Consider the following 57,671-nt stretch of genomic DNA (forward strand, 5'->3'; position numbering starts at 1 on the left):
GACCAGTACCCGGAGAGCAATTATTAATCTGTTAAAAGAGCGCGGGGGAATGGATGTTGTCACTCTCTCCACTCAGTTTTCGTTATCTGGAATGGCTATTCGGCAACATCTGAATGCGCTAAAAGAAGAAGGATTGGTAACCACTGTGGAAGAGGCCCGTCCCATGGGTCGCCCCACCAAGCTATGGATATTAACTCCCGCGGCTAATCGTTTTTTTCCAAGCGGATATTCGGATTTATCCGTCAGCCTCATCCATTCGATGAAGGAAGCCTTTGGTAATGAAGGGCTGGACAAGCTGTTGGATGTTCGGAATAAAAATATGCAAGAACGATATCTTCAGCAGCTTGGAAATGCATCAGGAGTCAGAGAGAAATTGGAGAAATTGTCCGAAATTCGTACGAATGAAGGTTATATGGCCGAGGTTAAGGAGCAGGATGATGGCAGTCTCCTATTCATTGAGAAGCATTGTCCGATCTGTGAAGCGGCCGCGGTATGTACCGGGTTATGCAAGAATGAGTTACATTTATTCAAAACAGTTCTAGGCGATAATGTTCATATTGAACGGGGAGAATACATTCTAGCCGGAGGAAGAAACTGCGTATACACCGTTAGGCAAAATAAGCCATGACCAAAAGAGCAACCTCATTGGAGATTGCTCTTTTGGTTTGGTTTTTGAACTGATTATGTAATTTTGAATTGAGGTAGAGTATAGTAAGAGTGTCGAAAATATACTCTAGGAGGCTACTGCCATGTCACAAAAAATCTGGATGAACCTGCCGGTGAAAGATGTTGTGAAATCCACTACCTTTTTCAATGAGATTGGATTCCATGGGGAGAATGTTGGCAATGAGAGAGCCCAGCTTGTCATAGGCTCAACAACGATTCTCCTGTTTCCGGATGCAACCTTCGAGAAATTTACAGGTGCCAAAACCGCAGATACTTCCCATAGCGCAGAAGTGATATTTTCCATTGGTGCTGACAGCAGAGAAGAAGTTGATGCTTTTATTAAAAAAGTCGAGTTAGCTGGAGGAACCATCTTTGGCAAGCCTGGTGAAATAGACGGTTGGATGTACGGCGCGGGATTTGCCGACCTGGACGGTCACCGCTGGAACCTGTTGTATATGGATGAGAGTAAAATGCCGAAACGGTAATGTATAACGGCTAACACTACATCCGCCTCTTATCCTCCAATTTTGGAACCCTCGAATCGGCCAGACATGGAGATTCTGAAGTAATTCGTTACGATACTAAAGATAAGGAACACGATTCCTCCAACTACAATATATTGTGTACTTATTCCAGTTACGATTAGTCCACATACACTAGCACCAAGTGTTGTTCCCAGGTTGGAAGAGGTTAGAAAGATCCCATTCGACAGTTCGGGTGCCTCTGGTGCTGCCGATACCACCCAATATTGAGTGATATTGCCCCCTATGCCTCCTATGATCCCCCAAATGAAAATAAGGAAGGCTGTTGGCACACTGAATTGTCCGAAGGTGAACAACAAGATGTATACCGTTATTAATGCAATGGGATACATCTTGATCGTTCTCAAAGGGAAATTAGCGAGCAGTTTCCCTGCTATCATGTTCCCAACCATATTGGCCAAGCCATATAGAAATAACAACACACTGACGGTGTTCCAGTCATATCTTGTCACGGTTTTCAGAAACTCGGCAAGGTAACTATAGACCCCAAATACAGCTCCGTTCATGAAAATCACGCCAGCAATGGATAGCCACATCACGGATCTTCTCAATACATACAGATGAGTACCCATAGAGATTCTTTTCGTAACTGGCATTGAGGGCACAAAAAGAAGTGTTGCTACAAATGCAACGATCGTTACGGCGGCAAAGAACAACATCGCATAGAACAACGATGTGCTGGTGGCAATCAAGCTCGAAAGGGGTACTCCAAGTACCATGCCTGCCGACACGCCTACAAATACTTTAGCCACTGCCTTCGGCGCTTCTTCCTTGGGGACTGACGCCGCTGCGACCGTAAATGCCAATGAGCAATAGACCGGATGGAAAAAAGCCGGAACGACACGTGCAATGACCAATACCGTAAAGTTTGATGTGATGGCGGAGACCAGGCTGCCCACAATAAAAATGCCAAGTACAAACAACATGACATGCTTGCGGTTCATGCCCGAAAATAATAAGGGCAAAATGGGGCCAGATATAGCAACCGCAAGCGCAAAAAGACTCACGATCAAACCAGCGGTTGAGATACTGACCTCGTAATGTTCTGCAATCAAAGGCAAGATTCCGATTACGCCCATCTCCGTATTTAAAATACTGAATACACCAAAGGTCAGAATGAATACAAGCAGGTGATTTCGTTTAGTTGTCATATGCCATGGATTTAGAGAGATCCCGGTAAGCATTGATCTCTGTCTGAAGGTTGGCAATTTTCTGCTCTGCATCAGCAGTTAAAGCAGCCTTCGCAATAGTTGTGCCCATACCTCGACCAGCGCCAGTGATAAACCATACTTTTGTCTTATCCATATCATTCATTCCTTTCATTTTCTTCTCCAGTTGCCTTGCTTTTTAGTTTAGCGTTTATACACCACATAGCAAATACTCATATCTTATAACAAGTTATGCTTGAAAGGCATTTCTGTAAGGTTTATTGTAGAATATAAAGGATAAAGGAGGAGTTACGATGGAGATTAGAGTATTGCGTTATTTTCTTACAGTCGCCAGAGAAGGAAGTATTACACGCGCTGCTGATTTCTTGCATGTTACGCAGCCCACCTTGTCCAGACAATTGAAAGACCTCGAGCAAGAGTTGGGAAAGAAATTATTTATTCGCAGTAGTTACAGTATTGTTCTCACAGATGAAGGTATGCTTTTAAGAAATAGGGCTGAAGAAATTGTGGGTATGGTCGATAAATTAGAGGCAGAATTTGAATCCATGGAAGAAACCATAAGTGGAGATATTTATATAGGCGGTGGAGAAACGGAAGCCATGAAACAGATTGCAAGAGTGGCAAAAGAAGTTCAGAATAAATATCCCAATATACGCTATCACCTATACAGCGGTAACGAAGATGATGTAACTGAGCGGCTTGACAAGGGACTCCTTGACTTCGGTATTCTAATCCAGCCAGCGGATGTCTCCAAATATAACTATATCAACTTCTCGGACAAGGATGTTTGGGGAGTGGTTATGAGAAAAGAAAGTCCACTCGCCTCCAAAGATACGATTCGATCTACAGACTTATTACATGTTCCACTGATCTGTTCACGACAGTCAATGAAGCAGACATTTTCGAAAAATGAATTTGCGGACTGGTTTGGTGAAGATTTTGACAAATTAAACGTCGTTACTACATACAATCTTGCATATAATGCTGCCATTATGGTTGAAGAAGGCATTGGTTATGCACTAACACTTGATAAAATAGTGAATACGTCTAGTGAAAGCAACCTTTGTTTTAGACCGCTAGAGCCAAGACTTGAATCTGGCTTAAATATCGTTTGGAAAAAACATCAGGTCTTTTCGACTGCTGCAGATTTGTTTTTAAAAGAAATTCAGGCTAAATTTTAGACTGATAAAGGGATTAACGTTAGTATAAGAAGAAACCCACCGGAGTTTAATTCTCGGTGGGTTTCTTTATGACTTGTTCAATCCCGAGCAAAATAAGCTTCAAGCCGAACTCGAAAGCTCCGTCGGTTCCCATCACCTCAAACAGACCATTCTTATACATCCTGCTAAAGAGTCCAGCTTCCTTCTCACTCATAGAGTCCAGAAGGTGGATCATCTCTTCACCCTGAAGTGCTTCCTGGTCCTTAATAACAGCAGAGATATTGCGCTGATGCTGATAATCATCCAGTACGAAATAGAATACATAGTTGACCAGTGTAAGAACGGCTTGTAATTTCTGCTCTTGCTCTAATGGCGTTGATTCCATGCAGAGCAACATGCGGTTGGTGAAGCGGATCATGTCCGGTTCATGGGGCAACGTCATCATCATGAGCTGTGTGGAGCACGGGTATCTGCTGAGCACACTCCGTACCGTCACCGCAAGCCCCTCCATCTGCTCCTTCCAGTCCCCTTCAGTATGAAACTCGTCCAGAATAATTTTCGATATCTGGTTGGCCAGACGCTGGTAGAGCGTCTGCTTGCTCTTGAAGTACCAGTATAGAGATGGAGCCTGAATCCCCAACTTGTCTGCCAAGCGTCTCATGCTGAATTTCTCGATGCCCTCTTCCCCGAGAAGCTCCCACGAAATTTCCAAAATCTTATCTTCTGAAATCTGAGGCTGTTGTTTTTTCATCGGTATCCGCCCTTTTATCTAACAGTGTAAGTTTATGCTTTACAGGTTCATAAGTTCATGATAACATCTAACACTGTAAGGTTCAATCTAACGGTGTTAGATTAGATCAATATTAACGAAGAAAGTAGTGACCCACATGGATGCAGAAAACCTCCATTACTTTGAAAAAGCACCAATCGCCAAAGCCGTAGCTCATTTTGCTGTCCCAATGATGCTAGGCACGTCAATGAGTGTTATTTACTCCATCTTGAATGCCTATTTCCTTGGCACACTGGGTAATACGGCAATGTTAACCGCACTCGCATTAACTTTACCTTTATTCGCGGTTATCATGGCCCTTGGTAATTTAATTGGTATAGGCAGCGGCACATTCATCTCCCGTTTGCTGGGAGAGAAAAAAGTAGATGATCTGAAGCATGTATCTTCATTTGCCTTTTACAGCAGTTTAGTTCTCGGAATTATTGTGATGGCCGTTGGGCTCCCGCTGATTGAACCAATCGTTCATGGGCTGGGGGCAACGCCAGAGTCCTTCGGATTTACGAAAGAGTATGTCACGATTATGCTTATGGGTTCACCCTTCGTCATCTTATTCTTCACCCTGGAGAATATCGTGCGCTCAGAAGGTTCAGCAATGACTTCTATGACCGGTATGATTCTCAGTGTTGTTATAAATATTATCCTCGATGCACTATTCATTTTTGTCTTCCATTGGGGCGTGATTGGCGTTGCATCTGCTACCGTCATCTCCAACTTGGTTGCGAGTGCATTTTACGCTTACCATATGAGTTATAAGAGTCAATTCTTAACCGTCTCCCTGAAATGGTTCAAGGTGACCAAGGACATCCTGAGCAATGTGTTCAAAATCGGTGTTCCCGTCTTTGTTATGAGTGTCTTCTTGGGTGCAATGTCGCTTATTCTTAACCTTTTTCTTGTCGAATATGGGGATCAGGCCGTTGCGGGGTATGGAATCTCATCACGTTTATTGCAATTTCCTGAGTTTATTCTGATGGGCTTGTGCGAGGGAGTTGTGCCGTTGATTGCCTTCTCATTCACAGCGAACAAATTACGCATGAAACAAACGATTGGATTCACGATCAAAGCTATTTTGGGCCTAGCCGTCCTGTTTGGTGTTATCGTTTATCTGATCTCTGACCACTTGATTGGTTTATTTACGACTGACCCGCAATTAATTGAAATGGGTAGCTACATTCTTCATGTAACCTTCTTATCCTTGTTTATTACAGGAATGACTTCTTTGTTTATGGGGATCTTCCAAGCAACAGCCCAAGGAACCGCCGCGTTTGTTATGTCCATAATTCAAGGGATTACACTAATTCCTATATTGTATATCGCTAATCAAATGAATGGCTTTCATGGAGTGATCTGGTCGCTCGTTATTGCGGATGCCATGGCGTTCCTAGTTGGGGCCATTATGTTATATGTTTTGCGGACCAAATTGCAGCCGGATCTGGAACATTTGGCACAGTAGTTAACGTATAACACGCAAAAAGGCAGGATAAGGGCGCTCCCTGACCCTGCTCTTTCATTTCGAAATGAAAATTATCTATTTGGTGATACGAAGAGATCGTAAACCCTCTGTTATAAGGAAAAAGCGGTCAACATATGTTCTATTTCATCCATATACCCATCCACTGTAATGCTTCTCGGAGCAAACAGAAATCGTAGTGATTGTTTCCATTCCGAGCCTGCAATAGAGGTTGGTAACATCGAATGTTCTGTATTAGAGAAGATTTTCACATGAAGCAAGGAAGATGGCTGAATTCCTTTACGGTATGCTTGCTCTGTATCAACAATGTCCACATTCACATCATCTTCTCCAAGCAGAAGGAGTACCGGGGTTTTGAAATGATGCAAATCCGCCGTGGCATCTGAAGCAAAATTTTTCTTTATGAAGTTCCAGCGTTCTTTGGAAATCAGATCATGCTCTCGAGCAATCTTGGTGTACTCTTCATATGTGCCATGTTTCTTTAAAATCTCTTTAATCTGGTTTTCATAATCGACCTGATTTTGAATCTCCTCCGTGGAATGACCGTCTTTCGCCATTTGGCTACGTGTGTTGTATTCTCCCTGTTCCAACCAGTTTATCGCTGGTGATACCAAGATACTGAAGGCGAGATGTTCTTTCCCAGCAAGCTTAGGAATCACCCAGCCTGCTTGGCTGGCACCCCATACGCCTATTTTGGAATCATCAATGATGGATTGTTCTTTCGCCCATGCAATTGCTTGTTGTGCCTCCACAACACGATCATCCATGCTTTGATCTAGCCAGTTTCCCTCTGAACCCCCGATTCCCCGTTTATCTAGCGACAAGGATGCATACCCAATCGATGCCAGTCGCTCCCATAACGGTTTGTATCCCTCACCATGAGTAGAGTCTATCGGACCGTCACCGTGAATAAACAGTACTAGACCTAACTTGCCTGAATGGTTTCTGGGTAACGTGAGCGTACCTGTTAACTTACCCTGTGGAGATTGAATTTCAATGGTTTGTTCCTCCATGTCAAAATCACTTTGATCGACTATGTACAGTCCTGCACCAACCATCAGTAAGATTGCCACAATAACTGAGATGTATCGTTTTTTCCAATTAAACATAACTATCTCCTTTGTAAATCATGTAATGCCATTGATTTTCGCCTAAGAGCAGGCCGGTCAGAAAGCTGTTTGTGCTATACTGCTTGCGAAATTGATAGCGTTCATATAACTGTATCGCTTGATGATTCTGACTTGCCACATGCAAGCTAAGAGATGACATTGATTTGGATTGCAACATATATTTCTGTGCCCATTGAAGCAACTGCGTACCAATTCCCTTGCCTTGGTGCTGTGGATGTACAACCAGATCTTCCACATAACATTCGCCTAATGTAGGAGTATGCTTCAGCAGATGTAAACCGGTGATTAACTGAAGCAGTTTCCACATGCCAACTCTATTGCAGTGGCTCCACCAATGAGGATTGGCACGAACGCTTGTTATTGCTGCTCTGTTATCTGCTTCCTTCCATTTCAAACACATGGTGCCAACAATCTCCTCATTTTCACGAGCAATGATACGAAGAGTACTTTGTTCCATGGGCGGATGATTGAGCAACTGTTCAAATACGTAAGCCAGATCAGTTATGGACAATGAAGTGATCTTTTGAAATTTGTGTCCAAAACCATAAGCCATGAGTTCAGCAACAGCTTGATGAAACTGGGGACAAACGGGTTCTATCTGAATGGAAGTTGTCACTGTGTGCCTCCCCTACTCGATCATTTGTAACAATAGCTCATAATGAAGCTTTTCTGGTGTGAATAAAGATAAATAAGATTTTTCTACCATAATAAGTGGACCGTGATACGGATAGCCCTGGTGTTCTGCATAAGCATAGAATTCGTTGATATGTTGTTTGAGTTCAGCTTCAATTTGTACATATACATGACAAGAAAGATATTTTCCTCTAGGCAAAACTAAATCGTTCGCTCCCTCCTTTTGTGTATAAATTCCTACGGTGTCCGTCTTATCGTACGCATAATGGATGTCGGCTTCAAATAAATTGGGAATGTTTTCTTTAAGTTGGATCAGTTGCCTTGCTTGCAAGTACTCTTGAGCTTCCATATGGAACCACAGGGATAAGTGAATCTCCTCACGAGTATCAATATAATAAGTCACTTGATCCTCAATTGGGATATGCTTTTTCTCATGCAACAACTTGCTGATAAGGTGCTTTGTTTGCTGAAGCTGAGTGATGGCTGCTTCCGTGTCTGCCAACGCTTGGCGAAATAATGATGTGATTTGAATGGTTGTCAGATTACTCAAACATTCCTTGATCATTTGAACAGACAGTCCCATTTTGCGAAGCAATAAAATATGAGATAGACGGTAAATTTCATCTACCCCATACATCCTGTATTGGTTTTCTGCTATATAAGCAGGGTGTAACACCCCTTTTTCTTCGAAGTATCGAATTTGATGTACAGAGACTTTCATCAGCTTTGCCAGCTCACTAATCGTAATTTCATCACTCAACCAATTCACCACCTTTGCTGTTTTTCATATTACAAGCATAAACCTTAGGTCTGACCTAAGGTCAAGTCTTTATTTTAGCCTCTCCTGATAACAAAAAACCACGGCACCAGATTCGGTACCGCAGTTTATTAATCAATCATCCTATTGGATTTGTTTCATGTAAGATTTGAATTCCTCGGCAATTTCTTTGTATTTCGTATGATGCAGGTAATGTGAACCTTCCATTGGGATCATTTTGCCCTGCGCGGATTGTTTGGCTTGTGCTTCATGTAACGGAATCCACTGCGGGTTTTTCTCGTTATTGGATTGAACAAAGAGAAGCACTGGCAGATCACTAGGATACGTGAGTTTTTCTCCATTTTTGAAATTGGAACCCAGATGTTTAAGCTCATTTACTAATGTCGGATTTGTCGAGACTTGATTCGAAATCAACTTCATCTGTTCTTTGGTATGTTCATCATAGTCAAGTGATGCATATGAATCACCACTCACTTTATTGAGTACTCTCATTAAGCCTGATTTTTGAAAGAATTTCATTAGGTTCAAAGGTAATTTAACATCCATGCCAGGTTGATTCGGAACACTGCTATCGATCCCGACAAAAGCAGAGACTTCATCCGGATACGTGTTCACATAAGTCGCCGCGTACAGACCCGTGATGGAATGCCCCATCAGAATATAACGATCTATACCGAGTTGCTGTACAGCTTCATGAATTTCACTAACAATATTCTCGGTGGTTCTCTCCGTTTCGGTTTGGTCACTTAACCCATAACCGAAAGGCTCAATCGCCACAACTTTGTAATCGGAAGTTAATTCATCGATTAACAATTTGAAATCAAGTACTGGTGACGGTGTTCCTTGTCCGGGAAGTAACACGATGGTTTGTTCACCGCTACCTTGAATGGATACATTCATATTCTTCCCATCAACATTGACATATTGGCCGTACGATTCGATTTTCTTTTTCTCGGACCCATTACTTATCGTATGAACGACAAACGTGATGCCCATGAACAGCACCAGCGCGCCGACAATACCACCTATTATTTTCAACCATAAGTACCGTTTTTTACGGCCCTTAGTCCCCGTTGTTGTTACATCCACTTCTTCTGCCATTTCCATCTTCTCCTGTCGTTTATATCTGTAGAGCCGCTCTTGCGACATAGGTATAGTGTAACCATGGAAGATGTCCCCTTCGTGACGGGAATATGAACGGAGTATGAACTACATAAAAAAGAGAACTGCTTGTTGAGAGCAGTTCTCCATAGGATAAGACAGTTTTAGTGGTCCAGGAACACAAGCTGAATGAAGAACAATACCGCAAAAATGTAGAAGATTGGATGAACATCTTTACCTTTTCCACGAAGCAGCTTGAGTACCGGATAAAAGATGAAACCTACGCCGATGCCTGTCGCAATACTATGCGTCAATGGAGTAAGGATGATAATCAGGAAGGCAGGAAATGCTTCTTCGAGATCATCCCATTTGATTTTGCTGATAACGTTAATCATAAAGTATCCAACAATAATCAGTGCCGGAGAAGTAATCGCCGGAATGCTTGATATTACACTTACGATCGGTGTGAAGAACAAGGTCAGCGCAAGCAGTACACTTACCGTTACCGCTGTCAGTCCCGTTCTTCCTCCTGCAGCTACCCCTGTGCTGGATTCGATGTAAGCCGATGTTGGACTTGTTCCGAGCAAAGCACCTGAGGTTGTTCCTACAGCATCTGCCAATAATGCGCCACGCGAGCGTGGAAATTTACCATCCTTAAGCAATCCTGCTTGTTCAGCAACGCCGAGCATCGTGCCCGTCGTATCAAACAGCGTGATCAGCAGGAACGTAAATATGATCGTATACAAACCATTCGAGAATACACCTGCTAGATCCAGTTGCAAAGCCGTTGACGCGAGGCCTTGCGGCATGGATACAATCGATTCCGGCATTTGGAATAGTCCCATGATCCAGGCAAGTATCGCTGTTACCACCATTCCGATGAACAGGTAACCTTTCACATTATAAGCCATCAGCACAACGGTAATAATCAATCCGATAATGGTCAGATAAGCCATTGGCTCAGCCAAATTTCCGATCGTAATCAAATTCGATTCTGAATCTGCAATAATCCCGGCATTTTGCAAACCTACCGTTGTAATAAACAATCCGATCCCTGCGGTTATGGCATGTTTTAAGCTAGCAGGAATTGCATCTAGCAACATGTAACGGAATGAAGTCAGTGATAAAATAATAAACAAAATCCCTGCTATAAATACGGCTCCCAGTGCAACTTGCCAAGATACGCCATACCCGGCAACTACACTATAGGCAAAGAATGCATTCAGGCCCATACCCGGCGCAATGACGATTGGATAATTGGACCATATTCCCATAATCAGAGTTCCCACAATACTTGCAAGTACCGTTGCTATGAATACTCCGTTAAAGTCCATGCCTGTGCTGCTGAGTATTCCTGGGTTTACGATAACTATGTATACCATTGTGAAGAATGTTGTAACCCCTGCGATAATTTCTGTGGGGATAGTCGTGCCTCGTTCTTTAAGTTTGAACCATTTGTCCATGGTAAAGCCAGCCTCCAACTTTCAAATTATACTCCAAAGCTAAAAACAAAAAATCCTAATCTTCATATAGGATTGTAATATTGTCGCTCCTATATTCGTTGTTAGGATTAAAAGATTCAACAGCTAAGCTCTAAACTAAACATAAAGATACTCATATCTGTTTTCAACCTGAAGTCCATTTCGTATTCTAATTAAAATTACATGCAATGTCAATGAATTAACGATTTGTTCACAGTTATTTACGAACTATACAGACATTATATCTTGTGTTCATTCGTTTTTAGAATAGAGTATGTACGTATCGCTCAATGTCTGCAATATATGAAGAAAAGACTGCCAGCAATGTTTACTGACAGTCTCTTGCTTAATTCGTAGTAGGTTTCTCTTCATATTCGCTGGATAATTCTTTAAGCGATTTGATTTTGCCATGGGGATGATGTCATTCCTGGACAACTTTATTCTGCATGCATAGGTAATAAGAGAATTAGGCAAGCATATAAGACAATATATAGAGAATTCAGAAGCTAATTGGCAGGACCCAGATTAATCAAGCTGACCTCGGATAATGAGACGGTTGTGTTGCCATCTTGCTCACCATCAATGTTACCCAGATCAAATGAAATTCGAGTATTCGCATAGCTGTCTTCTGTTGCATCAAATGTAAACGTGAACTCCTGTTCTTCTGGGGTCAAATCAACTCGTGCCCCAAAGAACCCATGCCATTCATAGTTGGCAGCTGCATCTACCCATCCAATCCCCAAACCCAATTTCCTGGGCTTCTCCGCTTGCGCTTTAAACGTTAATTTATATTTAAAACCTTGCTGCATGCCAAATCCTTCATTGATGACTTGACGATCCCATGGATGCTGTCCTGCATCACCAATTTTGGCTTGAAGCTGTTGATTGTTAACTTGTATCTCAAGGTCAGCTGCATTACCGTCCGCATGGGTAAACCAACCTTCCTTACCTTTGGAGAAGTCTCCATTAGGAATAAGATTAACATGAGCAGGCTGCCCTCCTTGATCTGCATTCGGATTAACTTCATATAACTGGACGTTATTGATGTGAATCGAGTGTTCACCTGTAGAGAGCGGATATCCTAATCCAAATGCAAGCATAGCTGCCGAATCGGAGCTATCCCCCATAGTGAAGGTGTAACTATATGACTTTTGATCCGCGGTTAATTCCACTTCTTCTTCAAAATACTTCACAAAATTCCCTGCATTCTGAGAAAGAACCGCTTGCATGGATTTAGGACTTGAAGCAGATGCCTCGAAGGTAAGTCGGTATGTTTTGTTTGCATCCAGTTTGATCTGACCTTGTTGTAACAAAGCATCCCACCAATGTTCACTTGTACCAGGCAATTTAATCGTTAATCCTGCGCCCTCGTCATGTGAGGTTGTCAGATCATTAGGAATTAGCTCCCAATGATTCAGATCAGCTGTTAGCTCACTGTTCTGAATTTTGTTTTGTGAAATATCCACCCAACGTGTATTATAATCTGCTCCTTCAAAATTCACATAATAGGGTTTGCCTGCTGTCAAGTTGACCCCTGGAAAATACACCGTTTCGTATGCTTGCCATCCACCCGTGTCTCCGAGACTCAGGTCTGATTGTGCAACGGTTGTCCCTTGTTCATCCTGAATGCTGAACTGAACCTTGGAATCACTTTTTCCACTGGCCATTCGGGCAGACAGAACATATACTCCGTCGTGAGCTACATCGATTTTATATTGCAGCAGATCTCCCTGATCCATGTAACTTACATGTTTTCCTCCTTCTACGGAGTCCTCCAGTTGTAAGCCCTGCATCATCCAGGCTTCGGTTGCCGATCCATGTGCGTAGCCATTCACTGACAGAGGTTTTCCGCGTTTCGTCAGACGAACATTGTCCACATATACCTTACCTTCAGAACTGCCGAATAACATTCTTAGCTCGGATTGTGCGATTGATGCTCCATCTCCAATGATGATTTCACCAGTGAATGTTTTCATTTCTTGGTTCAAGGAGAGGTTTTGCCCTTGATGAACCTGTACTGTATGCCCATTACTGCTGACAACATCAATGTCGATACTTCGCGGTGTGTCTGCCTTGGCATCTAAGGAGAAACCATACGTTGTATTCGCTTCCAGTTTCAAATCCGGTTGGTTCACCGAAACTTGTTGTGGGTCATTATTCGTTTGAGTAACATCAACAACCAGTTGACGCTCCATAATTGGGAATTTCGAAAAGTTATTTACACTTATATTGGCTGCCGCACTGTCCTGAATGCTGCTTGACCAGAATCCCAGACGCTCCTTGCCTTGATCGAATGTGCCATTGTAAATAAAGTTGCCATCAGGTAGCGCGTTTCGTTCGACAGTTAACGGATCAGCTTCACCCACCTCGATCAGCCTGACATTGGCAAACCAAACGGTTGTATCATCCAACCCCAGATTAAATTCGAATCTGGCATTGTTATCCGTGCCATCCCGCATATTGAAGGTATAGTCATAGGATTGCCAATCTGTCGTGAGTGCAAAGGTGTTATCACCCGAATAATTGGTCCAACTTTTTTCAAATTGATTCAGTTTGGACATGATTGTACGGTTAGCAGATGCTTTCGCATCAAATTGTATCTTGTACTTTTTGTTTTTCTTGATGTACATCGGCATCTGAGTGAGTTGAACCGAGTAGTTTTCAGTACCCGATGCATCAATGGTAACTTCTGCTGCTTTCCCTTTCTGCTCATCCGTTACAACTTTGACACTGCCAGCTCCATCAGCATTTGTGATGAATTTCCACTGAAGAGGCACTCCATTGTCTTCAGACCCTTCCGCAAAACGATCATTGTATATTTGATTGCCATCGGTTTGTGGGTCACGCTGTTGCGCAGGCTCGATGGGATTTGTTGTTACATCAGGCCATGTGTCTAGATTTTTGTAAGAATATACTCGCACAAAGTCAACATTCATCTTTTCAGAAGTGAAGTTGCTTTCAGGTGCCCCCGGCCAGTCTCCTCCAACTGCCAGATTCAGAATCAGATAGAATGGACGATCAAATGGTGCAGGGAACGTATAATACTCGGGTTGGCCCGCGGCCTTCGTTTGCCAGTTGGTCACTTCATGATGCAGCTTTCCATCCACATAGAAACGAATCATACCCGGCAACCATTCCACCTGGAAATCGTGATAATCGTCAGCGAAAGTTTCTCCCTTTGGAAGAGTAAGACTTCCCTGATCATGTCCATGGGAGCCGTCAGGCTTCACACTGTCATAATGCAATGTGCTATATACCTTGTTATTACTTTCTTTGCCACCAATTAGCTCCATAATATCGATTTCTCCAGAGGCAGGCCATCCACCATAATGTGCTTCATCTGTTGGCATCATCCATATGGCAGGCCACATGCCTTTTTCAATCGGAAGCTTCGCACGTACAACTACTTTACCGTAGGTCCAGTCGCCTTTTCCCATGGAGATCAGTTTGCCAGAGCTGTAATCTTTACCGTTTTTCGGACCCTTTTTTGCTTCAATCTGCAACACGCTTCGATTCTGATCTTTTGTAATACGAGTGTTATCCGGGCTGTAATATTGCATTTCATTGTTATAAACGAGTCCTGTATCCTGCACGGTCCATTTGGAAGAATCAATCGAAGGCCCGTTAAACTCATCATTCCAGACCAGCTCCCATTGATCATGCGGAATCGTTGTTGCTGGAACCGGTTTTTCGCCCGCCGGATTGCTTGGTGTTGATGGTGTAGACGGTGATTGCCCGTCTGGAGAAGATGGTGTGGGTGTACTTGTCACATTTGTTGAACCACCAGGCTGCGATGAAGCAGGTTGTTGGGTTTCACCCACCATGGATGTGCGCAATCCTTGTTTTACTTTCTCTCCGTTGATCACAACATCATCGGCATCTACACTCAATTTTTGTATCGTACCTTTGGTATCCATTCGAGTCTGACTCGCTTCTGCATGAATATTCATGGAATCAATCAGGCTGTTTGAAGAGATCTCCAGAATGGATTTCTGCTTTACATGCATCTCCTGAATGTTACTTTCTTCCGTAATGGAGATTCTGACGGGTTCCCCACGTTTGTCAACGACTACTCGCTTCAGCTTGGAGTTGTTAATGTTGATGGAATGACTGCCTCCGCCTTTAATGATGACACTTCCTGTGACAGTTACGCCCTGAAGAACAACAGATCCCTCGCCAATGCCTTCTGCCAGCAGCAGATTTCCATTAACAACCATATTTTTCAACGTGACATCCGTTGATTTAATAATCAAGTTGCCATCTACCCGGGACTCATATGTTCCAGGAGTGCTTTTTACATCTGCAATCATCGCTGACAGTAACTCTGCCGTCTCCGCTCGTGTAATCGGGGCTTTGGGATTTAATTTGCCTTGGAAACCTTTAAGAATATTTTCGTTCACCAGATGGGTAAGCGCTTTCTTTGCATAGCTAGAAATATCATCTGCATCCTCAAATTTCAATTGTTCACTATCTTCATTTGTAGCCGCTGAAAGTTGAAAAGCTCGATCTACCATAACCGCTGCATCTTGGCGTGTAATCGGTTGTTGTGGTGACAGATGTTCACGGTTTGTCCCTTCGATGATGCCAGAACCATTCGCTCGTACCATCACGTCATAGTACCAATCGTCTGAAGTCATATCCGCATATGAACCAGTCGCCCCATTACCGGTGAAACCAAAGGCCCGATCCAGAATCATGACGAATTCAGCTCGGCTAATGACCTGACTGGGCTTGAACGTACCGTCCGTATAACCTTTCAATAAATTCAAGTCTTGCAAACGTGTAACTGCAGATTGTGACCAATGCCCCGTCAGGTCTGTATAGGGAACAGAGAAGTGCAGGCTTTTCGCCTGCACATTTCCCACCTCCGCTTGACCCTGTACACTTTCTGCTCCAGCAGTTGCTGGATAAACGAGAGAAGCCATTAAACTCCATGCCACCATACATGCCAGTCCTTTTCTCATCCTTCTTCCTCCCTCAGCTCAGTTATCCTTGCATTTGCATAGCCTATTCCTTAACTGCTCCAATAACGATCCCCTTAACGAAGAAACGTTGTAAAAACGGGTATACCATCAGGATCGGAAGCGCGCCGATAAAGATCTGTGCTGCGCGTACGGTTCGCTGCGAGATATTCTCCAACATGGAAGGATCGACGTTGATTTTGCTGAGATCTTGCTGAACGATAATGGTCTGTAATAGAGAAGCAAGTGGATAATTTTTAATATCAGACATATAGATCATGCCGTCGAACCAGGAGTTCCACTGATACACCATCGTAAATAAGGACAAGGTTGCGATAGCTGGAAGTGAAAGCGGTACGTAGACCAGAATCAACGTTTTGATATGACCTGCTCCATCCAAATAAGCTGCTTCTTCAAGTTCTTTGGGCAGTCCGCGGAAGAAGTTCATCATGAGAATAACGTTCCACACGGACAGTGCGCCAGGCAGAATAAGCGCCCAGATTGTATTCATCAGGCCAAGCTTCTGGATCAGAATGTAACTTGGAATCAAACCGCCGCTGAACAAAATGGTAAATACGAAAAACCACGTATATAAGGAGCGACCTTTAAAACTGATATCTTCCTTCGACAACGGAAATGCGGTTAAGAGCATGATGACCATACCAATGATCGTTGCAATTACAGTCCGTTTAAGTGATACGATCAAGGAGTTGATGAAGTTTGAATTCCCGAATGTTTTCACATATGCGTCGGTTGTGAACCCGATGGGCCAGAAGGTAACCAGGTTTGATGATGCTGGCGCCATACTGCTGAATGAAACAGCCAATATATGAATAATTGGTAAAATGCAGAGTATCGATAATATCCCAAGAAAAGTATAGTTAGCGATGCTGAATATGCGGTATCCTTTTGTTTTATAATACAAGCCCTTTTCTCCTCTCTAGAAAACTCGATAATTAGCTAGTTTGTAAGCCATTCTGTAAGATATAACAATCAAAATGGTAGCAACCACAGATTTGAACAACCCTACTGCTGTGGCAAAACTCATCTTCCCGTTCAGAATCCCGAGTCGATATACAAAGGTGTCAATGATGTCGCCTTTGTCATACACAAGCGGATTGTACAAGTTGAACACCTGATCAAAACCGGCGTTCAGGATATTGCCGATAGAGAGTGTCATCAGTACGATTGTAATCGGCATTAATGCCGGAATCGTAATGTGCAGCGTCTGTTTAAATCGGTTGGCCCCATCCACCTCGGCAGCCTCGTAGAGTGCAGGATTAATTCCTGAGAGAGAAGCCAGAAATACGATCGTACCAAAACCAAATTCTTTCCACACATCACTGAGGATCAGCGTTATCCGGAACCATGTACCGTCTCCCAGGAAGAAGATCGGTTCTCCTCCAAAGGCTACGACAAGCTGGTTGACCATGCCGCCCTGAGGAGACAGGATATCGAGCAGAATACCACCGAGAATAACCCATGATAGGAAATGCGGTAGATACACAAGCGTTTGACTTACTCTCTTGAATGCCGTCAAGCGTACTTCATTGAGCAAAATGGCAAACAGGAATGGAGCGAACAGTCCTGCGATGATTTTGAAAAATGCAATGACCAGCGTATTCCAGATCACCTGACCTACGTCCGGATATAAGAATAAATATCGGAAATTGTCCCAACCCACCCATTTGGATTCAGAAAATCCCAAGTATGGTTTGAAATCCTGAAAAGCAATTACAATGCCACCCATCGGTATGTACTGAAACACCAGTGCCAGCAATACAGCTGGAATGAGCATCATATGCAAGGTCCAGTTCCGTTGCATATTCCAGCGCTGTTTAACCCTGGTGGAGCGCCGTTTATGCGGCGTTTCTAACGTATGTTCCTTCACTCCTGCATCCCCCATGTTCTAAATTTTGTATTTTACAAGTCATCGTGAACTTGTATATTAAAATTATAGCAATGGAAATTTGTGATCTATATCCTAATATTGCAACAACGATATCAATATTTTAATAAGATTAAGGAGGTTGGACTTTGTTCACACGCTTGAATGTCTTTACCAAAATTACACTGTTGTTTGTGATGCTGCTTATTCTGGTGCTGTTTCTCTATACATACTCGAACCGGGAAAGCGTGCGTGTTATCGAACACGAGATTCAAAACAATACGATGAATCACCTCTCAACATTTGCTGATTCAGTAGAATCCAATATTTACCAACTGTCATTGTATGGGATGTCTATTGGGCAAGATTCGAGTATTCAGGAATATCAACGTCCCGACTACAAGGACATTCCCTATGAACGTGTGAAAGTTGGAAGCGCCATTCTGGAGAAAATGAATCTGTACAACGCAGCAAGCAAATGGCATTCGACCATCACACTATACTTCCCAAGGATGCAAAAAGTGATATCAACGGATTATTATGCTTACATTCCGTATATGGATGATGAATTTAAGGAGCCTCTCTCGCAATCCTGGACCTATGCCGACAATCAGTTTATCTGGTACACTACCGATCCAACGACAGCGATGGCGAGACCTGGCAAAGCCAGATTGATTACCAAAATCAGTTTTCCAGTTCATCACTTAACTGCACTTCTTAATCAAAACAAGTTAAATAATAAAGGCGACCCGTTCATGTTCCATCCCGATTATGGATTAATCAGCAATAGTTCTGGAAAGGAGACCTTGAACGCAATCCTGCCTTCCCTGAAAGAAGCAAAACTGCAGGCCAGCGGTGGCTTCAGTACAACGTTGAACAAAACGGAATATTACGTCTCCTACATTCAATCAAAGAGCCTCGGCTGGTATTATATTGACTATGTGCCTATGCAGCAAATTTTGAAACCGATTACGAGCAGCCGGAATCTTTTTTACGCTTCAATTGCCGTTCTGATCGTGATGAGTGTTGTTGTATTATATACACTCTACCGAAGTGTGCAGCTTCCACTCTTACAGTTGGTGAAAGGGACAAATCGCTTGTCCACCGGGGACTTTTCCGTTCGGCTTCATCATTCTGCACGCAATGAGTTCAGCTTGTTATTTGCACGTTTCAACATCATGGCTCAACGAATTCAAGAATTAATCGAGAATGTATATGAGGAGAAATTAAGAAGTCGGGAAGCCACGCTCAAACAGTTGCAATCGCAGATTAATCCGCATTTTCTATATAACTGTCTGTTCTATATCAAGAACATGGCCCGAATGAAAAATGAAAAGGCCGTAGTAGCCATGGCACTGAATCTGGGAGAGTATTACCGATACATAACCAGGTCCGAAAAGGATCAAGCCACGCTTCGTGAAGAGCTGACAATGGTCAAAAATTATTTGGAAATCCAGTCACTTCGTCTGGAACGAATGCATTTTACAATCGACGTGCCCCATGATATTTTAGATAAAACAGTTCCCAGACTAACTCTCCAGCCTATTATTGAGAACGCTATTATTCATGGTCTGGAGCCCAAATCGGTAGATGGTGAGATTAAAATCTATGCGGACTGCGAGGATGATGTGTACACAATTATCGTGGAGGACAGCGGGCTTGGCATGTCTGAGAAACAACTTGATCATCTGAGAGATAATCTTCTTAAACCGCTGGATGAGAATATGGGATGTGGTACATGGAATGTCCATCAGCGTTTATCTTTTCTGTACGGTGAAGGATCTGGACTATCTTATGATCATTCTTCAATGGGTGGGATTAAAGTTAACATCACGTGGCACGACAATACAGACAAGTAGGTGAACGACCCATGCTGCAAATATTATTAGTTGACGATGAACGTTCCGTCGTGGAAACGCTGGCAGAGACCATTCCGTGGGAAAGCTGCGGGATCGGTACAGTTCATGAAGCATTATCCGGTGCAGTAGCGCTGGAAATTATGGACAACCACGACATTGACATTGTAATTACGGATATACGTATGCCCGAAATGTCAGGCATTGCACTGATTACAGCGATTCATGAAAAGTGGCCTCATGTGCAGACAATTCTTTTATCAGGTCACGCCGACTTTGAATATGCGAAACAGGCCATTGCGCAGGAAAGCTTTGATTACTTACTGAAACCCGTTAGTGATGAAGATCTGATCGAATCCGTGCAACGTCTTGTTCATCGAATTAAAGAAAAGTGGGAAACCGCAGCATCTCATCAAAGAGCCTTACACGCCTTTCAGGATCATCTGCCATTGCTTCAATCCACGATGTTGCATGAGTTGCTGACTGGAAAAGTCTATGATCAGAAGACGCTGGCAGACAAGCTTGATCTGCTGGAGCTTCCCTACTCCGTAGGAGAAGATCTCGGCATGTTGATTATCCGTATGGAGAAACATCTATCCGATATGGCGCACGGCGACCTGGCCCTAATGGAATATGCGATATGTAATATCATAAGTGAAGTGATGCATAATCATTTTCATATCTGGCATACACGTGACGTTCATGATTACATTGTTGTTCTGGTAAGCATGAAACATTCCACAACGATGAGTTATAGCAGGAGTGAGACGCCTCAGACATTGCTTGAGCAGTATGCTGCCCAGATTCAAACCAATGTTCAGTTATACCTGAAAGGTGCAATCTCTATTTCCGTCTCCAGTTGGGGCAAGTTTCCCCACGAAATTGGAGAACTCTATGAGCGAACGGTTATGTCCATGCGTAAACGGATGGGTCAGGTGCAAGGTTTGTTTGTCACCGCTTCCGATGAAACGGATGCCAATCCTCTACATACGATTAGGTCGCTGTATCAGCCACCAACGTTGATTAGCTTGCTCGAAGCTGGTCGCTTTGAGGATGTGGAACAGAAAATCAAGCACATTTTTGAGGAACTGCTGCATTCCAATGAACATCATGATATTGCCGAGTCAACCTTTGAGGTGTATTTTGCTATTGCGGGCGCGTTTGCGTACATCATTCATAAAAATGGCAAACAAATCTCTTCTTTGATACCAGCAGAGTCCTATCGTTACTTTCAAGCTCCCAGCTATTCCACTGCGCAGCAGCTACAGGACTGGTCCGTGCGTACACTTCATTACATACGAGATGATGCTGAACAAGAGCTTAGAGACAATCACAGCACCATTGTGCGCAGCGTCAAAAGTTTTGTCGACCTTCATCTGGCTGGTGATGTATCACTGCCTGCAATTGCCGACCATGTGCATCTGCACCCAGTCTACTTGTCCAAGGTATACAAGGCGGAGACAGGTGAAGCACTTACTGCCTATGTGTACCGGTTAAGAATGGAGAAAGCAGCCTATCATTTGCGAACATCAACCGCCAAAGTGTTTGAGATTGCAGAACTTGTCGGTTACAACAATACCGCATATTTCATCCGAGTTTTCAAGAAATTTTATGATCTTACACCGCAGGAATATCGGGAAAATCTGCCGGTTTAAGAGAGTACATAGACCAGACTTGACGTTCTAGTAATCTCTCCGGTTTCCCCTTCTCCATATCAAATACAAAAAGGCATTGCCGGAGATCTTCTCCTGCAATGCCTTTTTGGTGCTTATGTGGCCGCGATGATTCAATTCAGCCAGCCCTGCGTCATCCTATTTTCCGCTTTTCACGGAATCATACCACTCGTTAACTTCTTTCGTAATCTGATCTCCACCTGAAGACTTCCACTTCTCAACAAATGAGTCGAACGCATCCACGGAGGTTTTACCATATACAATTTGAGAGAAGGTGTCCTTCTCCATCTTAGTCAAAATGTCATTGTTCATCTGCATTGTCATTGAAGGTGCACCAGTAAACATCTGATTGAACACGATATCTTTTTGATCCAAAACAATCTTGGCTGCATCAAGCATAGGTACTGGTACACCTGATTTGATTTTTTTCTCAAACGGTGTAGTTGCTTCTTCACCGCTTGCCAGCTTGGCAAGTGTTGTCATACTTAGATTGGGAATACGCGCTCCATCAAAAGTCAACGTGTACTTCTCGGGAGCATAACCACCCGTAAGACTTGCATCGGTTGATGGTTTCCCATCTACCATAACCCAATCGTATCCTTCCGCAAATCCATGCTCAAACTCATCGCCCTCTTTAGGATTTGCATAGTGATCAAAGAGATAGTTCTGATAGGTGAAAAAGGCTTCCGGATTTTTCATGTCTTTGTTAATCAGAACTACGCCATTTCCGTTTGACGTACCATGTCTGCCTGCTTGACCGTTTGGACCTGAAGGGATTGGATACGCCTTGTATTCAGCCTCAGGATTGTTTTTCTTCACATCCTCCAGCGGCCAGGATGGCATCCAGTGAGGACCGACCACAATACCTGCTTTTCCGGCAGTAAATTCTTCAGCTGCTTTTGTCTCGTCATACACACCGGCTTCTTCCGGGATATACCCTTTGCTCATCCAGCTCTGTAATTTGGCCAAAGCCTGTTTTGCACCAGGTGTAACGGAACCGTATTCAAGTTTTCCGTCTGCCGTCAGATTCCATTGGTTTGGCATTGTACCATAAGCACCAAATACCCACCCAGCTTCAGACATCCATGTGTTCAGCCAGTTCTTGAAGCCAATGGTGAGTCCGTAAGTGTCCTGCTTCCCATTGCCATCTGGATCTTGATTCGTAAACGTTTCCATAATGACTTCAAGATCATCTATAGTTTTAGGTGCTTCCAGATTGAATTTCTTCATCCAGTCTTCACGGATCCACATGACAGGATCACCATTATAGGAATAGTCCAGAATCGGAATACCGATCTTTTTGCCATCTTGCATGTATGGATACCATACGGAAGGATCTTCGTTTACGGCTGCTTTCCATGTGTCGCTGGCATATTTGTCAAACAACTCGCCCGCATCGACAAATTTTCCGGACTCAATCAATTCACGCACCAGATTGAATTCGCCGCGATACGAAATAATGTCCGGCATGTCCGCATTGGAAGCAAGCGATAGACGCAGTTTTGTCTCAAATGCATTATTGGTGGATGGAGATATCCACTGGTTTTTCAACTCAATTCCGAGTTTCTCCTTGGCCCATTTTGTATGGACGTTGTTATCCTGATCCTCGCCTGACTTAAACTTCACGTCTGGACCCCATGGTCGTAAATACGTAATGGATACTGGTGGATCATACTTCCCATTTTTGAGCTCCAACGTTGTCGCTGGTGTACTTGATTCAGTTTTCTTTTCGTTCCCGTTACTACACCCACTCAAGGCTGCAGATAGGGCCAATACTCCGATCATGACCAAACTGCCTACTCGTCTCTTTTTACTTGTGTCCAACTTCGTTCCCCCAGTCTATGTAATGTTGCTTACAGGTTAATCATAATGAATTTTTGTTATTTATGCCCATACTAATATTGCAACATTTATTGCATTAATTTAGGATATTGGATATTGAATACATATATTGAATAAATACAATTCCAGAATATAGAAAAAAGCAGCCGCTAACGGCTGCTTCAGTCTGCTTAATTACTCGTATATTTGACCCAATCGTACTCTGCATAGAGCGGATTAGCCCCATTATAAGGACCGAGCCAGCTATCTACTCCTGTTCCATTCCACAGGTTCATCATGATTTTTCCGGGTGTTTTAGGAATATTGCTGGTTGCCGTATGTTTCAATACACCATCAACATACCATTTGATATGTCCCGGCTGCCAGTCAAATGCGTACGTATGGAAGCCCTGGGATGCATCAAACCCTAGATTGATAATCTTCTCATGATTACCAACCCCATTGGTATAATAATTAAACTGAACTTTGGTTGTGTCTTTTCCTAAAAATTCGATATCAATCTCATCCCATTGGGTGCCATGTGCAGGGCCTGTGTATGTGAAAAATGAGGAAACTACACCTGTGTTCTTGGCAGGTTTCATACTGACTTCATACAAGCCGTACCCATACGTATTCGTGGTACGATACTCTCCGCAATCAAACTTGTTCTGTGCAGAGCTGGTCAAACCAAGCTTAAGCTTGCCGTCACTTGTAAAATTAACATTGTTAGCCCTCCACGTACAGTTAAACATGTTCCCATTGGAATACCCATCCGCTTTTTGCCACGTACTTGCGTTAAAATAGGTTAGAGGTTCCCAGAACACATAACCCGCGAAAGCGCTTACCGAAAAAAACAAAGAGATGACACCAGTTACCGCCAAAGTATACCAAGACTTCCTCTTCATCATACACCTCCATGAATGATTCCAACATGTATAATCAGCGCAATAATAGATAGCGCTTACATGGTTGGTATTTCCATTTTATCTGGAAGTATAGTGATACACTATAGCAAACTTCAAAGCAGAGATATTCAATTTTTAAGATCCTCGTTCTCGTATCTAATCATGCATGTTAAGACTGTGCCAGTTTCATACACGTAAGATGGATTGAATGAAGCGCCTGCCCTTCAGCATAGAAGGAATCAGGCGCTCCATGAAAACCATTTTTACATATATCTCAACATGTTTGTTTCTTTATTCACCCTAAAAGGGTTCTATTTCGCACCAGCTCGTACCAAAATGTCTTCAATTTCTTTGAAGCCATTATTCTTCGCATGACTGAGTGGTGACACCCCATCACGGTCCGATATGTTTACGTCTGCTCCGTGGTCAATGAGTAATTGTATCGTCTCCTGCTGCAGAGAATTGCCATCGTTAAGAATGATCGCTTCGAGTAGTGCTGTCCATCCCAATTCATTCACATGGTCCACATCCACCGAAGTTTGAGTCAGGAGTTCTTGCACTACATCCACATATCCATGCTCCGAAGCTGGAATAAGTGCTGTCCCTCCATATCGATTTGTTATCGCTGGGTCCGCTCCCGCCTCGATTGTCAGCTTCAAAATATCCAAGTATCCTTCAGCGCCAGCATACAGAAACGGAGTATTTTTCATATCGTCCTGAATATTCACATCTGCCCCCGCTTTAATTAACACTTTAGCCGATGTTAGATCATTATTGTAGGTTGCAATCATTGTAGCGGTTCGTCCACTCTGATCTTGAGCATTGATATTGGCGCCTGCTTGAATCATTTGTTCGATGCGTTCAGTATCGCTGTCCTCTACTGCCTTGAACAGCTGTTCATCTGCTGAAGTCATGGCCTTTTCCTCCACGTTGGAGTCGTTTCTCATTTCAGGCACGCAGCCTTGAACGATCAACATACTGCTTATCAGGACAACGACGATCAGAGATTTACTCATACTGCCTCCTTTACTCCAGTGTCAAGGTGACCGAAGAAGCGATACTCCAATCCCCAACTGGGTTTATTGTATACGTAGTACCCGGAGTCAACTTTCCATCATTTGTTAGGTCGAATACACCCGTCGCACCTTTTCGACTTGAATATTTATAAGTGGCCGTCAGAACATCCCCGCTTGGTGAAGTTAACGTTACACTTCGACCAGAGAACAGTTCATCCCCAGGATCCTGGTCAAGTGTAACTTCAATGGATGTTTCGCTCACTGCTTGAGCACTTGCAACCACTAGTGCATCAAACGATTTCGCTGTAAATGAAGCATTTTCTAGGTTCGCCCAATCCGAAGTAACCGTATATGTGCCACCTGATTTCAACGTTTGTCCTTCAGGCAAACGGAACTTCGGTTCTTGTTTGCCATCTGTGGATTGCGTGAATGGAACATATCTGGCAACGATAGGCTCGCCACCTTCTGGCGTAATTACAACTTGTCTTGCCTGCATGGAAGAGATGATCTGATACGTTTTGCCTCCTGCTTGCTCTTGATCATTCAGCACGAATGCATTAGCTCCTCGACCACCGCTGTAAGCCGAAATGATGTAACCATAATCCACTACACCATTCACTTGCAGTGCTTCAATCTCGAATGTATCATTCGTTACTTGACTAACTGTTGTCATGTTTATTTTCGTACCACTGCCTTCAAAGGAACCAGCGTCTTGGCCTTTGTAAGTCAGGTTGTACACTTCACCAGCATCTTGTACGGACGTTGGAACGATGTAAGTCGCAATTGACCCTGTTTTCAAACGGGGCATATTAGTTAACGTCAGCTCACCACTAAACGCAAAATCCGTTTGTGCCTTGGCAAAAGCCTCATCCGCCGCTGTCAGCGGTTTGTCAAAAGTTACAATTAACGTAATGGCATTCAGTGATCTAACGCTCTTGATTTGAGCTTGCTCCGAAGGAATAGCTTGGTGTGCAGTTTGCAACAGCACTGCTGTTTCGCCGCGCGTTGCTGTACCGTTCTCGGAGTAGAACTCGCTCATCCAATGGTGAACGGACTTTACATCACGTTGCATCGCTTTGGATACGACCTGTTCGAGTTCAGCATCCGACACTTGAGTTTGCGGATTGAATTGTCCATCGTTAGCCTGCATGATGCCAAGTTCAACAAGCTTTGACGCATATGGCGCATACCATGCATTGGAATTGACATCCGTTAATTCTACGGTTTCTCCCGTCTTGCTCTCCAAATTAAACGTTTTGAAAACCAATGAAGCTAACTCCGCACGGGTAATTGCTCGATGTTCACCCATAGATTGATCTGCATACCCGTTCATGATCCCCAAGCTATTCAGATCCTTGATAGCAGCTTCAATCTGTTGTTGGTTAAGCTGTGTGGTTGTTGCCGCAATGTTAGTAACGTATGTAGCTGCATGTACTTGATTCGCAGTTAACGGGAACACTGCTGTACCTAATGCAGTTATGGTTAGAAATGTAGCGATTTTGCGGGTTGTAGAATTCATGGTTGAATTCCTCCTCTATAGGTTGTAGTTGCCTGTATCTATAGAATAGAGGACAAAAAGAAACTCCCAAGGCTAAAGTTATTAACAAAATATAAACTGGCTCTAAATTTTCACGAAACTTATGCAGTAAACCGGTAGCCTGCACCCCAGACGGTTTCAATATACTCCGGATTTTTGGGGTCTGTCTCCAGCTTCCCCCGCAGTTTGCGAATATGGACAGTAACCGTTGCAATGTCTCCGGTGGAATCCATGCCCCAGATCCGCTCGAACAGATCGGATTTGCTAAATACACGGTTGGGATGACTCGCAAGAAATACAAGTAACTCGAACTCCTTCGTTGTAATTGCCACCTCTTCTCCATTAACAAAAACGCGGCGTGATCCTTTATCAATGTGAAGCCCGCGAATGTGGATTTCATCCTGCTCAGCTGGTTTGTTTTTGCCAAGTAGTCTCTCGTATCGGGTCAAATGAGCCTTTGCTCGTGCAACCAACTCACTTGGGCTAAACGGTTTTGTAATAAAATCATCCACTCCCAGATTAAATGTCCGGATCTTATCGATTTCTTCCTTTTTCGCGGAAACGACAAGGATGGGCACCTCTTTTACCTCGCGAATGCGCCTGCAACATTCGAAGCCGTCCAGTCCCGGAAGCATCAGATCAACAATGATCAGATTATAGTCCCCCTCCAGTGCCTGCTTCAGACCTTCATCTCCAGTATGGCAGAGATCCACGGAAAATCCGTTGAGCTCAAAATAATCCCGTTCCAGTTCCGCAATCGTTGTTTCATCTTCAATGATCAAAATATTTGCCATTACTTATTAATCCCTCTCTTCATTCAGCCGTTTCAGTTTGATATATATACTCGTGCCATCATTGGGCTGGCTTTCAGCCCAGATGAAGCCCCCATGTCCATCAATGATTTGGCGGGCAATTGCTAGCCCGAGCCCACTTCCGCCCGTTGAGGAATTCCGGGATTGTTCTGCACGATAGAAGCGTTCAAATATATAAGGCAGTGCCTCTTCAGGTATTCCCCTGCCATTATCTTTAAACGCCATCGTAATCCATTTCTCATCAGCTTGAAGTGTAATCTCGAATCGTTTGTGTTCATTCTCCATGTATTTGAGTGCATTATCCACCACATTGACAACGGTACGTTTTAACTTCTCCGGATCCACAGCAGCCATGGCGGGACCAGACACCTGGTTAATCCAATCCAGGGCAACACCTTTATCCTCCAGATCATATCTCAGCTCTTCAATGCTATCTTCAAGGAAATCAGCGAGATCAACTGTCTTGAACAGGAAAGGCTCTTGGTTCAAGTCGAGCTTGGAATACAAAAACAGTTCATCCACCAGCTTATCCATGCTAACTGCTTTGGAGTGAATGATATTAACATAACTCTCCATTTTCTCCGGAGTATTAGCCACGCCGTCACGAATACCCTCAATATACCCTTTGATATTGGTAATCGGCGTACGGAGATCATGCGAAATGTTGGAGATAAGCTCTTTGCGGTTCACTTCGTCCTGCTGACGTAACGCATAAGAGAGCTGTAATTGGATCCGCATGCTCTCAAACGCTTCGCTGAGTTGACCAACCTCGTCATTGGAGTTTAGCTGAAGTTTAAAGGATAGATTGCCATCCTTAATATGTTCGGCTGAACTTCGTAGTTGATTCAATGGTTTAATGAAGCTGCGCGTGATCCAGCGGAACAAGAGCAGATTTGCAATGATGAGGACGCCAATAAGCAGAAATGACATCACAGGCAGCAACTTGCGAGTAAGCTCCGCAAAGGGGCTTCTCTCACGAATGACAAAGATACTCCCCCGTTCCCCATCTGAATATTGAAAATCAAATTTTGCATACGCGTAAAATCGCTCACCAATATTGAAGGTGCTCCGAATCTGATAATTGTTAAGATCATAGGCAGGCAGTGCTTGCTTCAGTTCTGGCTGGTTGAAGGTCAATGATTCGAAGATCTGACTATTCTCTCGTCTGATGTAGAGCCCGGACTTCTCAGCTCGAAGCTTCATATCATATTCACGCAGCAAAACCTTGTTCTGCAGGTCATCCGGGTCATTTTTGGCCAGAAACTTCATCTCTTGAAAGATCGATTCTCCCTGTTCAGTCAGGGGGTTGATCTGATAATGTACCTTGTATATATCACGGAAACTCTGTAGATCCCCTGTGGCCGCAATCGTATACAGACTTGCCGTAAGCAGGATGAACAGTAGACTTATAACAAGCATGCCCGTAAAGGACAGCAGCATTTTTATTCGAATTGACATGGGTTCCCCTTCTCAAGCAAACAATTGGATTAGTTAGTGCACATGTTAACACAAGATGGATTCTATTGCCCATATGTAAAAAAGAGCTTTCTTTTTCATTATATATGTTGACAGTGATAATCGTTATCAATAATGTTGGAGTAAGGTGCACAACGATTTATCTTAGAATGACTGGCAAACACTTTTGAAATGAGGTACGTAATGTGAAAGTAGACGTTAATCAGTTAGCAGCGCATTTTGCACACATTCCTTTTCAAGTCGAAGGAGTATATCGATATGCTAGAAATCCAGGGGTTCCCCAGGCTGACTATACCGATTCTTTTCCTGGATTTGTATTTCCTCTTACAGGAAAAATACAATTTCAATTTGATGGTACACCCTATATTTTTTCACCAGGAAAAGTTTTACATGGGGGCGCGAAAATGAAACTGGATCAAACCGTGTTTCATAGAACGGACTGGGAATATATCCTCGTTTTATACCGGATATGTAGTTCGGACCTCGAAGAGACAAGCTTTTCCCATCAGCATTTTGAATTATCAACGGGTCAATCCCCACGTCTGATCGAATTAATCACGCGTCTTTGGCATGTGTATAACCAGCGTGGAGGTATTTCAAAGTTTCAGACCGAGATGCTGTTTCGCGATGTACTGAATGAGACCTTAATATGTGTTGATCATAGGCAAAATAGTTGTGAATCAGATGTTTTATTCGAACGGGTCTCTACCTATATCCAAGAATACTATGATCAAAGTCTGACTGTCGCATCACTTGCAGAACAAAATAATGTTAATCGAAATCGACTTTCCTACGTGTTTAGAAGACATGCAGGTATGGGTCCAGCAGAATATGTATTGAAATATCGTATAAACATGGCACAACAAATGTTATTGGCAAGTGATGCGTCTGTACAACAGATTGCCGAGACCGTTGGCATTGCTGACCCCTTTTATTTTAGCAGAGTGTTTAAGAAACAATATGGTATTTCTCCTACGGAGTATCGTCTGAAGTTCATCAATAATCCATCCTGATTTCAATAGGCATCCATGTTATACCAGTGCTTAGATCAGTATACTGAACATATAGGATTAATACACAGGAGGAATGACGATGCACTATCAAGCTATTAAATTGAATGAGGAATTTTCGAAATTAAACGATCTTTGGTCTCCGAAACTTATTGGTGAAATGAATGACTATCAATTTAAGATCGTTAAGATTGCTGGAGATTTTGAGTGGCATGTTCATGAGGAGACCGACAAGTTATTTTTTGTGCTCGAGGGGGAAATGATAATTGATTTTCGTGATGGCCAAGTGAAGATTTCCAAGGGCGAGATGTATATTGTGCCTAAAGGAGTCGAGATCAAGCCTTCCGCCGAAAAGGAATGTCATATCATGTTGATGGAGCCTGGAAGCAAGTAAACACTGGCGGGACTAAGGCCGAATAAGCGTCAATTATTTGAACCAGGAAGTTAATTTGCAATATCAGAGAGCCGATAACCGCGTAATAGGGGTTATCGGCTCTGCGTCTGTACGGCTAGCTCATTGATATGAATTAATTGACATATATTAATCAGTAGTCTCTCGGTTATGTCACTTGTTGCTAGTCTTCCTGATCAATTCCACACCATCGTATGCCAGACTTTCCACACTTGCTGCCTTCTGCAGTATGTATTGATCAAAAAAGTTCTTCGCATAGTCTGTAACAAGATTTCGCATCTCCATAGCATCCCGTTCGCCTCTGTGTTCCTCATTAACACTGGTAAACACGATGTCACAGTAATCCAAATGTGCAACACGATCAACTGAGAAATAATAGGTTTCCATGCTATTGTTAGCGCCAATAACCGCATTCATATTATAGTTAGGTTCACAAAACAGGAACAAGAAAGGTTTTTTAAGATCGCTGTCAAGAAGTCCAAACGCACCGCTATCCAAACCAATCCCGCAGGCGAATCGGTCGTCATCCCGGCAAACCATCGCCGTCGTAGGCCCTCCATAAGAATGTCCGACTATACCCATGCCGATGTCAAGCAACAATCTGCCCTTAAAGATGGAATTCAGCTCTCCAGAGTCCAGTTTGTAAAGATAATCGGCTACATACCTTACATCTTCTGCCTGTAATTCACTATACTCTGTTATCTTGGAAAGTATCGGTAGTGCAAGCACGTTACGGCACATCTCAATGGCAGTTTCATCGTCAGGCCGCATCTCCATCTTACCGGCTAACGTTAGCATCTCCGGATCTTCACCAAAGGCTGTAAGGACATCCGAAAAGTCCTTGGATACATTAAACAGGCGCCCATCTTTACGTTTATACATCGTGCTATTCTGATGGCCGATGCTTACCACTACATACCCCATGCTTGCCAAGTCTGTACAGAGCACTGTCCCCCATTCTGGAGATCCGCCCCCACCGCACACATAGAATAACACTGGATAGCGCTTTTCCTTCCCGGAAAGAGCAAGCTCGTCGTAACACTGGGTCTTGATATCTATAGAGAAAACATCCTTCAACGCGGTGACAAGTGGCTGCTCATTAAACATCTCGTAGACTTCAGGAAACATGTACGTTGATGTAGTCTTACCTTCGCTACTGTCAGACGGATAGTACACAAAAGCGGTCAGTTCTCTTTTGGAGTAATCTGATGCCGTGTACTCAAAATCCATCTGGGTTCGACCGACAGTATAGCCGCCAATTGGTTCTGGAAATACGTCATAGGTTTTCATTTTCTTTCCCCCTTAAGATCGCTAGCCATTTCAGAATATTTATGATCTTCAAGCAGCCCATGACCCATAAATTCAGCAAAGTACTTGCTGATCTTATGTTGCAGATTAGAGTCCTTAATATCGAATTCCCTAAAAAACAAGATTAAATTAAGCTGCATTGACTCAAACATAAAAGAAATCAGGTCGTCGTCAACATCCGGTCGGAGATATCCATCAACCCTCATTCGGCGTAAAATGTCCTTGATCATGGGGAATGACTCGCCCTTTAACACATTCACATATACTTTCAGCAAAATGTCCTCAGGAATATATGAAAATGTTTTAGTCAGTTTGATTTCCAACTCATTCAGTGGCTCGGTCACCATGCCATTAACGTTACCAAATAAGCCAGTAAGGAAATAGCTGTAAAGGGAATCTTCATCACTGTTACTGAAGTATGCAGCTCTTTTCTGGGTCACATTACGTATTAAGTGACAATAAAGGTCATCTTTGTCTTCAAAATACCGATAAAATGTTCCGGGGTGCATGGACAAACTATCCAAAACCATCTTCATAGTTATATCCTCGTAAAGATTATCAACAAAAAGATGCATTGCGCTACTAGATATTTCCTCGCGCCTTGCTTCGTCTAAACGAAAGAAAGTATTTTTTGGCATAGATTACTCCTTAATTTGAAGTGTGAACTGATTCACACTATACCGATAATACATTCACAAGTCAAATCGTATTAAAATAGAGTGTTCACTCCATTCTCGCTATCATTCAGGCTGACCGGGAACCGCTTTAGACAGGAATTTGGTCCCTGATAACAAAAAAAGCCGCTAAAATAGCGACTTTTAATGGTACTATGTTTTTGTCCTTGGCTTCATTACAACTCGAGATCATCAGCGAGTCCTTCAACACCTGTGAAGATGGAATCCCCGTAACCCCAGAAGTTGTTGAAATCAATGATGTAGATTTTTTTGTTTTTAATTGCGTTAATGTTTTGTACCTGCTTGTTGGCTAGCAGCTTTTCAATCGTTTCTTCTGGATCAATACCACCAGCATATCTAGAAATAATCATGGCATCCGGATTAATCTCGATTAGTTTCTCCAGACTGAGTGTGCCGGTTTCATTAATCAGCATATTATGCATATTGATTAATGACATTGCACTTTCAATAAACGTATCACCATTTCCGTTGTAAATTCCAATAGTTCCATCACCATTATCTGAAAATGATGCATAGTTGATCGTTTCAGCGCTAGCTCGGGCCGACAAGGCATTCTCGCGTGCTTTAAGCGTCTCAATATATGCCGCTGCATTCGCTTGTACGTTAAATATCTCACCTAATTCAGTAATATCCTGATACAGACTATCTAACGATGCATCAGGAACACTGGTGCTTTGTACATACGTTTTAATTCCCATATCATTCAAGCTGCTTACTGTACCAACACCCCAGTCCGCATCCTCAAACAATCCACCACGACCAACAACCAGGTCAGGCGTAGCCCCTATTGTCACTTCCTTACCTACATAGCCTTCAGCAAGCACAGGAATTTGTTTAAACTCGTCAGCAATATCTTCAGGTACACTACCAAACAACGCAGCTACACCTACAAGTTTGTCTGTCAAACCAAGGCGAATCATCAGCTCGGCTGCACCCTGGGTATTGGCAACTACTCGTTCAGGTACCTTGTCAAACGTTTGATCCTTCTTCACCCATGTGCCGTTCTCTGTTGTATAGTTTGAAACGGTTAATGGATACGTTGTTTGAGCAGCACCTGAAGCGTCTGCATCCGATGTCTTCTCATCTGTTGCAACATTTTTCGCTGCTTGCTGCGAGTTATTGTTTGCCTGATCGCTAACATCACTATTATTGGAGCAGGCTACAAGTACAACAACAAGTGCAGCAATAAAACAAAATAACATTCCTTTTTTAAAGCGTGTAGACATTTAATTCTCTCCCTTTTGAATCCTTAATTTTCTATTTATGCATTATGTAAAATAGTTATTGTCAGTATACAGCAAATGTCGAATCTCGTAAATGATAATTATAATCATTCTCAATTGATAAGAAAATGGACATTCTCCTCTCCGTCTTTGCTTTTACTTTCGTCATGAATAACCAAAAAAGCCGATCAATTTGTATCCATTGATCGGCTTTGCTTGATACTATTTATTCTCCAGTTGTTCTATCTGCTCTTACCAACCGCGGTTGGACATGCGATCTTCTGGAGCCAATTTAGAAATTTCGATCCCTTTCATCGGGGCGCCCAAGTTTTTGGATACTTCGGCAATCAGTTTGTAATCGGTGTAATGTGTTGTAGCTTCAACGATTGCACGAGCGAATTTCTCAGGGCTATCGGATTTGAAAATACCTGATCCTACAAACACACCGTCTGCTCCCAGGTGCATCATTAATGCTGCGTCCGCCGGAGTAGCTACACCGCCTGCTGCAAAGTTAACGACAGGAAGTTTTCCGTTTTCATGAACTTCGCGCAGTAACTCATAAGCTACACCCAGATTTTTGGCTTCAGCGTACAGCTCGTCTTTGGACATGTTTTGCACTTTACGGAGCTGGCTGTTAATCAGGCGCATATGACGAACTGCCTCAACAATGTTGCCCGTTCCAGGCTCACCTTTTGTACGAATCATCGATGCACCCTCACCAATACGGCGAAGAGCTTCTCCCAAATCTTTGGCTCCACATACAAATGGTACAGTAAACTCATGTTTATCGATATGGAACACTTCGTCTGCAGGAGTAAGAACCTCACTTTCATCGAGATAGTCCACACCTAGGGATTCAAGCACTTTGGCTTCTATGTAATGACCGATACGTGCTTTGGCCATAACTGGGATAGATACAACCTTCATAACCTCTTCAACGATGGTAGGATCTGCCATACGAGCTACACCGCCAGCAGCGCGAATATCGGAAGGTACCCGTTCAAGAGCCATAACAGCTGTTGCCCCTGCCGCCTCAGCAATTTTAGCTTGCTCTGCATTCATAACGTCCATGATGACGCCACCTTTTTGCATTTCAGCCATTCCTCTTTTTACACGATCTGTACCTGTTTGCATGATTGTAGTCCTCCTAAGTAACTTTTGGTGGTTTTCAATAAAGGCATCGCTCTAATCTATGATTTAGTATAGAATGAGAATGGTCATATAAAAAGATCCAATATTTTTGGTTTTTATTGTACCACTTCAATGATAACTCTGGAGGTCCTATGCAATTTCATGTAGCTTACAGTTCATATTTGAACCGAAAATATACGAAGATGAAGGCTCTCTATCATGCCATTCGTGATGCAATTCATGAAGGTAATCTTATACATGGTGAGAAGTTACCCTCTACTCGAGAGTTAGCCGCGACGTATCACATTTCCAGAGGAACCGTGAATCAGGTCTATGATACGTTGACTGCTCAAGGTTACATTCATTCAGAGCATGGAAGAGGAACCTTTGTAGCTTATCAGTTGGACTTAAGCAATGATGCGTCCACCGTCAAAGCTTGTACGCATCACTTATCCGCCTGGGGGAATCGTATTCAGCAGTTTGAACAGCAGTCGATTCAAAGAAATACACCAGCCAATGCTCATACACATGATTCCAGAATGAATAGCGACGAAGTGATCGACTTTAGCAAATATCAACCTGATTTCTCCAAGTTTCCTTACGATGAATGGAATAATCGATTGTATGCAGAGATAAGACACCGTGAGCATCACCTGAAAACAACCTCTGCCATTGTTAGTTCAACCGGAGATCCAAAATTGAGAGAAGCCATTGCTGCCTATCTGCGGAGGATGCGGGGCATTCAAGTCGATCCGGATCATATTGCAGTAACTGCAGGCTCCATGCAAGCTATAGCTCTACTCACTCAATTACTTGCAGATCCTGGGGATTATGTCGTGACAGAGAGTCCTTGTTATGTCGGGATTTCTAAAGCCATATTGGCTGCGGGTGCAAAGTTGATTGAAGCCAATCTCGATGGTCAGGGCGTTGTGCCCCAGGACTGGGAAGCACGTATGTTGTTTGTCACGCCGTCACGACAATTTCCTACTGGTGAAATGCTCAGTCTGGAACGCAGACAAACCTTGCTAGACTGGGCACAGCGAAATGATGCCATGATTGTTGAGGATGATTATGATAGTGAATTCCGATATCGCGGAATGCATGTTGAACCACTGAAAACACTCGATAAAGCAGGACGCGTAATCTACCTGGGTAGCTTTACCAAAACCTTGCCTTTAGAAGTACGACTTGGTTATGTGGTTCTTCCCCCTACCTTGGCAGATACCTTTAGAAAGGCACAGGCATTATACGAGCCAAGACCCGTCAACCTGATCGAACAACGGGCATTAGCTGCATTCATGACAAGTGGTCAATATGAACGTCATCTGCGCAGAATGAATCGATTATACAGTCGTAAATTCCATCTGTTACTCAAACTTTTGAACAAACACCTTTCTACATGGTTTGATTGGGTGGAGAATGAAGCGGGCCTCCACGTGTTTGGCTGGTGGCGAGGTAATGTGTCCACTTATGAGGCCTTTCGGGAATCAGCTCGGTCACAAGGTGTGGTATACTCAGAAGTCAGCAGTTCAACGGCTGTTGGTATGAAGTATGGTATCTATTTATCTTTTGCACATTTGTCAGATGAACAATTACAGGAAGGCGTATCCAGATTAAAAAATGCCGTTACAACTACATTGTGAGGTAAATCGTCTCCAAAGTTAGTACAAGAAGATCATCATTCGGAAGAGGGGCGATCGTTATGAATTGGTTAAATGAACTTTATAAAATGAATAAGCAGGAACCGGACAAGGAAATCGAACGTTCTTTGGTTAACGCCATCTTCCGAATATATGACCGGTTCCCCCGAATTGGCCTTAGAGAGCGAATTGGACAGCAAGAAATGTCTCTCGATATCGCCGATGCTTATATCCATGGGCATAATGCCATGATTGAAGCTGGTGTCGGAATCGGTAAGTCTTTTGCGTACCTGATCCCAAGTCTGCTCACGAATCAAATGTCTCAGAAACCAGTCATTATAGCAACATCCTCCATTCAGCTCTCGGAACAGATACATAAAGATTTAAGGACTATTGGTAGCCGGTTGGGATTCTCAACGGTTCGCTCCGTGGTGGGAAAAGGCATGGGTCAGTATGCCTGCCGAAGTAGAGCAGCGGAATGGATCAATCTTGATGATGCTAACTCCTCCGTGTCCACCCTTGCGCATCGCATATTAGATTATGAAATCGATGAAAGAGCCGATATTAAAGCTGGGGTTAGTGATGCCGAATGGTCCCACGTTTCCGTGAATGATTGCAAATTTGAACGTTGTCATCACAAAAATGCATGTTTGTTTTACGACATGAGAGCGAAATTAAATGCAAAAGCTCACGAGATTGATTTTATTATCGTGAACCAAGACTTGCTCATACGGGATTTGATGAAGAAAAAAGAAGGAACCAAGAGCATCATCTCAGAACAGCCTGCTCTGATCGTCATTGATGAAGCGCATAATCTGGAAGCAAAAGTTCGGGATGCCAGAACACTTGAGTTCACTTATCGGGGAATTTGCCGCATTCTGGATACCACGGTGCAGCTTCTAACGAAGCAGTCCGGGGATAAAAGTCTCTTCTCACAATCCAAGTTCATCAAAAACTGCGCTGAGCGCATCTTCAAACAGGTAAACTCGGATCTGCTCCACCATGCCAAGCAGGATAACGACCGAATCAAAGTGTCGGAAATCAAAGGAATACCGTTAAACCAAGTCTTAAACGATTTAAAAGATCTCAGTCTGCGACTTTCCATTTTGACCTCACGCCACGAGCGGGAGATCGATGACGCTTTTGAAGCCATCAACGGGCTTATTACCCTCATTCGTGTCTTATCTGAAATAGAGGACAACTATCTCTTATGGGCAAGCAGTCCCCTGGGAGTAGCCACGATCAGTATCTGTCCCAAAGATATAAGCCAATTTCTGAAATACGCTTTATTTAATGGCAAGGTACCTGTAATCCTAACATCAGCAACACTGTGCCAAGGCGGGGATACGCTGGAGGAACAATATTCTTATATGACGCACTCCCTCGGTTATAAGGGAGATTTCTTAGAGCGCCAACCCTCCCCTTTTGACTACACCAACCATGCCACGATGTACATTTCGAACAAAATTCCATATTACCAACATGACCAGCGCGAAATCTATCTTGAAGCAGCTTATAAGGAATTGGTTCAACTCTGTAATCTAACTCAAGGAAGAACAATCGTCCTTTTTTCAGCAAAAGAGGACATGAAGTACATTCACAAAAAGTTGATCTCAAGGGCTAATGAATATACGTGGGCACTCCATGTTCAAAAAGAGGGATCATCACAGGACAGTGTCATCGCCGATTTCAGGAAAAGCAAAGGTGTCCTCCTGGGTACTGGTGTATTCTGGGAAGGTGTGAATATCGAGGGGTCTGACCTGTCACAGGTCATTATTTTCCGGCTGCCCTTCCCTGTTCCATCGGATCCTGTTTATGAATATAAGGCATCTGTAACGGAGAATCCGTTCATGGAGGTGTTTGTACCGGACATGCTTCTTCGGTTGCGTCAAGGAACGGGACGCTTGATTCGTAGTGAAACGGACCTTGGCATACTCAGCATACTTGACTCCCGTCTCAGTGCAGCGGCTAAAAAGAGTTACCGGGAACAGGTATTGGACACGTTGCCTTTCAAAAAAGTGACGGAGGATTTTGAGGTTTTAGAGAGATTTGTTCAAAATAAGGGGATACGACTAACGCATTAGAAGTGGTACAACATGTAACCTTGAAAACTGCCTAAATTACATGAAACGGCCCTTCCGCTCATAAAGCGGAGGGGCTAATTTCATACTGTAAGATTTATGCTACAATATATTCCAGATCTATGATCACAAAGGAGGCATTACCATGGTTGAAAGACCAACTACAGAGGAATATGCAGCTTATTATGAAGGGTACATCCAGCTTGTTCCTGAAGGGAACATCATCGAACGCCTAGAGCTGCAAGCCAACATCGTACCAACTTTGCTCACTTCATTGACAGAGGAGCAAGCAAATTATCGGTACGCCGAAGGCAAATGGAGCGTGAAAGAGGTCATCGGTCACCTTTTGGATAACGAACGCATCATGAGTAGCCGATTGCTTCGCATCGCCAGAGGTGACCAAGCGAATCATCCCGGCTACGATCAGGACGTGCTTATGCAGACCCACCCTTTTAATGCGTATACCCTGGCCGATTTGAGCGAAGAATATGCCGTCACACGCCGCTCAACCATTCTTATGCTTCGTCACCTCACCCCGGAAGCATGGCTCTGTAAAGGGATCGTCAGTGATAATCCTGCTTCAGCTCGATCGATTGCATTTGTTATGGCTGGGCATGAGCTCCACCATTGTTCAGTACTTCGCGATCGTTATTCGTTAGATTTGAAATTATAAAATTCATCCAAAAAGACTTTGAACCTGCATTCGCTGTAGGATCAAAGTCTTTTCTCATCAGTCGTTTTATCGTTCAAATTATCGTTCAAAATGAATCCGATGTACGTCCTCTCGCAAAGATAATGTGGAATAATCATTTAGAATCGGAATGTCCCCATTGAATTCAATGGGCAGTACCACATAGCTGGACTGAAAATAATCCGATCCGTTCCAGCGATCTGCAAAATACAGATACTCCTCCGCTGATCGTTTCAGCACAAACGCTGGTTGCGTTTGGTACGTCGTTTCATCGCCAAAATCGCTGAGCATCCCCCATGGACCATCCATCGTATTAGCCATCGCGTATTTCCCTTGATTGGGAGCCCAACCCGTGCAAAATGAGGTCACCATATAATACTTCCCTTTCCGTTTGAAGACGGCTGGCGCCTCCCGATACTCCCCCTGCCACAGCTTTCCGATAAGACTTTCCACATTGAGATAATCCTCCTGCAGACGATAGATGTGCAGGTCCGCATTGTCTCTGGCAGCCGAAATAAAATAAGCCGTTCCGTCATCGTCCTGAAAGAGCGTGCAGTCACGCGACATATACCCGTACGGATTAAAGCTGCCATGATACACGAAATGACTATCCGGAGAATCCGATGTGGCAATGGCGCATGCGGCATCGCTGTAATGGTTACCATTCTCATAGTGAGCCCAGAGGACAAACTTTTTTGTCACCGCGTTGAAAAGTACTTTAGGCCGTTCGAGATTTACCTTTCCACCTTTATCGTTCACTAATGCCAGATTTGTCCGAACTCGAATGGGTGCAGCTGGTGTAGAGGTGGTCAAGATATGGTTTCGAAACTCCCAGTTGAATAGATCTTTGGAACGGTAACAACTCACATAAATATCGTCTCTCCGATCTTCGCCATACCAGTAATAATAGTCATCATGGAATAACATATGTCCACCATGAGCATGGATTGGATTACCGCTTGAATCATTCCAGATGCCACCATTGGTTAATTGATTATTCACACCGTTACCTCTCTTCTTTTAGGAACATCGTTAATTGGTCTCCGATCCAAATACCTTCACTTCCCAAAGTCTTGGCGTGTACCAATTGTTGGGGTTGTTATGAAGTGCCGCATTTTGCATATTAATTCGTACATACCTGGCAGCAGTGCTCGATAGCGTATCTGATGTGAAACCGTAAGATGTATTATTGGTTCGATCCAATGCCACGGTCCAGTTTACGTTATCCGTACTGGTCTCTATTTTATATTTGTAATAACCTTCGGAGCCTTTTTGCATCCACCAGGAGATTTGCACATTATTTAACTGTTGAACGGAGCCGAGATCGACCTTCCACCAATGTGGCCAGGAACTGCCTGTGCCGATCCATTCGGTTTGATAGTTACCATCATTAGCAAAACTTGCCGGGTTCGTTCCGGTAGCCGTTTGGGCTGTTGCAGGTTTGCCTTGCGACAGCAGTTTTCCATTCTGAACGGGAATGACAACATCATTGTTTGTGTTGTACAGGACTTGATCAAAATAATCATAAAATGCGTAACCATCGGAGAACCAAACGGGAAGCAAACGTTCCTCCGTTGTTCCATTTTGCGTGCCTGCCCAGCCGAACATCCAGCGATATGCAACCATAACCACGTTGTTACCCGTATCTGGCTTCACCCGCATGACGGAACCCGACTGCGCCGAGAAGGTTGACGTGTTACCAATCGTCCGTAATTCAGACCAATCTCCGTCTATGCTTGTTGCTGAAGAATACAAGGGTATGCTCGGATACCAGCCTGCCGCTTGGGAAGAGAACAAATAATAAATGCCATCTTTTTTGATCATTTTGGGCAGTTCCCTGTGTTGATTTTGATAGATAACTGAAACTTGATGATCCACATCCAGCCAATCGGAGGTCAACTTATATAGGATGGTGTCCGAATTATTATTGGCCGTAGAGATTAGATACGCCGAATCATCATCATCTTTGAAAATGGAGATATCCCGGGATTGGTTCCCTTCCGGCCGAAAGCTTTTGTGAAATGTAAAGTCTTCTCCAGGCGTGGCTGAAGCCACCGATACTCTGGCAAGTGTGTAGTCTATACTGTTTTCATAGTGAGCCCAAAAAACAAACTTGTTCGTTGGCGCATGGTAGAGGATATTGATCCCCTCAAATTTTGAATTCGCCAGATCGGGATGATCCGTGTAGGACAGGACCACTTTGTGGTTACCGTATGTGATGTCATCCGTTGATGTCTGTTGAATCATTTCGCCAAAACCGCCTGATGACTTTTGCACGAAATTAAATCTGTAGTAGGTGTCTCCAACTTTAAGTTCATTCGGGAGCATAAGCGTTGATTGCGTTGTGTTATCAAAAGTTGTGAGGTCCTCTGGAAGGCTGTAAGGGGTATATTCTGGCGAGGCAGCGGAGGTTAACAAGGAAGTTCCGCCATATGCCTTCACTTGATACTTGTATGTGTTACCTATATTGAGTTCATAATCATCCGTCGTTGTACCTGTTAAGGTCTGTAATAACGTATAAGGCGCATTGTTCTCTGATCTGTATAACTCGTATGCAGTCGCTCCCTGGACAGGTGCCCAATGAATTTTGGCATTGGATACTTCGGATTCATTCTTCAGGACAAACAGTGTTGCGGCGATCTTGGTCTCTTCACCAGCAGCAGCGTGAACGGTTTGAGCTGAGGACGTTAAATGCACTGTTAACAACATCAATGCAATGACGATAGCCATCCACGATTTACCTTTGATCATGTCTCATCATCTCCTTTTTTTAGAAGACCAACCTTCCTGTTGCCGGAAGGCTGGTTCAGGTGAAACTAGACTTTATTTCAAATTCATCAGTGTCATTACATCCGTCTCACTGGCTTGGTTGTACCATTCGTTAACTTCTTCGATCACGGTGTCTCCGCCTTTTTCATGCCACTGTTTCACAAAGGTATCAAATGCTTCAAGCGGCTCATTGCCATATATGATTTTGGTGAACGTCTCCTGTTCCATGGTGGTCAACTGTTCCCACACATTTTGCATCGTTGGCGTTGGTGGACCGTTAAACTCATTTGGCAGTAAAACATCTCTGTTTTCATACGAAATTTGATATCCGTCCTGCGTCGTTTGATCCTTCGAGGCGCTCTGAATGAGGACACCCGTGTCGGCTTTAACTCCATTCGCCAGATCGTAGTAGGATTGGCCGGGACCATCAACACTCGGCGTATTTTTGGTAAATGCCATTTTCCCAACGCCCTGCACAGCCTCTAATGGCGTATTAAATTTCGTTGGATCAAAAGTGACTTCGTCGTTAACGATATCGTAATCGTATCCTTGAGCGTAGCCGTATTTGAACTCTCCCGTGCTGAACGCTGCGTCGTACATTTTATCGTAGTACAGGAAGAAGGCTTCCATGTTCTGAAAATCCTTGTTAAACATGAACACACCATCGTTCAACTGGGCGGATTGGTAGGTCTTATCACCGTTCACACCTTGAATGGTCGGATAAGCACTAATTTTTGCACCATCCACATTTTTCTCTACGTCCTTCACACTGTCGTACAGCCAAGGACGACCAATGATGATACCAGCTTTCCCCTCCGTAAAATCGGACAGAGCATCCCAGGCCCCTTGGGTGGCCAATTCTTTGTTCAAGTACCCTTGTGCATACCAATCGCGTAACTTGGCAAGTGCCTCTTTGTTGCCAGGAGCCACAGATCCATAGGTTAGTTTGCCATTGTCGTTATGCCATTGCCTTGGAAGATGTTTGCCCGTGTATGCGCTGAATATCATGACTGGATCGCTGACCCAGCCCGTGTTGTAGGAATCTTTACCTGAAAAAGTAAAGCCGTATGTGTCTTTCTTGCCGTTCCCATCTGGGTCCTCATTAGTGAACGCCGCGATGACTTGTTCAAACTCTTCAATCGTTGTTGGCGCTTTCAAATCCAATCTGTCCAACCAATCCTGGCGGATCAGCATGACTTCGCCTTCCGTCAGATTCGGCGCAATCGCCATCCCGTAGACCTTACCCTCTCTAACCACTGGATTGAAGGTGGTCGGGTATTGTTTGTATATTTCTTTTATCCGGTCAGGCATGTAGGCTGAGATGTCTTCTGTAATCTCCTTGACCTGCCCCGACTCAATCAGATCATTGACCAGCATGGTGTCATAGACGGGCAGAACGTCTGGTAGTTTCTCGGAACCCGTCAGTGCCAGCCGCAGCTTGGTATTATATTGTGAAGCATCACCTCCCAGCAGGGTGGTTTGGATTTTGATACCCAGGTTTTGTTCGCCCCAGCGGGTCAATACATTGTCATTCAAAGTCTCACCGTTGATGTACTTTCCAGCATTTTCATCCTGTTGTTTGGCTATGGTGATTGTAAACGGCGGATCATATTTTCCGTCTTTAAGCACCGATGCCGGTGCGGTCTCGGAAGCACTCTCCCCTTTGCTACAGCCAGCCACAAGAATAGCCGACAGCATAACCATACTTACCATTTTCCATAAATCAGTTCTTTTCTTCATGGAAACATGCCCCCTTCACTCACTCAATTTATTTTCTATATAAGTTCAACTAATTGCATATTTACACTGACACTCCGATGACAGAACAACCTTCTGATCGCTGTTATCCCCAGAATTTTTGATTCACTTTTACAAAGGTGAAATTCCGGGGATAAATGCGCACGCTCTGCTTCTTCAGGTCTCTTCTGTCCTCTCCGTTATCGTGTAAATGGTTAGTTGAAAATATATAGTGATCCAATTTTTCGTCATCCTAACTATTCTTTGACAGCTCCTAGTACAATTCCCTTTACGAAATAACGTTGTAAAAAAGGATAGACCAAAATGATTGGTAGCGTGCTGACAAAAATTTGAGCTGCCTTGATGCTTTGCTCTGACATGGCTGCGACTTCAGACTGGCTCATCGCCATATTTTGCATATTGCTCTGCACAACGACCGTCTGTAAGAACGAAGCCAGCGGATACTTACTTGCATCTGACATGTACAATATCCCGTCAAACCAAGAGTTCCAGTGCCCCACCATAATGAACAAGGATACGGTCGCGATGCCAGGCAGAGATAAGGGTAGATATATTTTGCTGAGGATTACGAAAAAGGACGCCCCGTCAATGAATGCTGCTTCTTCCAAGGCTTTGGGAATCGTTTTGAAGAAGTTGACGAGAAGAATCAGATTATAAGCACCGAAAGCTCCCGGCAGCACAAGGGCCCATATTGTATCCTTTAATCCAAGGGCGGTGATCAATATGTAAGAAGGTATCAATCCCCCCGAGAAGAGCATGGTAAAGATAAAAAACCACATGAGCACGTTACGACCCCGAAATTCTTTGGACAGGGCATATCCTGCACAGGTAAGGATAAACATGCTGATGGTTGTACCCAATACGGTTCGAGTGATGGATGTCAGCATGGCACCGTTGAAATTAGAGTTGTTGAACGTTTTTACATAGGCATCCACGTTGAACCCCACCGGCCAAAATGAAACCATATTACCGCTAATGGCCGCTTTACTGCTTAGAGATTGCGCCAACAGATGAAGCAGTGGAAGAAAACACGCCAGACCCGCCAGTATCATGAACGCGTAATTAAAATAGGAGAATACTCTATAACCTGTCGTTTTATGGTACATGATCCCTCTCCCTCCTTGTTAGAATATTTTGTAATTGGCATACTTATAGGCCAGCCTGTAAGAGACAACGATCAAGATCAAGCTAATTCCCGATTTAAACAGTCCTACAGCGGTCCCGAAGCCGTATTGCCCGTTTAACAAGGATGAACGGTAGACATAGGTGTCAATGATATCTCCCGTACTGTAGACAAGCGGATTGTACAGATTGAAAACCTGATCAAAGCCCGCGTCCAGAATATTGCCCAGACTCAGCGTAGAAATGACGATAATCATGGGCAACATGCTAGGCAAAGTTACGTATCGAATTTGCTGCCGGCGTGTGGCACCATCGATCTCGGCCGCTTCGTAATAAGATGGATTAATTCCCGCAATGGTCGCCAGATAAACAATCATGCCAAAGCCAAAGCTCTTCCACACATCGCTGATCACAACCGTAAATCGAAACAGATCAGGATCACCCAGGAAGTAAATGGGATCGTTCCCGAAAATCCGTGTCAAGATGTGATTGATTCCTCCGTCTAATCCGAGAATATCGATCATCAACCCCGCGACCGTAACCCAAGACAAGAAATGCGGCAGATACACCAGTGTCTGTACACTTTTCTTAATGCCCATATTTCGGATCTCGCTCAACAGTATAGCCATGACGATTGGAACGATAATACCAACGATAATTTTAGAAACGGCGATAATTAACGTATTAACAATCGCTTGTGTGGCTTCTTTGTACTGGAAAATTCGTTCGAAATTATCTAACCCGATCCACCGTGAACCTGTGATGCCCAGCCATGGTTTGTAGTCCTGAAATGCCATGAGCAAACCTACCATCGGGCCATAAGAAAAGATGCAGACAAACACAAATGCGGGAATACACAGTACGTACAAAGGCCAGCTTTTCTTAATTTCCTTTTTGAATGAAGTCCGCTGGGAAAGCTTTGTTTTTGTTTTTTTCGCGGATCTGGCGGGCACAATCTCGTTAATGTTGCATACCTCCTCTATGATGGCTTTTCGAAAGCGATCCTTGAAGATAAGCTTAACAAAAGCGCTTTCACTCCAAAATGCCAAAATTTCAAGATCATCACCCCACCCTGAAGCACTTTAAAACCGCTTTCATTTATCGCCGTTGCTGCCCTTCCGCTTTTCAAAAGTTTGGCTTATATTAAAGTTAATCCGATCTGGAGTTTAAACTTCTGCGTTTGACGATATGAAAGGAAACACATATGATCAGAAAAATGTATATGAAGCGATTTATCTATTTCTTTGTTTTTTTTCTGCTACTGACGTTAAGTTTGTTTTTCGTGATGAACCGATTAAGCTCCAAGACACTTGAAGAAAATCTGATTGGCGCTTCCAAAAACCAGCTTGATTATGTGAAAGGCATATTAGACGGGATTATATACGAAGCTAACATGTACGGGGTTCAGTATGCGGCAGACAGTGATGTCCGATTTTATCAGAGGCATGTTATCGAGCTGAGCAATTACGATTCCCAAATGAAGAAAAACGAGATTGTTGATCGCTTGCGGCAAACACTCCTCTCCAGTCGATCGATTGAATCGATCGGCATTTACTGGAAGTCTGAAGAAACGTTTCTGTCCACCAACAGTACGCCGGAGGCGAGACTTCCGTTCAAGGATGTTCATCAACGGGGATGGCAAATCGTCGGCAATAGCTTGTATTATTTTGCCCTCTACCCTTACATCCAAAAATCCGGACAAAATGAACCGACTCAGTACGTCGTTGGTGTAAAGCTGAATACCGATTATTTGAAAAATCTGCTGAAAAAGGCTGTGAACAACGACAGCTCAAACGCTTTTTTTTGGTTTAATTCCCATCAGTTATGGAGTGAGAAAGAAGTCGACAACGATCTATTGAAAGCGGTTACTGATATGCTTGCTCCACAGCCGGAGATCACTTTGAAATATGATTATCATACCAAGTCGGACGATTACTATGTTCTTTCCCGATATATTGAATCAATCGACGCCTACCTGATTACATATACACAGACGAATGATTTTCTGCAACCGATTGACCGCAACCGCAAAGTTTTTTTTGCCAGCATTTTAGCCGTGTTCACGCTTGGTCTGGTTGTGATCTTTACGTTTTACCGGAACTATTACCGTAATATTCGTTTGTTGGAGCGGAAGTTTTCACAGGTCGAACAAGGCAATCATAATACTCGTATTACCGAAAATACGGATAGAGAGTTTTACAGCCTTTTCAGAAGTTTTAATCATATGGTTACCGAGATCCAGGATCTGTTCGTATCCTTGAAGACTGAAACGGAACTAAGACGAAGTGCGGAACTTCAACAACTCCAAGCTCAGATTAATCCTCATTTTTTGTACAACAGTTTGTTTTTCATCATGTCGGTGGCTCAGTTTTCACCTGATTCTGTCATGCGCATGAGCAAACATCTAGCTGAATATTATCGTTATTTAACGAAGTTGGACCGGCATGAAGTCACGCTGGAAAGCGAGCTTCAGTTTGCGGAACATTTCCTGATAATTATGGCTCTAAGCAAAAAAATGGAGTACAGTATTGATCTGCCGTCGGAATTGTCCTCCCTTCCCCTCATGCCGCTGATCATCCAGCCAGTGGTTGAAAATGCGATTCAACATGGAATTGAAGGACAACAAGGTGCCCATCGGGTGACGATTGATGTAAAACAGACGGAGTCTGGAATAACGATCAAGGTCTCCGATGACGGCAAAGGTCTTTCGCTGGATGATATCCGCAGCCTAGAGGCTCGGCTTGAGAGTGATACCCCACCTGAAGGAATTAAGGGCGTAGGGCTCTGGAATGTAAATCAACGTCTGAAAAATACGTACGGCGAACGTAGCGGGTTACATTTTACTACTAATGATTGGGGCGGCTTGTCCGTCCTGCTGCTCATCAGCATTCCCGTGGTGAAAGGAGATAACTAATGCGATTATTAATTGTGGATGACGGACATTATGTCGTTGAATATATGAAGCACTTGCTCGATTGGAACACCTTTGGCATTGATCAGATCGAGACGATGACCAATTCGATTGAAGCCCGAGACATGTTGACTCAAAACCACATCGATATTCTGATCACTGACATCCGAATGCCTGAGGTGTCTGGTATTGATCTGCTTCAACATATCCACCAACATAACTTGCCAACCAAAGTGATCATCCTTTCTGGCTACTCCGAGTTCGAATATGCGCAACAAGGAATTCGTTTAGGAGCGCTGGATTACTTGCTCAAACCTGTCGACAAAGATGACGTGGAGAAAGCCATGTCTAAAGCCATCAACAATATTACAAAGACACGGCCCGCTCAACCTATCGCATGGGAGAACTTCGATGGATTGGCGTATCTGCTTTCGCTGCTTGGTCAAAACGAGACATTAAGAAAGCAATATGATGCTTATACTGAATTCTTAGAGGAACACCGTTTTTGCTGCTTAAAGTTGGAGGGTTTCACACAAGAACATGAGGACGTTATAAAACGTACAGTCGGAGACAAATTGGATCGCCTCGTTTGGACTGCGGGAACGCGACTGTTCGGTCTGGTTCCGGAAGAAGTTGCTGCAGAACTGACCATCCAACTGGAGCAATCGATCGCGTCTCCTCCCTTTTCATTGACCGACCGAAACGTGACCCGACAGATGTTCTACCGATTCTTTCTTAATGAGGACGTACACTTAGAAGACTTCAATGGTATATTCAACCATTCTCCGTCATGCGGTGATTGGGAGTCGGCGGGAAATATCATTAAAAAATATGATCAAATCCATCTCCATAAGCAAAAAATAATCTTTCTCATGGAGACCATTCTATATGTATATCTGACGGATAAGGATCGCGATCCCTCTGAAACTGTGGAGTGGATATTCAACCAGTTACGTTATCCTGATGAACTATCCTCAACTCTCATGGATCGGGTCAGTCGGATCAGAAACAACAAACAGATGTCCATTCAAACCATCGTTGACAAAGTACAAACGTATATCGAAGACCATCTGTCACATGGCCTTAGCCTGGACGAACTGGGGAAAGTTGCACATCTCCATCCCGTCTACTTTTCCAAACTGTTTAAACAGGAGACGGGCGAAAATGTGTCAAACTACATTTCCAGGAAGCGATTGGAGAAGGCTTCTCAATTGCTTCAAGATTCGGAACTCCGTGTAGCCGATATAGCGCAGATGGTTGGTTACCGAAAAAATCAATATTTTATCCAGTTGTTCAAAGTGGAATACGGAGTTACGCCCTACCAGTACCGCAGAAATATGATCCATCAATGAGAACGAATAAATAATTTCATCAAATTGATATAAAACGGGTTGACCATGTAGCCATTTGGACTTACGGAATATCTCTTACCCGTGTCCAACCGTCGTATTTGTTCCATTTCCTTCTCATTCAACTCAAAGTCGAATGTTTCTTTGTTCTCTTTTACCCGTTGAGGATTCGATGATTTGGGGATGACAATAATTCCGCGTTGCAGATGCCAGCGCAAAATGACTTGCGCAACCGACTTCTGATGGCAAAGGGCAATTGCCACCAGCTCCGGATGCTCCAGCAGCGCTTTGCTTCCCTGCCCCAACGGTCCCCAAGCCTCATGCAGAATCCGATGTCGAACCATATAATCATGCAATTCGTGTTGCGGAAATTCCGGATGGGTCTCGATCTGATTTACCATCGGCGAAATCCGGGAATGTTTCTTCAGATGCTCCAGATGCCGGATCTCGAAATTGGCTACACCTATAACTTTGATTTTACCTGCGTCGTATAACTCTTCCATCGCCTTCCAGGCGTTCACGTATTGAGGACCGGCAAAATGAATCAAATACATATCGAGATATGTTACGTTCAGCTTCTGGCAAGTCTGCTCGAACGCCTTTTTCGTCGCACGGTACCCCAGGTCTGTCGTCCATACCTTGGAGGTAATGAAGAACTCCTCCCTGGGAATGCCGCTGTTTTGGATGACCCGACCTAGCGCCGCTTCATTACCGTAAATTTTGGCCGTATCGAAATGGCGATAACCCATTCGAATAGCCTCCTCGACAGTCCTTTCGAAGGTCCCCCCGTCTTTGATCTTATATAGGCCGAACCCGAGTTGAGGAATGTCCACTCCGTTTGCCGCTGCGACTGTCTGATTCATTCGCAACTCCCCCTCCCCGTTTTTTCTAATTGTTGTTCCGATGCTTGTTCTTCACATTGCGTTAGCAACTTTTCTATCTCGTTCACCAGGTTTTTCAACAATTTCAACTTGCTACCGGAGTCAAGGCTGTAATAGTTGAGAGTTCCTTCTTTACGAACACTTATTATCTGTGATTCTTTCAATATTTTCAGATGATGTGATACGGTCGGTCGGGAAAGATGAGTTTTCATCCTGATCTCTCCTACGCGCATGCCGGGTTTTTGCGGCCCTTGAATCAAGGCTATGAGGATGGCTTGCCGGGTTTCGTCACCGATCGCATTCAACACCTTCTGATTGTTCTTAAATTCGATAGCAATCGTGGTCGCAAGTTCCTGATCCAGGTAAATCATCCCCTTCCATTTAGAATGTGTAATACTTTTGTAGATACAGCCTATCACAATCTCGGATTCGGCTGTACATCGGGAAAGAAATTCAAGAACCTATTTTTTCCACGTCTTAAGAATACATTAGCAAAAGAAGAAGCCACCCCTGACGAATGGAGTGTCTTCTATTAATGGTTGTTATTTTTTTAAAAAGGCGTGAAAATTCCAATCAGTTGTTGAAGTAATGAGACTGTTTAAGGTCGGGAATCAGTGCAGGTTGCACTGGCCGCCATCCCATAAGTTCCTGAGTTGCAATGCTTGATCTCGGGATATCGAGCGATGCGAGTGTGCTGAGAAAGCCAAAATGGGCATCTGCCTCTTCGCGTGAAATGCTGACTACAGGTACGTTCAGCTGCTCACCAATAGCACTCGCGATGTCGCAAAATGGCACTCCTTCATCTGCGACCCCATCTAGTCGTGAACCAGCGGGTGCCTTTTCTAACGCCAGACAATATAGATGCGCGGCATCAAGGCGATGCACAGCCGGCCAGCGGTTGTTCCCCTCTCCCACATAGGCTGAGAAGCCCTTAGTCTTGGCAATATTGATCAGGCTCGGCACAAATCCTGTGTCACCCTCACCGTGTACCGATGGACAAAGCTCTACAATCGATGTACGCACTCCACGCCCTGCCAGCGCTAACACCATGTTCTCCGTTGCCACTCCATTCACATGTGTGGTGATTACGAACGGCTTGCCAGATCCTTCAAGTGCCGCCCCCATCGCTTCTACGGCATGCAGATCTGTTGTGAGTGCTCCAGCGAAGTTCGAGAAGTCGTGATGGAATGCCAGATGAATGACGCCATCCGCAGCAGCTGCACCACTACGGAGGCTGTCAAGATCGTTGATGTCACCGCGGTGTACTTCGGCCCCGGACTCTTTTAGTTTCGCAGCACTACTGTCTGAACGCACGAGACCGATGACCTGATGCCCCCTTTCAATAAGTTCGCTGGTGACAGCGGAACCGATGTAGCCTGTTGCTCCTGTTACGAAAACGCGCATCATGAAATCCTCCTTAAGTTACTCGCCCTCATTGTATAACTATGATCACCAAGCAATGGGTCCATCCTCATCTGAGAATGTTCCTGTTGGGCCATCCGCTCCAATCATCACCAGCCGGACCGCTTCACGAGCCCCTTGTTCAACACTACGAGTACCAGCAAAATTATTAAGCGCAGTCGATGTGAAGCCTGGACATGCCGCATTGACCTTGATGTTTGTTGATTCAAGCGCAAATGCAAAGGCAAGTGTCACCGCATGAACAGCTGATTTTGATGCCGAATAGGCACCAAACATCGCACGATGCGAGTTTTCGGGAATAGAGTTCCAGCTAAGGGAGCCGCCGGTACTGCCTATGTTGACGATACGTGCTGCCGGGGCCTCCCGCAAAAGTGGCAACATCGTCTGCGTAACAGCAATAACTCCAAAAACATTAGTCTCATAAACTGTACGAATATCTTCAAGCGAAGCAACGGTCAAAAGACCACTCGCTGCGCCACCGTTCGGAAATGGTTCACCCGATCTGCCTGCGTGCGAGATCCCCGCATTGTTCACGAGTACATCGAGACGACCAAATTCGTTCCGAATACGTTCTGCAGCAGCAGCGATGGAGTTTTCATCTGTAACGTCGAGCTGGAGAGCGTGTGAATCTGAACCGATGCTTTTTGAGGCAGTTTCTCCATTCTCGAGGCTACGAGATCCAACGAGCACGGTGAATCCTTGTTTCGTGAGATCCTTCGCAATTTGAAGGCCGATACCTTTATTAGCCCCGGTGACCAGAGCGACAGGTTTATCTTGCATAGTTATAATCTCCTTTTTTTGTGATTGGTGGGTCCATATGAACTAGGTTGACACGTCAACCTTGGATCAAATTTAGCGCATTGAAGTTGACGCGTCAACCATGTTATTATGCTCCTATGGATAAAAATGAACTTAACGAAGAAGAAATGCGAATATGGCATATGTGGAAAGGTTCCTTTCAGACCATCTTCGGTCGTATCGTCAAAGATATGGCCGATCACTCAGGATTGTCAGAGGGTGATTTTGGAGTATTGGACCGATTAGTCCTTTTTGGGGATGGTAGTCTTCGCCAACAGGAATTAGCCGACTCTATGGACTGGGATAAAAGTCGATTATCTCATCATCTGAAGCGTATGGAAAAACGTGGACTCGTGATGAAGAAACCATTAGACAACGATCGTGGAGTACAAGTCAGTATCACTTCTTCTGGAAAATCAATGTTAGATGATGCCCGTCCCTACCTCTCCAAGGCAATACGCAAACATTTTTTTGAACAATTAACCGAACAAGATATCGAGTTGATTACTAAACTGGCGGAAAGGACAAACTCAAGCTCTTAGCGTCTTATCTAGCCGCCGTCTCGACCACGTTTGTTAAAGGTGAGCTTCTAACAAACGTGGTTTCGGTTTTTCAACCAACGTAGAAGGTTAATGAAAAATACGTGTCACATTGCGAGGATTTAAGTTTTTGTTCTCAACATCTAACATGCCATTACCTGGTCACATATCGAGATGATAGCCTCTACCTTGTAAACAATTAAAATCGTGCTATCCTTATGATGAGGTGGATCAGATGGCAAATATTCAAGAGATTGCACGTCTTGCAGGCGTTTCTACAGCAACCGTTTCAAGGGTAATTAATAGACATCCTTATGTAAGCGATTTAACAAGAGAAAAAGTCTTGAACATCATTGAGCAATTAGATTATGTCCCTAATTCGAATGCAAAGTCCTTAAAAAATGGAGCGACAAAAGTCATCGGTGTTATGGGTGTTACTTACAATCCCCTTTTGATGTCACTTGTCCGTTCATTCCACATGATATCCCAAAAATACGGATTCAACATTATGCTTTTTATGACAGACGGAGATCGTGATAAGGAGCTTGTAGCGCTTGAAATGTTACGCAGTAAACAGGTGGATGCCCTTCTTTGTCTGGTACGGACGATTGAGTGGGATATCATCGAATCCTATACGAAATATGGGCCAATTGTAACATGGCAGCGTCTTACCAGCGACACCATACCGTCCGTATTTATGGACCAATATCAAGGTTATACGCTGGGTCTCGAATATCTGTATGCCAGAGGTTATCGTAAAATTTTGAACGTGTATTCGTCCAAAGGACAGAATACCTTGGAGCGAATAAGAGCTTATGAGGATTTTGTACAGAAGCATGGGTTGAAGAACACTGGCTTTCCGCAATTTCATAATAAAGTCACCATTCATGATGGTGAGGAAATAGCGCGATGGTGGATAGAACAAACGGACAAGCCGGATGCCATTTCCTGTTCGACTGATGAGGTAGCAGCAGGTATTTTAACGGAGATTCAACGCTCGGGGTTTTCGGTTCCGGATGATGTGGGAATCATGGGATTTGATAATACAGACAGCGCTCACCTGCTGGATCTGACAACGATCCATTACCCCGTGGATAAACAAGCAGAGAATGCCTTTAATATTATTATGAGTATGCTGGAAAATTCGGCATCCAATCTTCATCCTCTTCAGTTTAGACTGATTGAACGAAAATCTACATAAAACAACATCCATCCTTTTAAAAGAAGAAAAGAGCCCATTTGAGATCATGAGTTCTTTTCTCTTCCATCCCGTTAAACTTCATGAACGAACAACATTCAGGCCTGTCCCTATATGAGGGACAGGCCTGAATGACTTCAATCTCTAAATAAATTATTTGTGAAATTGCGGAAGATGTTCTTTATGCGCTTCCAACATTTCATCTAAAACTACCTTAGCAATGTCACCGCTGGTAACGAGCGGATTAAGTGTGAATGCTTGTAGAGCGGTTGCATAATCTCCTGTGACCGCTGCTTCGATCGTCAGTTCCTCCATTGCCTTCATCACCTGCAATAGCCCTTTTTGTGCGGACGGGAATGCGCCAAAGTGAACAGGCTCTGCACCATGGGCTGTAATGATACTTGTAACTTCGATGGCACTGTTATATGGTAGATCGCTAATTGCTCCGCGGTTCTGTGTGTTGACTACCATATGCGTTCCCTTGTTGTTATATACGGAATTAATAACTTCACAAGCTGCGTCGCTGTAATAAGCACCTCCGCGTTTTTCCAATTCCTTAGGCTTGTAATTCAGGTTAGGATCTTTATAAAGTTCAAACAAACTTTCCTCCAGGCGTTTCACAACCTGCCCGCGAGTTCCTTCGCCATTGACCGCTTCTACTTCCTCTTCAAGCATGCTGTCGGTCATGTAATAGTACCGGTGATAAGGACAAGGCAGCATACCCAGTTGGAGAATTTGCTCATACAAGAAACGCATACTTTTTATATTTTCTACCATTTTTTCTGGCTCGGCATCAGGACCGTAGAGCTTTTCGATGGCCTGTTTAGTTAGCTCTTTACCATCTCGGTCATAAATTTTGTGCCAGTGAAGGTGATTAATACCGGCAAATTTGAAGAACAGTTCCTCTTCATTTTTTTCCAGAACAGCAGCTTCATTCTTGGAGGAAATAATCGGAACATTGCACAAACCAATGACCTTCTCCCATTTACCATATTGGAGCACAGCTTCCGTTACCATTCCCGCAGGGTTCGTGAAATTGATTAACCAAGCATCTGGGCAAAGTTCCTTCATGTCCTCAACAATTCCAAGAACGACCGGAATGGTACGGAATGCTTTGAACATCCCACCTGCTCCGTTGGTTTCCTGACCAATCATCCCATGGCTAATCGGAATCGTTTCGTCCTTAATACGAGCTTCCAAAAGACCGACCCGGAATTGGGTGGTGACAAAATCGGCATCGGCCAACGCTTCTCTTCGATTAAGCGTCAAGTGAATATCACAGTCGATTCCCGCCGCTTTTACCATCCGTTTAGCCATGGCTCCTACAATTTCAAGTTTCTCTCTTCCTGCTTCAATATCTACAAGCCACAATTCACGTATTGGAAGTTCATGATGCCGTTTGATAAAACCTTCGATCAATTCTGGGGTGTAACTCGATCCGCCGCCAATCGTCACAATTTTTAATCCCTTTTTCATTTTGAAGTCCTCCTTGTTCTATTGTGTTCTCAATTTGGACTCTATCTTGTGTAATGCATTACATGTCAAGAACTTTTTTAGTGGAATTAAATGGGATTAATTTGTAACTTGAAACCGCTTTATCACTTGTGCTATAGTTACCTCAAATAAGGATTGTGACCGTTGATTCGGGCAATACCTAAGAAAGTTTGAATGCCGTTAACCAATTGGCGGCGTTTGAACTATCTTAGGTTTTTTTTATGCATATTGCAGAAAACAAGGAGCCGATGCACATGATTATTGAAAAAGTATTAAACAATAACCTTCTGCTGACCCGCAATACAAAGGGGAAGGAAGTCATCGTTATGGGTAAAGGCATCTCCTTCCAAAAGAGTGCAGGTGATGAGGTCGATGAACACAAGATCGATAAAATCTTCCATTTAGCCGAGCATGCATTTGCTGTAAAAATGGCTGAACTGATACATGAATTACCCGCCGTTCATTTCGAAGTTGTGAACGAGATCGTAAAACACGCCAACCATGTACTTGGTACTGAACTCAGCGACAATATTTATCTGTCGTTAACCGACCATATTAGTTTTGCCATCCAACGTAAGAACAAAGGTATGGAGATTAAAAATGCCATGCTGTTCGAAATTAAACGTTTCTATAAAACGGAATTCAGTATCGGATTGGATGCTCTGCAGTTAATCAGCGCCATGATTGGGGTTTCGCTCGGGGAAGATGAGGCTGGGTTTATCGCCTTACATGTCGTCAATGCCCGACTTGACGGCACTGAAATGAAATTGACGATAAAGATGACTGAAATTGTCAACGAAATTTTGAAAATCGTCACGTACCATTACGGCACTGTTCTTGATGAATCGAGCTTAAATTATTCGCGTTTCTTAACACACCTTCAATATTTCGCCATGCGCTTATTGCGCCACGAGATTCACCAAAGCGGCGAAGATTTTTTATATCAACAGGTGAAAAAGACTTATGTCAAAGCCTTTTCCTGCACTTGCAAGATCAACGAGTACTTAGAAAAAACGTATGTACAGTCCTTAAACAAAGATGAATTCGTTTACTTAACCATTCATATCCAGCGGCTTACTGAACGAAGCACTTTATAGTCCTATTTCTTTCAAGCTAAAACTTCATATACAACACATTAGATAAAGGATTGTGACTGGTAAAGCAGGCAAAACCTGGACTGATGGCAAAATGATTTTTCTTTTTATTTTGCCACGAGTTCAGGTTTTGCTGCTTTTTGAAAGTGAAACGATGTAAGCCGGCACATCAGGAACGAACAGCTCACAACCTGAGATCAATTACCCATCATGAAGGAGGCAATATGCTATGAGTAATAAAGACAAAGAACTGTCCATACGTGTTATTGAACTTGTTGGCGGTGAATCTAATGTGAATGATGTATATCACTGTGCAACCAGGCTTAGATTCACCCTGAAAGATCATACAAAAGCGAATGAACAGGCGTTGAAAAATATAGCTGGAGTCATCACCGTTGTGAAAAGCGGCGGTCAATTTCAAGTCGTCATCGGCAATAACGTGTCCAAAGTTTATGAAGGAATCATGGAGTACACCAACCTTCAAGATGGCGGCAGCAAAACGGATACTAAAGAGAATGCAGAAAAAACAGGAATATTCGGAAAAACAGTAGATCTTATTTCCAGTGTTTTTTCCCCGCTGCTCAGTGCGCTAGCTGGAGCTGGATTGCTCAAAGGTCTGGTTGTTTTGTCTGTGGCGCTCGGCTGGCTAGATGATACCTCAGGAACTTATCTAATTTTTAACGCGGCATCAAGCAGTGTATTCACCTTTTTGCCCATATTTTTGGCAGTTACTGCCGCAAGGAAATTCAAAGCTAATATGAACGTATCCTTGGCTATTGCAGGAGCCCTGGTCTTTCCGACCATTTCCGCTGCGTTTAATAGCGGTCAAACTTATGATTTCTTAGGCATCCCCATTGTGCTTGTGATGTACACTTCCACCGTGTTTCCAATCCTTCTGGCGGTGTGGGTTCAATCTCATATAGAAAAATGGTTCAACTCGATTATTCACCAGTCTATCCGCAATATTCTTGTGCCGATGCTGTCACTTCTAATTGTCGTCCCGCTTACCATTCTTGCTTTTGGGCCGATCGGCAATAGTGTTAGTCAGGGGTTAGCTAGCGGTTTTACCTCACTCATGCAATTCAGCCCAATGTTGGCAGGAGCAGTCACCGGTGGTTTCTGGCAGGTCATTGTTATCTTTGGACTTCACTGGGCTTTTCTTCCAATTACACTAAATAATCTGGCGACACTAGGCTATGACCTAATGCGGCCGATGTTGACCGCAGCCGTGCTGGCTCAAGCCGGTGCTTTGCTCGCCGTTATGCTGAAAACCCGCAATTCA

General features: G+C 43.7%; 47 protein-coding genes and 1 pseudogene (2 of these 48 running past the window's edge). 17 read left to right on the forward strand and 31 right to left on the reverse strand.

Features of this window, described 5'->3' with window-relative positions:
- A protein-coding gene (locus MKY28_RS10550) for a helix-turn-helix transcriptional regulator (RefSeq protein ID WP_340935905.1) crosses the window boundary here: on the forward strand, positions 1 to 628 show its 3' portion. 32 nt of this gene lie to the left of the window's left edge; 628 of the gene's 660 nt are visible here — the last part of the coding sequence; its start codon lies off the left edge, out of view; its stop codon occupies positions 626 to 628.
- 121 nt (positions 629 to 749) lie between these two features.
- Positions 750 to 1,151: a VOC family protein gene (locus MKY28_RS10555; RefSeq protein ID WP_076327549.1), complete on the forward strand. Its 402-nt coding sequence runs from the start codon at positions 750 to 752 to the stop codon at positions 1,149 to 1,151.
- A gap of 29 nt (positions 1,152 to 1,180) precedes the next feature.
- On the opposite strand, the gene MKY28_RS10560 is transcribed toward MKY28_RS10555, so the two are convergent.
- A complete protein-coding gene (locus MKY28_RS10560) occupies positions 1,181 to 2,359 on the reverse strand; it encodes an MFS transporter (RefSeq protein WP_340935906.1) in 1,179 nt (392 codons plus the stop codon).
- Entirely contained in the window at positions 2,349 to 2,513 is a 165-nt protein-coding gene (locus tag MKY28_RS10565) for a hypothetical protein (RefSeq protein WP_340935907.1), read from the reverse strand. Before MKY28_RS10565 ends, MKY28_RS10560 begins: the two co-directional genes overlap by 11 nt.
- Before the next feature lie 157 nt (positions 2,514 to 2,670).
- On the opposite strand from MKY28_RS10565, the gene MKY28_RS10570 reads away from it, so the two are divergent.
- A complete protein-coding gene (locus MKY28_RS10570) occupies positions 2,671 to 3,558 on the forward strand; it encodes a LysR family transcriptional regulator (protein WP_340935908.1) in 888 nt (295 codons plus the stop codon).
- 46 nt (positions 3,559 to 3,604) lie between these two features.
- Here MKY28_RS10570 and MKY28_RS10575 read toward each other — a convergent pair whose 3' ends face one another.
- Positions 3,605 to 4,288, reverse strand: a complete 684-nt coding sequence (locus MKY28_RS10575) for a TetR/AcrR family transcriptional regulator C-terminal domain-containing protein (protein ID WP_036671320.1) — start codon at positions 4,286 to 4,288, stop codon at positions 3,605 to 3,607.
- A gap of 136 nt (positions 4,289 to 4,424) precedes the next feature.
- On the opposite strand from MKY28_RS10575, the gene MKY28_RS10580 reads away from it, so the two are divergent.
- Positions 4,425 to 5,777, forward strand: coding sequence for an MATE family efflux transporter (locus tag MKY28_RS10580; protein WP_340935909.1), 1,353 nt, complete (start codon positions 4,425 to 4,427; stop codon positions 5,775 to 5,777).
- Between the two features lie 110 nt (positions 5,778 to 5,887).
- Here MKY28_RS10580 and MKY28_RS10585 read toward each other — a convergent pair whose 3' ends face one another.
- The 8 genes from MKY28_RS10585 to MKY28_RS10620 all read right to left on the reverse strand — a co-directional run bounded on the left by MKY28_RS10585 (position 5,888) and on the right by MKY28_RS10620 (position 17,770).
- Positions 5,888 to 6,904, reverse strand: coding sequence for an alpha/beta hydrolase family protein (locus tag MKY28_RS10585; RefSeq protein ID WP_340935910.1), 1,017 nt, complete (start codon positions 6,902 to 6,904; stop codon positions 5,888 to 5,890).
- Complete coding sequence (locus MKY28_RS10590; protein ID WP_338706052.1) at positions 6,897 to 7,541, reverse strand: GNAT family N-acetyltransferase; 645 nt, start codon at positions 7,539 to 7,541, stop codon at positions 6,897 to 6,899. Before MKY28_RS10590 ends, MKY28_RS10585 begins: the two co-directional genes overlap by 8 nt.
- A gap of 12 nt (positions 7,542 to 7,553) precedes the next feature.
- The gene (locus MKY28_RS10595) at positions 7,554 to 8,318 is read right to left on the reverse strand and encodes a helix-turn-helix domain-containing protein (protein WP_445670891.1); all 765 of its coding nucleotides are present in this window, start codon (positions 8,316 to 8,318) and stop codon (positions 7,554 to 7,556) included.
- A 141-nt stretch (positions 8,319 to 8,459) separates the two neighbouring features.
- The gene (locus MKY28_RS10600) at positions 8,460 to 9,437 is read right to left on the reverse strand and encodes an alpha/beta hydrolase (protein WP_340017469.1); all 978 of its coding nucleotides are present in this window, start codon (positions 9,435 to 9,437) and stop codon (positions 8,460 to 8,462) included.
- Between the two features lie 164 nt (positions 9,438 to 9,601).
- Entirely contained in the window at positions 9,602 to 10,900 is a 1,299-nt protein-coding gene (locus MKY28_RS10605) for an NCS2 family permease (RefSeq protein WP_017688352.1), read from the reverse strand.
- 524 nt (positions 10,901 to 11,424) lie between these two features.
- Positions 11,425 to 15,882, reverse strand: a complete 4,458-nt coding sequence (locus tag MKY28_RS10610) for a carbohydrate binding domain-containing protein (protein WP_340935912.1) — start codon at positions 15,880 to 15,882, stop codon at positions 11,425 to 11,427.
- Positions 15,883 to 15,925: 43 nt separating this feature from the next.
- Positions 15,926 to 16,804 (reverse strand): carbohydrate ABC transporter permease, encoded by an 879-nt coding sequence (locus MKY28_RS10615; protein WP_017688354.1) that lies wholly within the window; start codon positions 16,802 to 16,804, stop codon positions 15,926 to 15,928.
- Positions 16,805 to 16,819: 15 nt separating this feature from the next.
- Complete coding sequence (locus MKY28_RS10620) at positions 16,820 to 17,770, reverse strand: ABC transporter permease (protein WP_017688355.1); 951 nt, start codon at positions 17,768 to 17,770, stop codon at positions 16,820 to 16,822.
- Positions 17,771 to 17,916: 146 nt separating this feature from the next.
- On the opposite strand from MKY28_RS10620, the gene MKY28_RS10625 reads away from it, so the two are divergent.
- Positions 17,917 to 19,626 (forward strand): sensor histidine kinase, encoded by a 1,710-nt coding sequence (locus MKY28_RS10625; protein WP_340935913.1) that lies wholly within the window; start codon positions 17,917 to 17,919, stop codon positions 19,624 to 19,626.
- 11 nt (positions 19,627 to 19,637) lie between these two features.
- Positions 19,638 to 21,278: a response regulator gene (locus tag MKY28_RS10630; protein ID WP_340935914.1), complete on the forward strand. Its 1,641-nt coding sequence runs from the start codon at positions 19,638 to 19,640 to the stop codon at positions 21,276 to 21,278.
- Between the two features lie 156 nt (positions 21,279 to 21,434).
- Here MKY28_RS10630 and MKY28_RS10635 read toward each other — a convergent pair whose 3' ends face one another.
- The 6 genes from MKY28_RS10635 to MKY28_RS10660 form a co-directional block, all read right to left on the reverse strand.
- On the reverse strand, positions 21,435 to 23,120 hold the full coding sequence (locus MKY28_RS10635; protein WP_338706048.1) for an extracellular solute-binding protein: 1,686 nt from the start codon (positions 23,118 to 23,120) through the stop codon (positions 21,435 to 21,437).
- 188 nt (positions 23,121 to 23,308) lie between these two features.
- Entirely contained in the window at positions 23,309 to 24,022 is a 714-nt protein-coding gene (gene bglS, locus MKY28_RS10640) for a beta-glucanase (protein WP_036615630.1), read from the reverse strand.
- 311 nt (positions 24,023 to 24,333) lie between these two features.
- Complete coding sequence (locus MKY28_RS10645) at positions 24,334 to 25,038, reverse strand: ankyrin repeat domain-containing protein (protein WP_445670892.1); 705 nt, start codon at positions 25,036 to 25,038, stop codon at positions 24,334 to 24,336.
- Positions 25,039 to 25,048: 10 nt separating this feature from the next.
- Entirely contained in the window at positions 25,049 to 26,557 is a 1,509-nt protein-coding gene (locus tag MKY28_RS10650; protein WP_340935915.1) for an S-layer homology domain-containing protein, read from the reverse strand.
- Between the two features lie 119 nt (positions 26,558 to 26,676).
- Positions 26,677 to 27,369 (reverse strand): response regulator transcription factor, encoded by a 693-nt coding sequence (locus MKY28_RS10655; RefSeq protein ID WP_047843050.1) that lies wholly within the window; start codon positions 27,367 to 27,369, stop codon positions 26,677 to 26,679.
- A gap of 6 nt (positions 27,370 to 27,375) precedes the next feature.
- Positions 27,376 to 28,845, reverse strand: coding sequence for a sensor histidine kinase (locus MKY28_RS10660; RefSeq protein ID WP_340935916.1), 1,470 nt, complete (start codon positions 28,843 to 28,845; stop codon positions 27,376 to 27,378).
- Positions 28,846 to 29,048: 203 nt separating this feature from the next.
- On the opposite strand from MKY28_RS10660, the gene MKY28_RS10665 reads away from it, so the two are divergent.
- Both MKY28_RS10665 and MKY28_RS10670 read left to right on the forward strand, forming a co-directional pair.
- Positions 29,049 to 29,876, forward strand: coding sequence for a helix-turn-helix transcriptional regulator (locus tag MKY28_RS10665; RefSeq protein WP_340935917.1), 828 nt, complete (start codon positions 29,049 to 29,051; stop codon positions 29,874 to 29,876).
- A gap of 79 nt (positions 29,877 to 29,955) precedes the next feature.
- Positions 29,956 to 30,293, forward strand: a pseudogene (locus MKY28_RS10670) (cupin domain-containing protein).
- A 145-nt stretch (positions 30,294 to 30,438) separates the two neighbouring features.
- On the opposite strand, the gene MKY28_RS10675 reads toward MKY28_RS10670, so the two are convergent.
- The 4 genes from MKY28_RS10675 to pdxS form a co-directional block, all read right to left on the reverse strand.
- Positions 30,439 to 31,575 carry an alpha/beta hydrolase gene (locus MKY28_RS10675; RefSeq protein ID WP_340935918.1) on the reverse strand — a complete coding sequence of 379 codons (1,137 nt, stop codon included), beginning with the start codon at positions 31,573 to 31,575 and terminating at the stop codon, positions 30,439 to 30,441.
- Positions 31,572 to 32,231 carry a TetR/AcrR family transcriptional regulator gene (locus MKY28_RS10680; RefSeq protein ID WP_340935919.1) on the reverse strand — a complete coding sequence of 220 codons (660 nt, stop codon included), beginning with the start codon at positions 32,229 to 32,231 and terminating at the stop codon, positions 31,572 to 31,574. The genes MKY28_RS10675 and MKY28_RS10680 overlap by 4 nt, the downstream gene beginning before the upstream one ends.
- A 212-nt stretch (positions 32,232 to 32,443) precedes the next feature.
- Positions 32,444 to 33,514, reverse strand: a complete 1,071-nt coding sequence (locus MKY28_RS10685; RefSeq protein ID WP_340935920.1) for an ABC transporter substrate-binding protein — start codon at positions 33,512 to 33,514, stop codon at positions 32,444 to 32,446.
- Positions 33,515 to 33,763: 249 nt separating this feature from the next.
- Positions 33,764 to 34,648: a pyridoxal 5'-phosphate synthase lyase subunit PdxS gene (gene pdxS / locus MKY28_RS10690; protein WP_200868523.1), complete on the reverse strand. Its 885-nt coding sequence runs from the start codon at positions 34,646 to 34,648 to the stop codon at positions 33,764 to 33,766.
- 146 nt (positions 34,649 to 34,794) lie between these two features.
- On the opposite strand from pdxS, the gene pdxR reads away from it, so the two are divergent.
- From pdxR to MKY28_RS10705, 3 genes are all read left to right on the forward strand, one after another.
- On the forward strand, positions 34,795 to 36,285 hold the full coding sequence (gene pdxR, locus MKY28_RS10695; protein ID WP_340935921.1) for a MocR-like pyridoxine biosynthesis transcription factor PdxR: 1,491 nt from the start codon (positions 34,795 to 34,797) through the stop codon (positions 36,283 to 36,285).
- Positions 36,286 to 36,344: 59 nt separating this feature from the next.
- Entirely contained in the window at positions 36,345 to 38,366 is a 2,022-nt protein-coding gene (locus MKY28_RS10700; protein WP_340935922.1) for an ATP-dependent DNA helicase, read from the forward strand.
- Between the two features lie 142 nt (positions 38,367 to 38,508).
- Positions 38,509 to 39,036 carry a DinB family protein gene (locus MKY28_RS10705; RefSeq protein ID WP_340935923.1) on the forward strand — a complete coding sequence of 176 codons (528 nt, stop codon included), beginning with the start codon at positions 38,509 to 38,511 and terminating at the stop codon, positions 39,034 to 39,036.
- Positions 39,037 to 39,114: 78 nt separating this feature from the next.
- On the opposite strand, the gene MKY28_RS10710 is transcribed toward MKY28_RS10705, so the two are convergent.
- The 5 genes from MKY28_RS10710 to MKY28_RS10730 all read right to left on the reverse strand — a co-directional run bounded on the left by MKY28_RS10710 (position 39,115) and on the right by MKY28_RS10730 (position 45,590).
- Positions 39,115 to 40,056, reverse strand: a complete 942-nt coding sequence (locus MKY28_RS10710; RefSeq protein WP_340935924.1) for a family 43 glycosylhydrolase — start codon at positions 40,054 to 40,056, stop codon at positions 39,115 to 39,117.
- Between the two features lie 30 nt (positions 40,057 to 40,086).
- Complete coding sequence (locus MKY28_RS10715) at positions 40,087 to 41,805, reverse strand: discoidin domain-containing protein (protein WP_340935925.1); 1,719 nt, start codon at positions 41,803 to 41,805, stop codon at positions 40,087 to 40,089.
- 72 nt (positions 41,806 to 41,877) lie between these two features.
- Positions 41,878 to 43,563: a hypothetical protein gene (locus tag MKY28_RS10720; protein ID WP_340935926.1), complete on the reverse strand. Its 1,686-nt coding sequence runs from the start codon at positions 43,561 to 43,563 to the stop codon at positions 41,878 to 41,880.
- Between the two features lie 254 nt (positions 43,564 to 43,817).
- Positions 43,818 to 44,687, reverse strand: a complete 870-nt coding sequence (locus MKY28_RS10725) for a carbohydrate ABC transporter permease (protein ID WP_017688372.1) — start codon at positions 44,685 to 44,687, stop codon at positions 43,818 to 43,820.
- 18 nt (positions 44,688 to 44,705) lie between these two features.
- Complete coding sequence (locus MKY28_RS10730) at positions 44,706 to 45,590, reverse strand: ABC transporter permease (RefSeq protein WP_036616097.1); 885 nt, start codon at positions 45,588 to 45,590, stop codon at positions 44,706 to 44,708.
- Positions 45,591 to 45,907: 317 nt separating this feature from the next.
- Between MKY28_RS10730 and MKY28_RS10735 the strand changes: the two genes are divergently transcribed.
- Together MKY28_RS10735 and MKY28_RS10740 are read left to right on the forward strand one after the other, a co-directional pair.
- A complete protein-coding gene (locus tag MKY28_RS10735; protein WP_340935927.1) occupies positions 45,908 to 47,617 on the forward strand; it encodes a sensor histidine kinase in 1,710 nt (569 codons plus the stop codon).
- Complete coding sequence (locus MKY28_RS10740) at positions 47,617 to 48,966, forward strand: response regulator (RefSeq protein ID WP_340935928.1); 1,350 nt, start codon at positions 47,617 to 47,619, stop codon at positions 48,964 to 48,966. The genes MKY28_RS10735 and MKY28_RS10740 overlap by 1 nt, the downstream gene beginning before the upstream one ends.
- Here MKY28_RS10740 and MKY28_RS10745 read toward each other — a convergent pair.
- The 4 genes from MKY28_RS10745 to MKY28_RS10760 all read right to left on the reverse strand — a co-directional run bounded on the left by MKY28_RS10745 (position 48,960) and on the right by MKY28_RS10760 (position 52,046).
- Positions 48,960 to 49,826 carry an aldo/keto reductase gene (locus MKY28_RS10745; protein WP_340935929.1) on the reverse strand — a complete coding sequence of 289 codons (867 nt, stop codon included), beginning with the start codon at positions 49,824 to 49,826 and terminating at the stop codon, positions 48,960 to 48,962. The genes MKY28_RS10740 and MKY28_RS10745 overlap by 7 nt on opposite strands.
- The gene (locus tag MKY28_RS10750; protein ID WP_047843023.1) at positions 49,823 to 50,215 is read right to left on the reverse strand and encodes an ArsR/SmtB family transcription factor; all 393 of its coding nucleotides are present in this window, start codon (positions 50,213 to 50,215) and stop codon (positions 49,823 to 49,825) included. The genes MKY28_RS10745 and MKY28_RS10750 overlap by 4 nt, the downstream gene beginning before the upstream one ends.
- Before the next feature lie 202 nt (positions 50,216 to 50,417).
- The gene (locus MKY28_RS10755) at positions 50,418 to 51,248 is read right to left on the reverse strand and encodes an SDR family oxidoreductase (RefSeq protein WP_036615675.1); all 831 of its coding nucleotides are present in this window, start codon (positions 51,246 to 51,248) and stop codon (positions 50,418 to 50,420) included.
- Positions 51,249 to 51,293: 45 nt separating this feature from the next.
- Complete coding sequence (locus MKY28_RS10760) at positions 51,294 to 52,046, reverse strand: SDR family NAD(P)-dependent oxidoreductase (protein WP_340935930.1); 753 nt, start codon at positions 52,044 to 52,046, stop codon at positions 51,294 to 51,296.
- Positions 52,047 to 52,162: 116 nt separating this feature from the next.
- On the opposite strand from MKY28_RS10760, the gene MKY28_RS10765 reads away from it, so the two are divergent.
- Both MKY28_RS10765 and MKY28_RS10770 read left to right on the forward strand, forming a co-directional pair.
- The gene (locus MKY28_RS10765; protein ID WP_076253214.1) at positions 52,163 to 52,606 is read left to right on the forward strand and encodes a MarR family winged helix-turn-helix transcriptional regulator; all 444 of its coding nucleotides are present in this window, start codon (positions 52,163 to 52,165) and stop codon (positions 52,604 to 52,606) included.
- A 232-nt stretch (positions 52,607 to 52,838) separates the two neighbouring features.
- Complete coding sequence (locus MKY28_RS10770) at positions 52,839 to 53,804, forward strand: LacI family DNA-binding transcriptional regulator (RefSeq protein ID WP_076253108.1); 966 nt, start codon at positions 52,839 to 52,841, stop codon at positions 53,802 to 53,804.
- Between the two features lie 150 nt (positions 53,805 to 53,954).
- Here MKY28_RS10770 and MKY28_RS10775 read toward each other — a convergent pair whose 3' ends face one another.
- Positions 53,955 to 55,277, reverse strand: coding sequence for a 6-phospho-beta-glucosidase (locus tag MKY28_RS10775; RefSeq protein WP_076253107.1), 1,323 nt, complete (start codon positions 55,275 to 55,277; stop codon positions 53,955 to 53,957).
- A 272-nt stretch (positions 55,278 to 55,549) separates the two neighbouring features.
- On the opposite strand from MKY28_RS10775, the gene licT reads away from it, so the two are divergent.
- Together licT and MKY28_RS10785 are read left to right on the forward strand one after the other, a co-directional pair.
- Complete coding sequence (gene licT / locus MKY28_RS10780; protein WP_340935931.1) at positions 55,550 to 56,392, forward strand: BglG family transcription antiterminator LicT; 843 nt, start codon at positions 55,550 to 55,552, stop codon at positions 56,390 to 56,392.
- Positions 56,393 to 56,618: 226 nt separating this feature from the next.
- Positions 56,619 to 57,671: the 5' portion of a beta-glucoside-specific PTS transporter subunit IIABC gene (locus MKY28_RS10785; RefSeq protein WP_340935932.1), read on the forward strand. 831 nt of this gene lie beyond the right edge of the window; the window shows 1,053 of its 1,884 coding nt (coding positions 1–1,053); it begins with the start codon at positions 56,619 to 56,621; its stop codon lies off the right edge, out of view.

The organism is Paenibacillus sp. FSL R5-0473 (assembly GCF_038004565.1).
Taxonomy (GTDB): domain Bacteria; phylum Bacillota; class Bacilli; order Paenibacillales; family Paenibacillaceae; genus Paenibacillus; species Paenibacillus amylolyticus.

Bases quoted from the DNA above. Each gene is read 5' to 3' on its own strand.
- MKY28_RS10555 (WP_076327549.1), top strand. From the start codon at position 750: ATGTCACAAAAAATCTGGATGAACCTGCCGGTGAAAGATGTTGTGAAA.
- MKY28_RS10560 (WP_340935906.1), bottom strand. From the start codon at position 2,359: ATGACAACTAAACGAAATCACCTGCTTGTATTCATTCTGACCTTTGGT.
- MKY28_RS10565 (WP_340935907.1), bottom strand. From the start codon at position 2,513: ATGGATAAGACAAAAGTATGGTTTATCACTGGCGCTGGTCGAGGTATG.
- MKY28_RS10570 (WP_340935908.1), top strand. From the start codon at position 2,671: ATGGAGATTAGAGTATTGCGTTATTTTCTTACAGTCGCCAGAGAAGGA.
- MKY28_RS10575 (WP_036671320.1), bottom strand. From the start codon at position 4,288: ATGAAAAAACAACAGCCTCAGATTTCAGAAGATAAGATTTTGGAAATT.
- MKY28_RS10580 (WP_340935909.1), top strand. From the start codon at position 4,425: ATGGATGCAGAAAACCTCCATTACTTTGAAAAAGCACCAATCGCCAAA.
- MKY28_RS10585 (WP_340935910.1), bottom strand. From the start codon at position 6,904: ATGTTTAATTGGAAAAAACGATACATCTCAGTTATTGTGGCAATCTTA.
- MKY28_RS10600 (WP_340017469.1), bottom strand. From the start codon at position 9,437: ATGGCAGAAGAAGTGGATGTAACAACAACGGGGACTAAGGGCCGTAAA.
- MKY28_RS10605 (WP_017688352.1), bottom strand. From the start codon at position 10,900: ATGGACAAATGGTTCAAACTTAAAGAACGAGGCACGACTATCCCCACA.
- MKY28_RS10610 (WP_340935912.1), bottom strand. From the start codon at position 15,882: ATGAGAAAAGGACTGGCATGTATGGTGGCATGGAGTTTAATGGCTTCT.
- MKY28_RS10630 (WP_340935914.1), top strand. From the start codon at position 19,638: ATGCTGCAAATATTATTAGTTGACGATGAACGTTCCGTCGTGGAAACG.
- bglS (WP_036615630.1), bottom strand. From the start codon at position 24,022: ATGAAGAGGAAGTCTTGGTATACTTTGGCGGTAACTGGTGTCATCTCT.
- MKY28_RS10645 (WP_445670892.1), bottom strand. From the start codon at position 25,038: ATGAGTAAATCTCTGATCGTCGTTGTCCTGATAAGCAGTATGTTGATC.
- MKY28_RS10650 (WP_340935915.1), bottom strand. From the start codon at position 26,557: ATGAATTCTACAACCCGCAAAATCGCTACATTTCTAACCATAACTGCA.
- MKY28_RS10655 (WP_047843050.1), bottom strand. From the start codon at position 27,369: ATGGCAAATATTTTGATCATTGAAGATGAAACAACGATTGCGGAACTG.
- MKY28_RS10660 (WP_340935916.1), bottom strand. From the start codon at position 28,845: ATGTCAATTCGAATAAAAATGCTGCTGTCCTTTACGGGCATGCTTGTT.
- MKY28_RS10675 (WP_340935918.1), bottom strand. From the start codon at position 31,575: ATGAAAACCTATGACGTATTTCCAGAACCAATTGGCGGCTATACTGTC.
- MKY28_RS10680 (WP_340935919.1), bottom strand. From the start codon at position 32,231: ATGCCAAAAAATACTTTCTTTCGTTTAGACGAAGCAAGGCGCGAGGAA.
- MKY28_RS10685 (WP_340935920.1), bottom strand. From the start codon at position 33,514: ATGTCTACACGCTTTAAAAAAGGAATGTTATTTTGTTTTATTGCTGCA.
- pdxR (WP_340935921.1), top strand. From the start codon at position 34,795: ATGCAATTTCATGTAGCTTACAGTTCATATTTGAACCGAAAATATACG.
- MKY28_RS10700 (WP_340935922.1), top strand. From the start codon at position 36,345: ATGAATTGGTTAAATGAACTTTATAAAATGAATAAGCAGGAACCGGAC.
- MKY28_RS10705 (WP_340935923.1), top strand. From the start codon at position 38,509: ATGGTTGAAAGACCAACTACAGAGGAATATGCAGCTTATTATGAAGGG.
- MKY28_RS10715 (WP_340935925.1), bottom strand. From the start codon at position 41,805: ATGATCAAAGGTAAATCGTGGATGGCTATCGTCATTGCATTGATGTTG.
- MKY28_RS10720 (WP_340935926.1), bottom strand. From the start codon at position 43,563: ATGAAGAAAAGAACTGATTTATGGAAAATGGTAAGTATGGTTATGCTG.
- MKY28_RS10725 (WP_017688372.1), bottom strand. From the start codon at position 44,687: ATGTACCATAAAACGACAGGTTATAGAGTATTCTCCTATTTTAATTAC.
- MKY28_RS10735 (WP_340935927.1), top strand. From the start codon at position 45,908: ATGATCAGAAAAATGTATATGAAGCGATTTATCTATTTCTTTGTTTTT.
- MKY28_RS10740 (WP_340935928.1), top strand. From the start codon at position 47,617: ATGCGATTATTAATTGTGGATGACGGACATTATGTCGTTGAATATATG.
- MKY28_RS10745 (WP_340935929.1), bottom strand. From the start codon at position 49,826: ATGAATCAGACAGTCGCAGCGGCAAACGGAGTGGACATTCCTCAACTC.
- MKY28_RS10750 (WP_047843023.1), bottom strand. From the start codon at position 50,215: ATGATTTACCTGGATCAGGAACTTGCGACCACGATTGCTATCGAATTT.
- MKY28_RS10755 (WP_036615675.1), bottom strand. From the start codon at position 51,248: ATGCGCGTTTTCGTAACAGGAGCAACAGGCTACATCGGTTCCGCTGTC.
- MKY28_RS10760 (WP_340935930.1), bottom strand. From the start codon at position 52,046: ATGCAAGATAAACCTGTCGCTCTGGTCACCGGGGCTAATAAAGGTATC.
- MKY28_RS10765 (WP_076253214.1), top strand. From the start codon at position 52,163: ATGGATAAAAATGAACTTAACGAAGAAGAAATGCGAATATGGCATATG.
- MKY28_RS10770 (WP_076253108.1), top strand. From the start codon at position 52,839: ATGGCAAATATTCAAGAGATTGCACGTCTTGCAGGCGTTTCTACAGCA.
- MKY28_RS10775 (WP_076253107.1), bottom strand. From the start codon at position 55,277: ATGAAAAAGGGATTAAAAATTGTGACGATTGGCGGCGGATCGAGTTAC.
- licT (WP_340935931.1), top strand. From the start codon at position 55,550: ATGATTATTGAAAAAGTATTAAACAATAACCTTCTGCTGACCCGCAAT.